Raw genomic sequence first — 57,671 nt, 5'->3', positions numbered from 1 at the left:
CGTCAACAGCGACTTGACCGGCCACTCCATCGTCTACGGCGCCACTGACGCCAGCGCTGCCAACACTTTGCGCCTCAGCTATCAGGCTGTGGAAGCCGGCCAGTGGTTCGAACAGGTCATCGCGTTCCTGAGCGACACCGAGCGGATGGCCTTGCTTGCAGCGCCCGGCGCGCAAACCCTGCCCGAACCCGTCATGGCGCTGCGTGAGCGCCTGGCCAATGAGTTGGTGCAGCAGAACACCAGCGTGTTCAACCACCTTTACAGCACCCGTGAAGCGCTCAATACCCCGCAGGGCCGACTGATTCAACAACAGTTTGCGCTATTGCCCAAAGACCTGGTGACCACGTTGCTGCTGCGCACCTCGCCACAAGAGTCGAGCGTGATGAGCCGTGAACGGCGCATCCCCTTGCGCCTGAAAAACCTGGCCCGGGAACTGGCCAATGAAGTCCGCGCCAGCCATGCCAGTGAAGGCCTCTACCACGACGCCTTGCTGACCCCGGACACCGAGCGCATGGCCCTCAATATCGTGCGCCTGCACACCGATGCTCTGGGCGACTTGAACATTGCCATTCACGATCAGACGCCCAACGGCAGCCTGCGTTGCCAGGTGGGGCCGGCCGACGCGGGCACGAAAAAAATACTCCTGTACAAGGGCCAGGGGCGTTACCAACTGCACGCTGCGTCGCCTTCCACTCCCCCGCCGCAGTACACCTTTTATGAAGCGTTGTTGCGCGTGGTCCCCACGGACACGCTTGACTACCGGCCAGGTCAAGGCGCGAACTTCAAGGAATGGCTCAAAGCGCAACTGGCGCCACCGGCCGAACGCCGCAGCGTGATAGCGGACAGCCCGCTATCCCCGGCTGAGCAGCGCACCACACAACACTTACTGCAAAAACCCATGTGGGGGGCTTTCCGCCGATGGGTCCTGAGGCAACCCCCACAGCCGCCGACCCCTCGGGAAACGCTGATGAAGCTGTGCCCGCGTTTGACTGAGGAACAGATCCAGAAAGTGCTGCCCCGCCTGAGCACTATGCAAGGCGAGCAACTGCTCGGCACACTTGAAGCTGACCATGCGACGCTGCGCGAAGACATGAACAGGTTCCGCAAAAAACCACTCGTAGATCCCATGGCAAGCACCGATCAAGCCCTGCTTGAAATACACACTCGAAACCAGGTCATCCATGGGTTGACTGCCTGCTGGGAAGACGGTGCCTACCTGCGCATGCAACCGATGGAAGCGAAAACCCGCGGTACCCTGCTGGACTTGAACGGGCTGGCCCTGGGTCTTCACCTGGAACGCCTGGGACCACTGCGAGCAGACTTCAGTCATGTCACCCGCTTGAAGCTCAGCGGCTCAGCGCTGGGCGATCGCGAATTACCCTTTCTCGATAATTTCCACAACCTGCGCAACCTGGACCTGTCGGCCAATCGTCTCGACAAGGTGCCGTCGCAAATATTGCCCATGAACGGCCTGACCGCCCTGAACCTGGGTGACAACCCTATTGCATGGTCGCCCTCCGACCACGCCACGCTTAAACAATGCCCACAGTTGCGCGCGTTGAATCTGGAAGGTAATACCCGCCTGGAAACCCCACCGGATGTCAGCCACATGCCGGAGCTGCGCCTGCTGGTACTCAATAGAACCGCTATCACTCAATGGCCGCAAGGGCTGGAAAGCCCGAGGCCCGCTCTGCTGGAACTGGACCTGAGAAACACGGCGATCAACACCGTCCCCGTGTTTGCGCCAGAAACTCCCGCCGCCGGGATTGTGGCCAACAGTTGGCTGGATATGACCAGGCTTGAATTCGAGGATGAACAACGCTTCGTCAGTTATCGCCGGGCCCAGGGGATCGACCCTTACCGCACCACGCCTCGTGGCGGTAAAACCGACAGCCAATTCTGGATGGTTGGCCTGACACCTGAACAGCGCAACACGGCACAGAAGGTGTGGGACGAGGTGGAAGCGGAACACGGCTCCCAGGGTTTGTTCGAGGTGTTCAGACTGTTGCAGCCGCCTGCAGGTTTTCAAACCGAAATCGATGCGCAGTTGTTTGAACAAGGTCGCGAGGACCTCTCCCAGCGAATCTGGCAGGTGGTGTTTCGTGCCTATGAGAACACCGGGTTTCGCGAGCGGATATTCAGTTTGGCCGGCGCACCGGCCCTGTGCGCAGATGCCGGGGCCCATACGTTCAACCGTATCGGCGTGGAAACCCTGCTGGAAATCATCCGCAATGACAACAGCCCTCACCTCGAACGTCACCTGGTGACACTGGCCAAACAGACCTGGCGCCTGGAGCAGATCAACCAAATCGCCCACAAGGAAATCCAGCATCGCATCGCGCCAGAAAGCGAGGGCGGATTGGGCCAGACGTTTGGCAGCGGTGAAAACCAGGTCGATGACGTGCAGGTGTACCTCGCCTACCAAACCGGGCTCAAACGCCGTCTCGACCTGCCGTGGCTGTCCGAACACATGGTCTACCGCAACACGGCCGGGGTGACTCAAGAACACCTGGATACTGCGGTGCGCCAGGCTATCGAGCTGTCCCAGGGCGACGGCCTGGTCAATGGCATTCTTGAGCAACCGTTCTGGGCCGACTACCTGCATGACGCCCATCTGGAAGCGTTCAAGGCTCAAGCCGAGAAACGCACACACGCCGGCAGCCAACTGGAGGATCTACGGGATGCCCACACGGAATGGATCGGCGCCGAGGTGACGCCTGAGCGCAAGGCACGTTTGCGCGAACAGATCATCACACTGGCCAATGAACTGACGATCCCCCATACCGTGGTGCTGGCCGAAGAATCCTTCTCCGATGCGACCGTGCGACGGCTTTACAGCGACATCCAGGATGACTACAACGAATTGGCGCGCCGTTTGACGCGACAGGCACTGCTGGACGCGTACGAATAACCGAACGCGTCACAAGCCACTGCCGGTCACTGTTTCACCCGCAGAGCATCACACCTCGGAATCCCAGATCACCGTGACCATGCCCGAATAGGTACTGCCCGGCTGCTTGAGCATGTCGGCCACGTCATCCCTGGTCACCTCAAAGTGCAGGGTGCCTGGCCGATCATTGACGTAATAGCGCGGATGGAACAGCTCGGTACCGATGCCGTCGAGGCGCAAGGGGCGACGGCTGACCGCCTGATCGTCCTGACCGGCCAAGCCATAGGGCAGGCTGACGGCAACCTGCACGGGTACCTCATCGCCATTGTTATTGCGCAAACCACAGGTATTGCCTGCAATAACGGAGCATTCAAGTTGCATCTTGAAACGCGAACTGGCGGCGATCACAAAGGTTTGATCGCGAAACAACCGCGACGGCGTACGTCCATGATTGAGCCAGTTTTGCCACCCCCCTGAGGGACCAACTCGATGCGGTTACCCCCCGCAGGGATATCGACCTTGAGGGCATGTACCACACTCAGGACAAAATTGAGCGTCACCGTGTCGATATTGGGGCTCAGTTCATCCCCCATATCAAAGTCCATGCCCCTGCCAATGGCGTAAGTCAACGCGCCACGGTACTCACCGGCCTGCATGGTCAACGGGTTGGGGGTACGCAGTTCATACGCATAGTCGAGCCCGCTCCAGCGGAAGTAAGGAATCGTCACCGACGGCGTCCTTGCACATGCCCCGGCGCCCTCGGGCGTCAGCCAGAAAAACTGGGCATAGGCGGCACCCGCCGCGAGAAAGTTGGTACTCGCGCAGGGAGCCGGGGCGGAATGCCACGCCGACTGCCAGGGCACCCCTGGGCGCGCCCAAGCACTCACCCCCGGCGGACGAGACATATTCCAGCTGCCACCGACACCGGCAATCCGCATCTGCACGATTTCTGTGTCGCCGGACCCGTGGACCACCTCCACATCCCGCCAACTGGAAGGCACTGTGAGCATGAAGCCTTGTCTCGGGTCTTCATGGTTCGCTTCAATCCCCCTTCCCGTAACGAACGCAAGCTGTGGAAGCCTGAGGCTGAAAATACCCAGTTGCTTGCAACGGGCGGCCATCCACAGAGCGCAGACGCCCGCCTGGGGCGTTTTATTCTCAAACTGGTTGACCATCGGGTTGGATGGATCGGGAACGAACGTCGCCCGGATCTCCTGATCCGCAGCCTGTGCAGGCCACGAAAATACGCTGGCTGCCAGCATCAGCGCGACGGATAGTTTTTTGCGTATGGGCATGACGTTACCTACTTTGTTATTCACCTGACCGAGGCCGACACGTACAGGTACTGGGCCGCGACGATTCAGCCCTTTACTTCCACAATCCTGTCAGTCCCGCCTTCCACCACATGAAAGCGATACACGCGCCCGGCCTGTTTCTCGAAACTGAACACCCGCCCCGGGAAGATGTGGTTTTTGGTAGTGGGTGCACAATCGGTTCGATTGCTGGCCGAACAGTCCTTGAACTCATCCACCACCACTACCGTGTTGCCGGCGTTGCGCAAGGTGTAGTTGCGGCCACCGTTTTCGATCCGAGTGTCATAACGGCTGTCCTTGGGCCGCACGAAAAATACCGTGCCGTAGCCGGCCATCACCCGCACGCCGCCCGCGATCTTGTCCTCATAAGCCTTGCGCTCCTCTTCCGTGGCCAGAAACTCGTCGTCTTTCTCCGGCGCTACGGGCAGGTAGCGCACCCGGAAGTAACGCTCGCGGTCACGTTTGCCCATAAACACAAAACGCGTGTTCTGCATGCCGGTGGCCGGCACGATCAGGCGCGCCGGGCTGGCGATCAGAGCGTCCGACTGGTTCTTGATCGGGACTTCGTCATACGTGCCGTCAGGCTTGTAGAGCATCTCGGTCACGCTGATCTTGACGAAGGCGGTACTGGTGCCGCCATTGAATATGCGCTTGAGGTAGTTGTTTTTATCGCCACTCAAGTAGTCGTAAAAATCCCCGACATGAATGGCCGGCCCGGCCTGGACATTGACGGACCACAGGCAGCACACCAATACAGCAGATAGATATTTCATAAGCACCTCGCCAAATCGCTCGACATCACGGCCTCACCGCATCAAACAGCAGATGTACGCTGCCAAAGTATTCACCCGGCGTATAACCGCCCTCAGGCTCTACCGCGGCAATCTCCAACAACACCCGTTTACCGGCACGGGCTTCGGCTTCCGGCACCACCAGGGTTTCGTCCAGGCTCAACACCTGCCCGTTGAAGGTGACGTTCAACGCAATCGAACGAGGACCGTTGGACAGGACGGGCGCCTGGTTCAGGCGCGCCGCAATGCCGCCGCCGCTGTTCTTCACATCGAAGTGTTCACGTAGCGGTTTAAGGGTGCCCGGCACCAGTTGCCAGGCCATTTCCTGCTCACGCTCCAGAAATCCAGGGTTGATCGGCAGTACATAAAAGTCGCGGGTGGGAATGGTCACCGACACGTCGAAGACCTGCACTTCGCGAATGGCCAAGGCCTGGGCACTGAGCACCACCCCGGTCACCAACAACAACATCCCCAGGACGACCTTGCGGAATTTGCCCCCATGGGCTCTCTCAATGACCATCAGCCTTTGACCTCATGTGTGTTTTTCTCGCCGCCCTCGATCAAGGTAAAGCGGTAGGTACGACCGGCCTGCTTGGTAAAGCTGAAATCGCGACCGGGCAGGATGTGGCTCTTGGTAGTGGGTTGGCAGTCCTGGGGTTCAGCGGTGGAGCAGTCCTTGAACTCATCGACCACCACCACGCTGTTGCCCGCGTTGCGCAACCCGTACTCGCCCTCACGCTCTTCGGTGCGCGTGTCAAACCGGGTGGTTTTGGGGCGCACGAAAAACACCGTGCCGAATCCCGCCAACACCGTGACGCCTGCCGACAGGCTGTTTTTGTAGGCCTCGCGATCGTCGCTGGAGACGCCAAACTCATCGTCTTTTTCGGGCATTACCGGCACGAAGCGCAGGCGAAAATAGCGTTCGCTTTCGCGCTCGCCCAGGTACAGCAAACGGGTGCTCTGCATGCCATTGGCCGGTACGATCATGCGCGCCGGGGTGGCCATCAGACCGTCGCGGGCGGTGTTGTCGGCGTTGCTCTTAAGCTCCACTTCCTCAGACGTACCGTCAGCGTTGTAGACAATTTCCATCACCGCGACCTTGATAAACGCCGTGCTGTCGCCGCCATTGAAGACACGCTTGAGGTAGGTGGATTTATCGCCGTCGAGGTAGTCGTAGAACACCCCGACATTGATATTCGGCGCGGCCTGTGACAGCGGCAGCCAGCAGAGCGCGCACAGCGCGAATAGATGTTTCATGGACATATACCTCAAAGCTCCGAATCCCAAACGACCGTCACCTGCCCCGAATAGGTGGTGCCTCCCCGCGCCACCATCGTGTCGGCATGTTCTTTCTTGACCTCGAAGTGCAGCGTTCCGGGTCGACGGTTGACGTAAAAGCCTGGCTGGAACAGCTCGGTGCCGGCACCGCTCAACAGCAACGGCTGGCGAATGACGCCGGCGCCATCGCCACGGCTCAGGCCGTGGGGCAGGCTCACGCTGATATCAACGGGCACCTCGTGGTCATCGCCATTTTTCAGCGCGCAGGTGTCGCCGATCACGCGTTCACAGGCCAGCTGCATCTTGAAACGCGAAGACGCGGAGATGTTGAAGGCCTGGTCGCGGAACAATCGTGAAGGTTTTCGGCCCTGGTTCAGCCAGGCTTGCCAGCCGCCTTGCGGGACCAGTTCGATGCGGTTGCCGCCTGGGGGTACTTCAACCTTAAGGTCGTGTTGCACATTCAGCGTGAAGTTGAAGGTGATGGTGTTATGGGAGGGGACCATTACGTCGCCAAAGTCGTAATCGCCACCAGGGCCCATGCTGTAGGTTATCCCCCCAATGTACTCACCGCTGGACATTCCCAATGGGTTGGGGGTTCTGATTTCGTATGCGTACTCCATCGTGGAGAAGCGCAGTGAGGGCAGGTCCACCGAGGGTTGGCGACTGCAGGTACCTGCACCTTCGGGGGTCAGCCAAAAATACGAAGCCGCGATAGTGCTTGCTACAAGATGTCCAGTGCGTCGGCAAGGGCTGGGGGCATTTATCCATTGGCTCTGCCAGCTGGCTCCCGGTTGCGCCCAGGCCGACACACCCGGCGGCCGAGGAACTACCCACGTCATCCCGATACCGGCGATACGGATCTGCACCGTCTCGGTTTCTCCGGTCGCGCCGTGCGTGACTGACAAGTCACGCCAATCGGACGGCACCTTGACCATAAACCCCTGCCGCTCATCGTCGTGATTGGCCACGATGGGGGCATTGGAGAACGCCGCAAAGGCTTGGGCCCTGAGACTGAAAATATTCAACTGCTTGCATTGGGCAGGAATGTGGGCTGCACAGATAGAACTTTGGGGCGTGGTGTTCTCGAACTTGTTGACCATCGGATTGCCAGGGTCCGGACGGAACACTGCCGTGATATTTTGAGTAATACCGAGCGCCGACGCACTGAATACACTGCTCCACAACCCTGCCAACAACACCCTCAATACATTTTTTTCAAGCAGACTTTTCAGACATACGGATTTCATTGGATAAACACCTCCTGGTTCCGGTAATGGCATATCTAGAGTTCTGAATCCCAAACGACCGTCACCTGCCCCGAATAGGTGGTGCCTCCCTGCGCCACCATCGTGTCGGCATGTTCTTTCTTGACCTCAAAATGCAGCGTTCCCGGGCGGTGATTGACGTAGAACCCTGGCTGGAACTCCTCGGTACCAGCACCGCTCAAGAGCAAAGGTTGACGATCAACGCCGGAGCCATCGGGACGAGTCAGGCCGTGGGGAAGGCTTACGCTGATATCCAGGGGGACCTCGTGGCCGTCACCGCTTTTCAAGGCGCAGGTGTCGCCGATTACACGCTCGCACTCCAACTGCATCTTGAAACGCGACGACACGTAGATGTTGAAAGTCTGATCGCGGAACAACCGCGCGGGTTTGCGGCCCTGGTTCAACCAGGCTTGCCAGCCGCCCTGAGGGACCAACTCAATACGATTACCGCCCGCAGGAAGTTCGACCTTAAGGGCGTGCTCCACGTCCAGAACGAAGTTGAGCGTTAACAGGTTGTCGTCGGGCAACATGACGTCACCCATGTCGAAGTCCTGGCCAGGGCCGATCAGAAAATTATGAGTCCCCTCATAAGTGCCCGATAACATACCCAGAGGGTTCGGTGTGACCAGTTCATAGGAAATACTCAAGTTCGAGTATTTGAAGTCAGGGAGGATGTGCGTAGGGCGCTTGAAGCAAACACCGGCGCCTGGAGGTACCCGCCAGAAAAACCCGTAATAGTAAGCGTTGCCATACCCTACGCCGCCATATTGACATGGGGATGGAGCATTGACCCAATTGCCCCCCTCCCATGTACCCTCATGCAGTGGCTGCGTCTGCTCATGGGCTCCGCCTATACCGCTGACCCGCAACAGAACCTGCTCTGTATGCCCCTTTTCCCGGTGTCGGACAGTCACTGCCGTTAACGAAGAAGGGACCTGGAACATCGGCCCGTTACGTATCTGGTCCAAAGGCTGAATCGGAACGACGGCGTTGAAGTTGATCGGAAAATTGATGCTGAACACCCCATTTTGACAATACGTCGGGTGATCACGGCAATACCCTCCAGGCGGCGTGGTGTTCTCAAACTGGTTCACCATCGGGTTGCCGGGATCCGGACGGAACACTGCCGTGATCTCTTCAGTAACGCCTGGCGCCGACGAGCTGAACAACAGGGCCGCTGCCACGGCCACAACCTGACTAAACAGTGCGCTCATGGTTTTCATGCTGAGGGATGGTCTCGTCATGACATTCAACCGGCGGTCTGAGCGTTAAGGGTGGAATCGGCCAAGGTGTCCGGCGTGCAGCGCAGATCACCAATCATCAGCACATTGTTTTCGCTGGGCGCTTTGGACGGATCAAGACGGAACTGGCACAGCAACTGATTGTTGTGGCGCACTTCCAGGGTCGGCGAGCTGGCGTTCATCTCCAGGGAGAAGAAACCATCCACTTCACTCACCCCACGGGTGGCGTGGTTGATGACGTGATGGCCCTTGAGCGGTTTACCCTGCGGGTCGACCAGGCGCCCGAGGACGGTCACGGTTTGCATCACGTTGACCTTGAGGTATTCCACCCCGCCCTTGTTCAGGTGGTAACTGACACGGTGCGGCTGGATCGAGGCCGAAGGCGCGTGGTTGCCCTCAAAGTCAAACGTCACCGCGCCACCCTTGTAGGCCGTGATCGGGATAAAATTGCGCCCAATCCGCAACGCGGTACTGCCGCCACTGAAGTCATCGGCGCGCAGGGCGATGTCGTCGATATCGGTCTCGACGTCGACAATCATTCCCGCGCCGGTACCGGAATACTGGCTGGTGAGGACCATCTTCTGGCGGCCGAGGGCGAGGGTGCTCTCCAGGTTCAAGCCACCGCTCAGCTCATTGCTGAACGACGATTGCTGCACAAACGCATCGCCCTGCAGGGCGTCGGTTTCAAAGCTGGCCATGCCCGACATGCCGATGCCGTAGGTGTCGGTAATTGCCGTGGCCGAGACGCTTTGCAGCAGGTGGTCTTGCAGGTCTTTGCGATAGGTCACAGAAGCGTTGTTATCACGCGAGCCGTCCCGGGCGGTGCGCGTCCCGAGGCTGGCGGACCACTGTTCACCCGGGCCGCCGAGCGCCAGGCTGACACTCAGATCGACGCCGCGATTACGCTTGTCGCCAGTGCTGGCACTGCCCGGCCGGTCATACAAGGACAAGCGCCAGTTGGCGTCGCTGCCAAACAGATGGGTGCGCTCGCTCCAGCCCAGGTCCAGGCCAACACCTTCTACGTTACCTTCGGTGTGGGACAGTCTGGCACTCACCGAACGCAAGTTACTGAGCCGGTGATTCAGGGAAATCGATGAGTTACTGGTCTGGCCGACAAACACATTCACCTGGCGAATGCGCGTGCCATCGGGCAGGTATTCGTAGGTGTTGCGGGTGTCCAGCCAACTGCGGGTATGGTTAAACACCACCGTACCGGCGCCATAGTTATAGAGCCCGTTGAGGTCGACACCGGTGCCGTAGTTGTCGGTCTGGTAGACGTTGGCGTACACGCTGGCGGAGCTGGCCAGCGTCCAGTCAATGGAGGTGCCGTATTGCATGCGGTCTTTAACCTGGCGCCCCGAAACGCCCAACACCACGCGCGGGTGGGCCAGGTAGTTGAGGGAGACGCCAGCGGTCGTGTCGCCACTGGACTGTTCATCCCAGTTGCTGAGCAACTTGCTTTCCTGGCCGGCAAATACGTTATAGCGCCAGCGGTCATCGTTGTTGCGCCAGTTGTTGGGCTTGTAGACCAATTCCTGGGTGGTGTTAGTGACCTGGCCGTCTTCTATCAGGCGCACTTCGACCTCATAGATCCCGCCGGGCAACGGACGTGTGTCCAGGTTCTGCAGGCCACTGGTGACGGGCTGGGTGTTGATCAACAGGCCATTGCGATAAATCTCCACCGAACCCTGGCGGTTGGCGGTAATGGCAATCGGATAGATGCTGGCCTTGGGGTTGTTGATCATCAAGGTGTCGGAGCTGCCGTACATCACGCCGATGGCGGTGTCGGGGCTGGCGCCGAAGGTGCGCAGTTGCCGGGTGAGACCTTCGGCATTGGGCGTGAAATAGCCCAGGCGCAGGAACTGGCCTTCCAGTTCGCGCTGGGTGTAGAGCGAGTACACCGCATGGTTGAGGGCGTCGTTATCGGGGCCGCCGAGGCGCGAAAACTGCGCGTTCAACACCTGGCTCCAATTGCCCAGGCTGCTGCTGGCGTCAATCCCAAAACGCCCGCCCGTGTCCTGGCCCTGGCCGCCGTTAAGGTTCAGTTGGTTACGCACAATCAGGCCTGCGCTGCCCTCGTGGGGAAGCTCGTGGTAACGCCGGCTTTCGGTGTCGCGCTCGGCGTTCTCGGTCAGCAGTGAGACCAGAGATTTTTCCAGGTTGTAGTGCACGGCCAGCAACTGGTCGGGGCAGTTACTCTCGCAGGCGCCCAGTGGCACTTGCTGCTTGAGGTATTCGGCCCAGCGCTCACGTTCATCGTCCTTGACCGGGCTTCCTTCATGGTCGTTAAACGAAAGCAGGGTCAGGGTGTCTTCACGAGACAAGACAATCATTGCCTCCCCTACGAACTCTTGGTCACGCTCAACTCGAACGGCCAGGGGCACATCGAAAAAGTGCTCTTCAAAGTCCGCCGGCAAACCCTTGGCCTGAGCCAGCAAACTGCGCGGTGTTGTGCCATCGGCCACTGGAGCAGCTAACGCACCCGCACAAAACAACAGGGCAAGCGCTGCCGCGATGGGAGTCATCGGGAACATGAACGGAATACTCTGAATACGGATTTTCAACACAATAAAGGCCGATCAACCGACAGGGACACTGCCTGTTGATCGGTAATCGCTACCCAATAAAACGACGCTTACGGGTCAACTTATTGCGCTCACAGGGTGACGCGAGGCTCGTGGTCGAAGACCACGGTGAAGTTGGTGGTGAACAGACCCGCATCCGTGTCGGCAGGTTTGGCTGGAACAATAACCAGGTCAGCCTGGGTACCTGGAGTGGAGCTGGCATCATCGACAACTTCCAGCGGCGAGCCGGTCAGGGTGACGCCGTTGAAGGAAGTGGCCAGGGCAATGGACGCAGTGCCGTTGCTCAGGGAAGCTGGACCGCCTTCGATGTAAGCCTTGATCGAACCGTCGGTATTTTTCACCGCGTAGGTTTCGCGCAGGCTGCTCAGGTTACCGGTCACGGTGTTGTAGGTCATGGTCTCATCGCGACCGAAGTCCGGGTTGAGCGGTTGTGCATGGAACTGTTTGGTAGGAATGGTTGCCTTGATGTTGATGACGCTGGTGGCTTCACCGGCGGCAAAGACGCTGGAAGAACCGAAGGCCAACATAACCAGTGGCAGTACGAAAGCAGTTTTCTTGAGCATTATTAGGTACCTGTATATCGCTTTAATTGAGTTGAAAGCCCGATCAGCTTGCAACTTTCTCACGCATTTAAAGAGCACAGCTTTGCAAGATCCGACTGTGTCTTAGGACGCAGGCATATCTTCCACCGAATTAAAAACAAAGTAAGCCAGAGCCTTCTCTATAGCATGTAGCCATAGGCCATATAACCAGTGAGACAAAAACAAAAAAGCTAAATAATGCCATCAGCACCTGTAATACATGTCCTACAAAGACACTATAAACTCATGATTTACGCGCGCTAAAAACCCGGACTGTCAGAAACGTATTACATGGCGATATAACGAGGCTTAATTAAACATCCAATTAGAGTATTAACTCAATCTTTTAATCCTGGCTTAGTTTTTTAATAACTCGGTATGTTCGTCATAACCCGTCCGCCATCGCCTTTGGCGGCCGCCGAACCGCTCATCGGAGAAGGCCTTTACGCAGGATAAGATATATCTTAAGTTGTATCTTGATTTTTCAGAGAGCACGACAAATGAAAGACCCTCATTCCCACCGCGCAACCGGTAGCGGCCGCGACATCTTTGACAAACGCTCCAGCCGCGAACGGGCCGAGCGTGGCCCGCGCGTCTTTGCGCCGGGTGATCTGAAATTGCTGCTACCGGCGCTGATCGCCGAAATGCCCTGCCACGGCTACGACCTGATCCGCCGGATCGAAACCCTGTTCGACGGCGCCTACAGCCCCAGCCCCGGAGTGATCTACCCCACGCTGACCTTTCTCGAAGAAAGCGAATTGATCACGGGCGACGCCGAGGGCGGAAAAAAACGCTACACAATCACCGATGCCGGCCGTCTCTTATTGAGCGAACAGGCGGTTGCCCTCGAAGGCATTCGCATGCGCATGGATGTAAGCAAACGCTCGCTGCGCGGCCACGACCGGCCACCGGAAATCCACGAGGCGGTGCACAACCTGCGCCATGCTTTGCATTCGCATCACGGGCGCTGGAGCCCGGAAGAAATCGCGCGGGTTGCGACGTTGCTCAACCGCACCGCACAAGCCATTGCCGACGGGAAAGACCAATGAACACACAAGCCATTCACCGCGTGACCCACGACGTCAAACGCCGCCGCCTGCAGGTGCTGCGGGTGGTGGACATCACCCCGCGCATGCGCCGCATTACCTTGGGCGGCCCGGAACTGGCGGGCTTTGTCAGCCTGGGCAGCGATGATCACATCAAGCTGCTGTTCCCACAGAACCCCGCCGAACAAGCGGCCCTGGAAAGCCCTACGTTCACCATCAAGGGCGACGGCCCGCAACCAGCGATGCGCGATTACACGCCACGGCGTTACGACCTGAGCATTGGCGAACTGGTTATCGACTTCGTGCTGCACGGCGATGGCCCTGCGTCTACCTGGGCCGAGCAGGCGCAAGTCGGCCAGCACCTGTATATCGGCGGGCCACGGAGTTCGATGATCGTGCCGGATATCTTCGACAGCTACCTGCTGATCGGCGATGAAACCGCCCTACCCGCCATCGGCCGGCGCCTGGAAGAATTGCCCGCCGGGCGCAAAGTGCTGGCGGTGATCGAAATCGCCGATGCCGCAGAGCAGCAAGTGCTGGAGAGCGCGGCGGATGTCGAGATTATCTGGGTGGTGCGCGGCGAGGCCGACCTGCTTGAGGTCGTGCGCAACCTCACGCTGCCCGGCGGAAAGTTGTACAGCTTTGTCGCGACCGAAACCAAGCTGTCACGCCAGGTGCGGCGGGTGTTGCTGGATATGCACAAGGTCAATGAGGAGTACCTCAAGGCTGCGGGTTACTGGCGGGCAGAAGGCAGTGAAGAAGATTAAACCTGAACTCGGTCAAAACTGTGGGAGGGGGCTTGCTCCCGATGGCGGTGGGTCAGTTAACACAACTCTATCTGACACACCGCCATCGGGAGCAAGCCCCCTCCCACATTGACTGTGCCCACTTTAAGTCGAGGGTGATTTGAGGCGGTTATCCAAGACCACCACTGCCAGCGCAATCAGCAAGAACCCCAGCAAAATCCCCCCAGCATTCACGAACACCTGCGGATAACCCAGGCTGTCCACATCCATGAACGGGTACTGATATTGCCCAAGCAAATGCCCGCGCAACAGCACATAAGCGAAGTACACCAGGGGGTAAACCACCCACCCGGCAATGTGCTTGAGCCGCAAGGTGCCCTTGGGCACGCACCGCCACCAATAGATCAGAAACAGCACCGGCATCACGTCGTGCAGCAATTCATCGGCAATGAATTGAAAGCCCTCGGGGCTCCATAAGTGCCGCAGCAACAGGTTGTAGGCCAGGCTTACCACGACAATGCTCGCGGCAATACCACTGCTGATACCCGGCGCGAGGAAAAACCGCTTGCCGGCTGATTCGCGCTTGACCAGCCAATAGCTCAGCACCACGACGACCAAGGTATTGGTCAGTACCGTGAAAAAACTGAAGAAACTGATCAATCCGCCCAGCAAGCTGGCGCCGCTGGACCAGCGCGAATACAGAATCAGGTATTGCTGAATCGCCAGCCCCACCCAACCGGCCAACGCGGCCGCCGTCACAAAACGCTTCACGGGCTCAGTCCAGCGGGCGTTTGGTGCGCATCAGCTTGACGTACAAGCCTTTGACTTTTTCCCGCGCCCATGGGGTTTTGCGCAGGAAGGTCAGGCTCGACTTGATGCTGGGATCGCTCTTGAAGCAGCGGATATCAATGCGTTCGGCCAGGCCTGCCCATTCGTAGTGTTCCACCAGGGTGGTGAGGACGTGTTGCAGGGTCACGCCGTGGAGTGGGTCGTTGCTTGTCGCGGTCATGCCGGGCCTTTTGCGAGAGAGGAAACACAGCCGCGCACCTTAGCGGACGGGGCGTACCGGTGGAAGCACTGCATTGAATATAGCCCGTTGGTAAAAGTTCCCCTTTTCAGCGAAAAAAGAGATGTTATATTGTAACGATACTTATCAAAGATCCTGCCAAGGAATGTCCGATGTCGCTCTCCTGTCTCTGGCGCCTGTCGCCCCTCGCCGCCGCGCTGCTGATCTGCTCCGAAGCCCACGCCCTGGAACTGCCATCGCAAATCATCACCGGCAATCCCCTGGGCAGCGCGCAACTCGCCTCGCCCACCACCCTGCTGGAGGGCGACGAGCTGACCCTGCAACAAAAAGGCAGCCTGGGCGAAACCCTGAACAAGCAGCCGGGCGTGTCGTCTTCGTACTTTGGCCCCGGTGCCAGCCGGCCGATCATTCGTGGCCAGGACGGTGACCGTATTCGCCTGCTGCGCAACGGCGTGGGCGCGCTGGATGCGTCGTCACTGTCCTATGACCACGCCGTGCCGCTGGACCCGATCAACGTCGAGCGCATCGAAATCGTGCGCGGCCCGGCAGCCCTGTTGTACGGCGGCAGCGCCATCGGCGGGGTGGTCAACACCTTCGACAACCGCATCCCCACCGCAGCCATCGAGGGCATCCACGGTGCCGGTGAACTGCGCTACGGCGGTGCCGACACCACGCGCAGCAGCGCGGGCAAGCTGGAGGCCGGCGACGGCAGCTTCGCCTTGCACCTGGATGCCAACGCGCGGGAATTCAACGACCTGCACATTCCGGGTGATGCGCGCAGCCGCCACGCGCCCGAAACCGACGCTGGCCCCGGCAAAAACGGTCGCCTGGGCAACAGCGACGGGCGCCAGGATGGCGGCGCGGTGGGCGGGTCCTACACCTGGGATGACGGCTACGCGGGCCTGTCCTACAGCAACTACGACAGCAACTACGGCTCGCCCGCCGAGCAGGACGTGCGCATCCGCATGCAACAGGAGCACTACGCGTTCGCCTCCGAAATCCGCAACCTGCAAGGCCCGTTTACCTCGGTGAAAATCGACGCAGGCTACACCGACTACCAGCACCGCGAGATCGAAGGGGGCGAGACCGGCACCACCTTCAAGAACAAAGGCTATGAAGCCCGCGTGGAAGCCCGCCACCAGCCCATCGGGCCATTCGACGGCGTGGTCGGCGCGCAAGTGACCCGCAACGAATTTTCGGCCCTGGGCGAAGAAGCCTTCGTGCCCCAGACCGATACCAACGCCGGCGCACTGTTCATTCTTGAGCAGATGCACGCCACCGAGCGCCTCACCCTCAGCCTCGGCGGGCGCCTGGAACATACCAGCGTCGACCCGGATGCCAAGGGCAACGCGCGCTTCGCCAATGCCGACAAGGCCAATGCCTTCACCGCAGGCAGCCTGTCGTCCGGCGCGGTCTACACCCTGACGCCGATCTGGTCGTTGGCCGCCACCCTGGGCTACACCGAGCGCGCCCCGACGTTCTACGAGCTGTACGCCAATGGTGCTCACGTCGCCACCGGCACTTATGAATTGGGCGACGCCAACCTGTCGAAGGAAAAAGCCGTGTCCAGCGACCTGGCCCTGCGCTTTGACAATGGCACCCACAAGGGCAGCTTTGGCGTGTTCTACAGCCGCTTCTCCAACTACATCGGCCTGCTCGGCACGGGGCGTACATTGAACGACGAAGGTGAAGAGGACGCAGGCGGTATTCCCGAGTACACCTACTCCGGCGTACGTGCACGTTTCGCCGGCTTCGAAGCCCAGGATCACTGGAAACTTGGCGAAAGCGCCTACGGCAAGTTCGCCCTGGAGCTGTCGGGCGACTACACGCGTGCAACCAACCTGGACACCGGCGAAGCCCTGCCGCGCATTGCGCCGCTGCGCTTGAACAGCGGTTTGCTGTGGGAGCTGGATCGCTGGCAGGCGCGTATCGACGTAGAACATGCCGCCGGCCAAGGGCGCGTGCCGAGTAACGAAAGCGGCACCGATGGCTATACCACCCTCGGCGCGAGCGCGGGTTATCACTTCAATGTCGGCAGCAGCCAGTGGCTGGCGTTCGTCAGTGGCGAAAACCTGACCAACCAGACCGTGCGCTACGCCAGCTCGATCCTGCGCGATATTGCGCCGGCGCCGGGGCGCAGCGTGCAAGTCGGCGTCCGCACCACTTTCTAACCCAACCGAACGATCGTTCCCACGCTCCGCGTGGGAACGCAGCCCGTGACGCTCTGCGTCACGTGTGCCCGGTGGTTGGCGCGACGCGGAGCGTCGCAGGAGGCACTCCCACGCAGAGCGTAGGAACGATCAGCCCCCTCCCACAGTTTTCTGCAGCGACTATCTGTCACTGTTACCAAATCTGAAATGATGCATCTTGCGATTCACCCTTTCTCTAAACGCCCCGCCGCATTATCCTTTGCAACAACCTGAAACGCTTCACCCCCCGGTCTGACCCCATTTGCCGAATCTTCCCTTCACGCAAAGACAGCGCTGTCTTAAATCGACCTGCGCCTGGGGGTTTATTGCCCGCCTGTGGATAACCGAGTTATCCACAGAAAAAACCCAAAATAACGCTGAACCAAGCCCGCGCCGAATCGTCATCTACAGTGAGTGAAGCACGGGCTTACATAATTCCAACGTAACGGAGAAACACACTATGAGCACTGATGGTGCCTCAAGCCCAAGCCGCCTGCTGCCCAGGTTGCTAGGCGTCTTGCTGCTGATCATGGGGCTGGCCTTGCTGGCCGGTGGGGTCAAGCTGAGCATGCTCGGCGGCTCGCTGTATTACCTGCTGGCCGGTATCGGCATCGCCTTGACCGGCGTTTTGCTGCTGGCCACCCGCCGCGCTGCGCTGGGCCTGTACGCATTGGTGGTGTTCGCCAGCACGGTGTGGGCGCTATGGGAAGTCGGCTTGGACTGGTGGCAGTTGGTGCCGCGCCTGGCCCTGCTGTTCGCCTTGGGCATCGTCATGTTGTTGCCATGGTTTCGCCGTCCGTTGCTGCGTGGTCAAGCCGCGCCGCTGGGCACCGGCGCGCTGAGCGTGGCCGTGGTGCTGGCGGGTGCTGCCGCCCTGGCCAGCCAATTCACCAACCCCGGTGAAATGGTCAAGACCGGCCAACTGGACCGCGATGCTGTGCCTGGCATGGCCAGCGCTGCGCCTGCCCAGGCCGATGGCGACTGGAACTCCTACGGCCGTTCGGCCTTCGGCGACCGTTACTCGCCGCTGGCCCAGATCACCCCGGAAAACGCACACAAGCTGGTGCCGGCGTGGACCTTCCGTACCGGTGATATTCCGGGCGCAGGCGATCCCGGTGAAACCACTGCGGAAAACACCCCGCTGAAAGTCAACGGCATGCTGTACGTGTGTACCCCGCACAGTCAGGTTATCGCCCTGGACCCGGACACCGGCAAGGAAATCTGGCGTTTCGACCCGAAGATCACCACCCAGGGTGCCGAGAACTTCAAGGGTTGGGCGCACATGACCTGCCGTGGCGTGTCGTATCACGATGACGCCGCCTACGCCTCCGAGCAGAGCCCGACTGGCAGCGCCAGCCCGGCCGCCGCGCCGACCGCCTGCCCGAAACGCATCTTCGTGCCGACTGCCGACACCCGTCTGATCGCCCTGAACGCCGACACCGGCAAGATGTGCGAAGACTTCGGTGACAAAGGCCAGGTCGACCTGCGTGCCAATATCGGCACCTTCGCCCCAGGCGGTTACTACTCCACCTCGCCACCGGCCGTGACCAAAAACCTGGTGGTGATCGGCGGTCACGTGACCGACAACGTCTCCACCGACGAGCCAAGCGGCGTGATCCGTGCGTTCGACGTGCACACCGGCAAGCTGGTGTGGAACTGGGACAGCGGCAACCCGGACGACACCACCCCGTTGGCCGAGGGCAAGACCTACACCCGCAACTCGCCGAACATGTGGTCCATGTTCGCCGTGGATGAAAAACTCGGCATGCTCTACCTGCCGATGGGCAACCAGATGCCCGACCAGTACGGCGGTGACCGTACCGATGACTCCGAAAAATACGCTGCCGGCCTGACCGCCCTGGACATCGACAGCGGCCACGTGAAGTGGACCTTCCAGTTCACCCACCACGACCTGTGGGACATGGACGTGGGCGGCCAGCCTTCGCTGATCGACATCAAGACCGCTGACGGCGTCAAGCAAGCGGTGATGGCATCGACCAAGCAAGGCAGCATCTACGTGCTGGACCGTGCCACCGGCCAACCGGTAGTGCCGATCAATGAAATCCCGGTACCACAGGGCGCCGTTGCCGGCGATCGCACCTCCCCTACCCAGCCCAAGTCCGACCTGAACTTCATGCCACCGCCGTTGAAAGAACGCGATATGTGGGGCGTGACACCGTTCGACCAGATGCTGTGCCGGATCGACTTCAAGTCGATGCGCTACGATGGCCCGTTCACGCCGCCGTCGCTGCAAGGCTCGATCGTCTACCCAGGTAACTTCGGCGTGTTCGACTGGGGCGGCATCTCGGTTGACCCGGTCCGCCAGATCGCTTTCGTGAACCCGAGCTACATGGCGTTCAAATCGAAGCTGATTCCGGCCGCCGACATCGCCAAGCAAGGCCCACGTGTCAGCGAAACCCAAGGCGTACAGCCGAACAAAGGCGCGCCGTACGGCGTGATCCTCGAAGCGCTGCTCTCGCCGCTGGGCCTGCCGTGCCAGGCGCCAGCCTGGGGTTACGTGGCGGCGGTCGACCTGACCACCCACCAAACCATCTGGATGCACAAGAACGGCACCGTGCGTGACAGCTCGCCGGTTCCGATCCCGCTGACCATGGGCGTGCCAAGCCTGGGCGGTACCTTCACCACTGCCGGTGGCGTAGCGTTCCTGAGCGGCACCCTCGACCAGTACCTGCGTGCCTACGACGTGAAAAACGGCAAGCAACTGTGGGAAGGCCGCCTGCCTGCAGGCGCGCAAACCACCCCGATGACCTACACCGGCAAGGACGGCAAGCAGTACGTGCTGGTCATGGCCGGCGGTCACGGCTCCCTGGGCACCAAGCAGGGTGACTATGTGCTGGCGTTCAAACTGCCGGATTAAGTAAACCCGGCGGTAAAACAAAGGCGGCTACCCGATGGGTAGCCGCCTTTTTTGTGCACGCCTGATAAGCCGTCGTGGGTTTTACACGCAACGCGCGCGCATGAAATCGCCCCAACGGCGCACCAGGTAGTTGTGCTCGTCCATCACCGAGTTCCACACCGCAATGTGCCCCATGCGCTGCTCATAGGAGCCGCCGTCGCGCACCTCGCCGATGTCGATCAATGGCAAGCCATCGCTGCCCGACAGCTCTTCACGCGCAGGCTTGCCGGCGTACCAGTAATCCCACTCGGCGCTGCTCAGATGGTCACGGGTACGCGCCGGGTTACCGATGTAGTAACCCTGGCGCGCCATCACCGCCCCCGGCCAGCCGGACAACCACCAATTCAAGTAGGCATAGGCCGCATCCAGCACCTTCCCCTGGGCATGGCGCGACAACGACAAGCCGCCGAACCAGGCGCGATAGCCTTCGCGCGGCACGGCGAGCCGGTATTTCACCCCGGCACGGTGCAGGCGCATCAAGGTCGGCGACCACAGGCTCTGGATGTCGATGCTCGGGCTGAGCATCAATTGCGCGGCTTCTTCGTCGTCCGACCAGAACGCCGCAAAGTGCCCCTCCTTCTGCTTGCGCACCAGGATCTCGGCCAGCACATCGATCTCCTCAATGCTCATGTTGCCGATGTCCCGGAACTGCGCCAGCCCCGCACCCTGTACGGCGAGCGCGGCATCCAGGGCACCGATGGCGGCGTCGCTTTGCAGGGCGGTGCGCGCGCGCCACGCCGGGTCGAGCAGCCAGCCCCAGCTTTCGTTGCCGTGGCAGAACCCTTCGGGCAAACGCTCGGGGCGATAGGCAAAACTGTCGGCGTTGTGGGTCAGCGGCAGCATGCTGATGCGCTCGGTTACGCTGCTGCCGAGGCTGCCGTCGTGCTGCACGAACAGCCGCTCACTCGGCACGCTGCCACTGCCCAGGCGGTCGTTGGGCGACAGTCGACCACGCTTGGGCAGGTCGTTGATCTCATGCCACAGCGCGATGCGCCGCGTGTCGATCGGCTGGATCGCCCGCGCCGGCCACACAAAGTCGACGTTGTGGAACCACTGGTCGTACAGGTCGTAGCTGTCCGGCTGCATCACCGCGATACGCTGGGCTTGTTCCACATCATGCACCTGGTACACCAGGCGAATGCCCAGCTCCTGCTCGGCCCGCACGCGCAGGCATTCGAGCAAGGTCACGGAGGTGCCGAGCACGCGCAGTGTGATCATGCCGCGAACCGCCGCGCGAACACGTCGAAGGAACGGCGCAACAGCGCGGGGTCGAGGCCGCGCAGGATGAACACCAGGCGCGACTGGCGCTCAGTGCCTGGCCAGGCAGGCAAATGCACCGGGGCATGCAGGCAGTGCTGCACACCATGGATGACGATGGGGGCCGAGCTTGCGTTCACGTTGAGCAGTCCTTTGACGCGAAGGATTCGTTCGCCGTGGCATCTTAGCAGCATCGACAACCACACCCCGAACCCGACCCAGTCCAGCGGTTGCTCGAAGCTCAGGCAGCACACCTGCGCCGCGCCATGATTAACCGTGGCGGGTTGATGCAGCTGCCAGCGACTGACCTCGACGGCAGGCTCGGCGCCGCGCACACCCTCGCCGAGCAGCAGTTGATCGCCGCTGTGAATCGCCTGGGTATCGAGGATCAACGTACCGCCGTTGAGCGCGTGCAGATGCTCGCGCAGCGCGGCGCAATCGTCGACCAGGTCGGTCTTGCTCAGCAACAGCCGGTCGGCCGCCGCCACCTGGGCCAGCCACTCCGGGTGCAGGCGTTCCTGCAAGGCGGCATGGCTGGCGTCGACCAGGGTGATCACCAGGCCGATATGAAAACGCCCGCGCAGTTGAACGTCGTTGTTCAGCGTGGCGAGGATCGGCGCGGGGTCGGCCAGGCCGGTGGTTTCCAGGATCACCCGTTTGAAGGCCGGGATTTCCCCGCGTTCACGGCGTTGCAATAGGCCGAGCAGTGCGTCTTTCAACTCGCCGCGAATCGAGCAGCACACACAGCCGCTGGGCAGCAGGACGGTGTCTGGCGCGACTTCCTCCACCAGCAGATGATCAATGCCGACATCGCCGAACTCATTGATCAGCAACGCGGTGTCGCCCAGGCTTTCGCCCTGCAACAGACGCTTGAGCAAGGTGGTTTTGCCGCTGCCGAGGAAACCGGTGATCACATTCAGAGCAATGCTCATATTTACCTCCGCCCCCTGTAGGAGCGAGCTTGCTCGCGAAAAACCCGAGAGCGCCAGGTACATCCAGATGACACGCGTTAGCGTTGACGTTTTTCGCGAGCAAGCTCGCTCCTACAGTGGGGTGTTTTCCAGGTGGTCAAGTAGACGCGGGTCAAGGGGATCCAGCGGGCGGCCGAGCATGGTTTCGGCCGCCTGCCAGAGTTGATCCAGGCCGCTGGCCAGGGCCTGTTTGCCGGTCGCGCCGAGCAACAGGTACGACGCGCCCTGGAAATCCTCGACCTTGAGCCGAAACACCGCCAGCACCTGGTTGATCGCCGCGATCCGGCGCAGGCGCTCGCGACGCCTGGGCAGTGCATCGCCCAAGGAGTCGCTCCAATGCAGGTCTTCGCCGAGCAAGCCACAGAGTCCGCACATGGCTAAGCCCCGCTCATGGCATGACATCGCCGGCGTTCGGGCCGAGGGTCTGGCCGACGAACAGGTTACCGCCCGGGGTACTGGCCAGCAGCACGGCGGTGGGCGCGACTTCGTCCGCCAGGCCGAACCGGCCCAGGGGCAGTTCGGCGGCCTTGGCGCGTTTCCAGCTGTCGCTGATGCCGCCCACCAGCGGGGTTTCGATCGGGCCTGGGGCGATAGCGTTGACCAGCACATTGTCCTTGGCCACTTCCAGGGCCAGGGACTTGGTGAAGCCGATCACGCCGGCCTTGGCCGCCGCATAGTGACTCAGCTCGGCACCGCCCTTGATGCCCAGTTGCGAGGCGACGTTGATGATCCGCCCCCAGCGCTGCGCGAGCATATGCGGCAAGGCGCGTTGGCTGGCGATGAACACGCTGGTGAGGTCGACCCGCAGCATGTCGTTCCACATCTCGAGGGAGAGATCGACGCAACGCGCCTGGGTCAGCATGCCGGCATTGTTGACCAGGATGTCGATCCCGCCGAAGTGCTCGACGCACCGGTCGACACTGGCCTGGGCGCCTTCGACGGTACCGACATCGGCCAGGCATTCGAACACCTCGGCACCCAGGTTGCGACAGGTGATCGCGACCTCGGCAAGGCTCGCGGCGTTGCGGTCGGCCAACACCAGGCGAGCGCCCTCGACCGCGTAAGCCTGGGCAATGGCGGCACCGATGCCGCTGCCGGCCCCGGTGATGACGGCGCGGCGGTTATTCAACAGGCTCATTTTTATTTCCTCATTGATCGTTCCCACGCTCTGCGTGGGAATGCCGCCTTGGACGCTCTGCGTCCGCTATTGTGACGCGAAGCGTCACGCTGATGCATTCCCACGCGGAGCGTGGGAACGAGCGCGGTCAATCAGGCCAGCGCACGGTCAGGCCGCCGTCGATGATGATGCTTTGCCCGGTCACGTAGCTCGCTGCATCACTGGTCAAGAACTGCACCAGCGACGCCACTTCATCCGCCCGCCCTACCCGGCCCAGCGGGATTGCCTTGGCAGCCTTGGCCAACCCTTCAGGCCCCAGCGAATTCTTCGCATCCAATGACTGCGGCGTCTCGATCAACCCCGGGATCACCGCATTGCACCGAATGCCCTTGGCCGCCAGTTCCACCGCCAGCGAACGACACAACCCCGGCACCCCGGCCTTGGCCGCCGCGTAATGGCTGTGCTCCTGCCAGCCATACACGCCGCCGGCAATCGAAGAAATCGCTACCAGCGCGCCGCCTTCGCGCATATGCCGGGTCGCCGCGCGGAAGGTGCGCATCACCCCCGTGAGGTCGATATTGAGCATCTCATCCCACAACGCATCGCTCATTTCCAGCAACGGCGCGCGACGCAACAAGCCGGCATTGGCCACCGCGTAATCGAGGCGCCCAAAATGCTGCACCGCTTGCTCGGCCATGGCATCCACCGAGGCGCTGTCGCCCACGTCCAGCGCCAGCATCAGGCATTCGCCGCCGGCTTCTTCCACCAGGGCAACCGTGCGTTGCGGGTCATGGGGATCGGCCGGGTAATACCCGCCCACCACCGCCACGCCGCTGCGCCCGTAGGCCACGGCAAGGGCTTGGCCGATGCCGCTGGCGGCACCGGTAATCAAGGCAACTTTACGGTTCATAAAGAACTCCTTACTGAACGGTTTCCGGACGCACATGGCGCGCGGCAAACATCAACGCGCCGGACAAGAAGCACGGCAGCGCGCCGAACCACAGCGCGGCGGTCTGCCAGTCGCTGCCGGCGGATAACACCTGGGTGGCGCCAAACCCGGCCAACACGGCGCCGATCGGGCCCATGGCATGAATGATCGCGCCACCGGTGGCGCGGATGCTGGTGGGGAAGCTTTCGCTGATGAAGAACAGCGCCGCCGAGTACGGCCCGATCAGGAAGAACAGGCCCAGGCTGTACAGCCCAACCACCATCGGCATGTTGCTCGGGCCGAACAGCATCCCGGCGAATGCCAGGCCGCCGAGCATCCAGCCCAGGCCGATCACGTTGCGCCGCCCGATCTTGTCGCCCATCCAACCATGGCTGAGGTACCCGCAATAACCCACCAGGTTCGACAGCACGAGGATGATCAGCGAGTTCTCGAACGAGATGTGGTGCACGCTGACGATCACCGAGGTGCCCAGCACGCTGAACACCTGGATCGCCGCCCAGTTGAGCAACAGCGCGGCGCCGATCACCAGGGTGGCGCGCCGCGCCGGGCCCCGGAATGCGGCCTTGAGGCCGGCCTTGCTGTGTTCGTCATAATCCACGCCGTAGGTCACGGCGACGTTCTGCGCCTCGCTCACCGCACCGCGTTTACGCAGTTGGCTGATGCGCTGGTGAATCTGGAACTGCGGGCTCTCCTTGAGCTTGCGCGCCATGATCGCGATCACAATGGCCGGGATCGCGGCGAAGACGAAACAGCCCTGCCAGCCGATGATCGGCAGCAGCAGCGCGGTCAACCCCGCGGCGATCAAGGCCCCGACCGGCCAGCCGCCTTGTACCAGGCTGTAGATGAAGCCGCGACGCTTGGTCAGTTTCGGGTCTTGCGAGGCGCCGTACAGCTCACTCAGATACGTCGCATTGACGGTTTCCTCGGCATACCCCAAGCCACCCAGCGAGCGAATCAGGATCAGCGGCGACTTGCCCCACGCCCCGCCGATCGCGGTGAGCGCCGAGCACAGCGCGGAGCCGGCCACGGTCAGAATAATCCCCTGGCGGCGCCCCAGTTTATCGACGACGGGACCGATGGCGAACGCGACCACCGCCGTGCCCACCGCCACCCAGGTCGCGATTTGCGCCTGCTCCACTTCACCCCAGCCAAAGTGCCGGCCGATCTCCGGCAGCAAAGTGCCGAACAGGATGAAGTCATACACCGCGAACACCCAGGCAAAGAACGCGATCCAGGTGGCGAAGCGCACTTCCTGGGACGTCAGTTGCCGGGGTTTCCAGCCGGTCAGGTCAAGCTTGTTGTAGATAGACATGCAGCGCGCCTCGGGAGGTGGAGTGGGCTTTCTGTAGGAGCGAGCTTGCTCGCGAAAATCGTCAACGATGACGCGGGCATCCTGAATGCACGCGGTGCTCTCAGGCGTTTCGCGAGCAAGCTCGCTCCTACAGGGTTCGGGTCAGGTGCGGGGTTGACGGCGGATAAAGTCGTCGGCGATTTCATCAAAGGTGACGAAGCGCACACCGGCATGGCTCTGGATGTGTTCGATCAGACGCTCAAGCATCAGCAGCACTTGCGGCCGGCCGGACACGTCGGGGTGGATGGTCATGGTGAACACCGCGTGTTCATGCTCGCGGTAGACCCAGTCGAACTGGTCGCGCCACATTTCTTCCAGGTGACGCGGGTTGACGAAGCCGTGGCTGTTGGGGGCTTTCTTGATGAACATCATTGGCGGCAGGTCGTCGAGGTACCAGTTGGCCGGGATTTCCACCAAGTCGGTTTCCTCGCCGCGCACCAGGGGTTTCATCCAGGTGTCGGGGTGCTGGCTGTAGTCGATCTTGGTCCAGCTGTCGCCCTTGCGCACGTAGTAGGGATGGAAGTCGTTGTGCATCAGGCTGTGGTCGTACTTGATGCCTTTCTTCAGCAGCAGCTCGTTGGTGACTTTACTGAATTCCCACCACGGCGCGACGTAGCCGGTGGGGCGCTTGCCGGTGACCTGGGTGATCAGTTCGATGGATTTATCGAGGACGATTTCTTCCTGCTCGGCGGTCATCGCGATGGGGTTTTCGTGGCTGTAGCCGTGCACGCCGATTTCGTGGCCGGCGTCGGCCACGGCCTTCATCTGTTCGGGGAAGGTTTCCATCGAGTGGCCGGGGATAAACCAGGTGGTGCGCAGGCCGTAGCGCTCGAACAATTTGAGCAGGCGCGGCGCGCCGATTTCACCGGCGAACAGGCCGCGGGAGATGTCGTCCGGCGAGTCTTCGCCGCCGTAGGAACCGAGCCAGCCGGCGACGGCGTCAACGTCGACGCCAAATGCACAGAGGATGTCTTTAGCCATGGTGTGTCTCCTTAGGGTTGAGGGCGGTTTCGACCGACAGCGCGGCCCTGAGCAGGCGCGCGTCTTCGCCACAAGGGGCGCTGAGCAGCAGCGCGGTGGGCAGGCCCAGGGCATCGCGGCCGCTGGGCAGGCTGACGCCCGGCATGTCGAGCAGGCTGCCGGGCATGGTCAGGCGCAGGGTCGCCAGGTTGGTGCTGACGAACAATTCGTCGTCGGCCTCCAGCGGTGCCAGCGCCGGGGCGACGTGGGCGACGGTCGGGGTGATCAGCAGAGCGCCGTCGAGGTCGTCGCTCAGTTGGTTCTGCAGACGTCTGCGGGCGTCGGTCAGGTGGATCAGTTGGCTGGCTGGCAAGCCGCGCGCGGCTTCGAGGCGGCGACGCACGCGGGGGTCGAGCTGCTCGGCGTCAGGGCTGTCGAGCAGGGCCTGGTGCAGGGCGAAGGCTTCGAAAGCGCCAAGCCAGCCGTGCTGCCGGATCAGGTCGAGGGCGGCCTGGAAGGCGGCGCAGGGGCGCAGGTCGATCAACGCGCCGGCAGCCTTGAGCTGGTCCACCGCGCGCAGCAGGTTATCGCGCACCGCCGGTTCAATGCCTTCCAGCGCGCCTTGCTCGAGCACGAAACGCTGGCCCTTCAGGCTGCGGGCAACGTGGGTTTGCGCACGGCCATGGAGCAGGTCGTCGATGACCAGGGCATCACGCACGCTGCGGGCCAGCGGGCCGAGGCTGTCGAGGCTGCGGGCCAGCGGGAACACGCCGTCGCGGCTGTAGCGGCGGCAGCTGCTGCGGTAGCCCACTACGCCATTCAGGGCGGCGGGAATGCGGATCGAGCCAGCGGTGTCGGTGCCCATGGCAATCGGCACGATCCCGGCTGCCACGGCCACGGCCGAACCCGATGAAGAACCGCCGGGAATCCGCGGCTGGTCGCTGCTGTTGGGGTTGTGGGGCGTGCCAAAATGCGGGTTCAGGCCCAGGCCCGAATACGCCAGCTCACTGAGGTTGGTCTTGCCCACGCTGACCATCCCGGCGCGGCACAACAGCCCCACGCTTGGCGCATCGAGCAAAGCGGCCGGCGCCTCGCGGCGATAAGCGGCGCCTGCGGTGGTGATGCTGCCGGCCACGTCAAACAAGTCCTTCCACGCCAGGGGCACGCCGTCGAACACACTCAGCGGCTGGCCGGCACGCCAGCGCGCAGCGGACGCTTGCGCCTCACGCAAGGCACGCTCGGTGCACAGCGAGATGAACACGCTGGGCGCCGTGCTCGCGCGGGCAAGCGCTTGTTCGAGCACTTGCACCGGGTCGCTGCGGCCGGTGGCGAACGCTTCGGCCATTGACGTGGCGTCTGACATGAAGATCACCTCATAAACGTATATATTTATAAAATGTACGTTTTGTAGAGGCAGCTTTCGTGCCAGTCTCTTTGTGTGTCCGCGCGTATTATTTCGGCTTTTCGCCAATATCCACGGGATAGAGGCTTTTGTAAGAAGCAAAATATTTGAAGGTCAGCGATGGGTGTGTCCTTAGATGAAATAACGTATCTTTTATTAATACATACATTTTGGTGCAAAAAAGTAACAACCCGGTGCCAAAGGCCCCAAAAAAGTGCCACCGACGTGGCGCGGAGTGACAGGCCCATCTATGAGAGAATCCCCGGCCATCGTCACGCCCTAGCATTCATGACTCAGAGAAGCAGATGAAACCAGTGTCCGCCCCGGCATCCCGTTACGCGATGATTCACAAGGTGATGCGTGACGCAATCGTCAACGGCACCGCGCTCCACGGGCTTGTGTTGCTGGAAGCGCCGCTGGCCGAGCTGTTCGGCACCAGCCGCGTGCCGGTGCGCAAGGCGCTGGACCTGCTGCACGATGAGGGCCTGATCTGCCGCTTCAACGGCCGTGGCTACCTGATCAATCCCGAAGGCCTGGCCGTGGAGCCGCTGCGCCTGCCCCTGAGCCACGCACACCTGGGCCTCAACGGCGACGACGAGCTGGTGGACACCCGGCCCCTGGGCGAGCGGATCGTCGAAGAAATCGGCGCGGCGCTGTCCACCTGCATCGCCTTTGGCCATTACCGCCTGGACGAACAAGCCGCCGCCGACCACTACGGTGTCAGCCGCGCCGTGGTCCGCGAAGCGCTGATGCGCCTGCGCGACCGTGGCTTGGTGGAGAAAGAGCCCTACTCCCAATGGTTGGCCGGGCCGTTGACCGCGCGGGAAGTCACCGAAGACTACGAACTGCGCGCCTGCCTCGAACCCGAGGCCTTGCGCCAGAGCGCGCCGGGCCTCGACCGGGAAGTCCTCGAAGCCATGTTGCAGCGGGTCACGGCGGCCCAGCAGAACCCGCAATGCAGCCTCGAAGCCATCGAGCAGATCGAGGAGGACTTGCACCAGCGCTGCCTGGCCGGCCTGCAGAACCGCAAGATCGCCGCGCTGATCCGCCAGGGCCAGAGCCCGATGATCATCAGCCGGATTTTCCATCGATTGCTGGGAATCGGCGCCGATCCGGCCATGCTCGCCGAACATCGCCTGATCCTGGAGCTTTTGCTCCATGGCGCTTTCGACGCGGCCGCGCTGAACCTGCGCGAGCACCTGCAGCGCGCGCGGCAGCGAATGTTGCAGCGCTTGAAGGTGCTCTCGGTACTGCCCGAGCAGCCACTGCCGGCCTACCTCCACAAAATCAGCTGACCGCGTCGCTGCAGTAACTTTATGTAATATGTTCCTATCTCACCCCTACCATTGAAACCACCGCTGCCCTGCCCCATCTAAGCTGCATACTTCCTTATGCAGGTGCCCCATGAGCGACCAGCAAGACGTCCCTGATTACGACCTGAACGACTACGCCGACCCCGAAAACGCTGAAACTTCGTCCAACACCGGCCTGGCCCTGCCTGGGCAAAACCTGCCGGACAAGGTCTACATCATCCCGATCCACAACCGGCCGTTTTTTCCGGCGCAGGTGTTGCCGGTCATCGTCAATGAAGAACCCTGGGCCGAAACCCTGGAACTGGTGAGCAAATCCGACCACCATTCCCTCGCCCTGTTTTTCATGGATACACCGCCCGAAGACCCGCGCCATTTCGACACCTCTGCCCTGCCGCTGTACGGCACCCTGGTCAAGGTGCACCACGCCAGCCGCGAAAACGGCAAGCTGCAATTCGTGGCCCAGGGCCTGACGCGCGTGCGCATCAAGACCTGGCTCAAGCACCACCGCCCACCGTACCTGGTGGAGGTCGAATACCCGCACCAGCCGAGCGAGCCGACCGACGAGGTCAAGGCCTACGGCATGGCGCTGATCAATGCGATCAAGGAACTGCTGCCGCTCAACCCGCTGTACAGCGAAGAGTTGAAGAACTACCTCAACCGCTTCAGCCCCAACGACCCGTCGCCGCTCACTGACTTCGCCGCTGCGCTGACCTCGGCCACCGGTAACGAGTTGCAGGAAGTGCTCGATTGCGTGCCCATGCTCAAACGCATGGAAAAAGTTTTGCCGATGCTGCGCAAAGAGGTCGAAGTCGCGCGCCTGCAAAAAGAACTCTCGGCCGAAGTGAACCGCAAGATCGGCGAGCATCAGCGCGAGTTCTTCCTCAAGGAACAGCTCAAGGTCATCCAGCAAGAGCTGGGCCTGACCAAGGACGACCGCAGCGCCGATGTCGAACAATTCGAGCAGCGACTGGTGGGCAAGACGCTGCCGGCCCAGGCGCAGAAACGTATCGATGAAGAACTCAACAAGCTGTCGATCCTCGAAACCGGCTCGCCGGAATACGCCGTCACCCGTAACTACCTGGACTGGGCCACTTCGGTACCGTGGGGCGTGTATGGCGAAGACAAACTCGACCTGAAACACGCGCGCAAGGTGTTGGATAAGCATCATGCGGGCCTGGATGACATCAAGAGCCGCATCCTCGAGTTCCTCGCGGTAGGTGCCTATAAAGGTGAGGTCGCCGGTTCCATCGTGCTGCTGGTGGGCCCGCCGGGCGTGGGCAAGACCAGCGTCGGTAAATCCATCGCCGAATCCCTGGGGCGGCCGTTCTACCGCTTCAGTGTCGGCGGCATGCGCGACGAGGCCGAGATCAAGGGCCACCGCCGCACCTACATCGGCGCGCTGCCGGGCAAGCTGGTGCAGGCGCTCAAGGATGTGGAAGTGATGAACCCGGTGATCATGCTCGACGAGATCGACAAGATGGGCCAGAGCTTCCAGGGCGACCCGGCCTCGGCGCTGCTTGAAACCCTCGATCCCGAGCAGAACGTCGAATTCCTCGACCACTACCTGGACCTGCGCCTGGACCTGTCCAAGGTGCTGTTCGTGTGCACCGCCAACACCCTGGACTCGATCCCCGGCCCGTTGCTCGACCGCATGGAAGTGATTCGCCTGTCGGGCTACATCACCGAAGAAAAAGTCGCCATCGCCAAGCGCCACCTGTGGCCCAAGCAGCTGGAAAAGGCCGGTGTGGCAAAAACCAGCCTGAGCATCAGCGATGGCGCCCTGCGCGCGTTGATTGATGGCTATGCGCGGGAAGCCGGTGTGCGTCAGCTGGAGAAACAACTAGGCAAACTGGTGCGCAAGGCGGTGGTCAAGCTGCTGGATGAGCCGAATTCGGTGATCAAGATCGGGAACAAGGACTTGGAAGCCTCCCTGGGCATGCCGGTGTTTCGCAATGAACAAGTGCTGTCGGGCACCGGTGTGATTACCGGCCTGGCCTGGACCAGCATGGGTGGCGCGACCTTGCCGATCGAAGCGACGCGCATCCACACGCTCAATCGCGGCTTCAAGCTCACCGGGCAACTGGGTGACGTGATGAAGGAATCTGCAGAAATCGCCTACAGCTTCATCAGCTCCAACCTGAAGTCGTTTGGCGGTGATCCGAAGTTCTTCGATGAAGCCTTCGTCCATTTGCACGTACCGGAAGGCGCCACGCCAAAAGACGGACCGAGTGCGGGCGTGACCATGGCCAGCGCGCTGCTGTCCCTGGCACGCAACCAGCCACCGAAAAAAGGCGTGGCGATGACCGGCGAACTGACGTTGACCGGGCATGTGCTGCCGATTGGCGGCGTGCGTGAAAAGGTGATTGCGGCGCGGCGCCAGAAGATTCACGAGTTGATCCTGCCGGAGCCCAACCGTGGCAGCTTTGAAGAGCTGCCGGAGTACCTGAAGGAAGGCATGACGGTGCACTTTGCCAAGCGCTTTGCGGATGTGGCCAAAGTGTTGTTCTGACAGTTATGTAGTGCCTGAGCTTGCGCTATCGGGGCAAGCCCCCCTCCCACACTTTGATTTGTGAATGCCTTCAAGTGTGGGAGGGGGCTTGCTCCCGATGAGGCCAGACCTGCCAACACAACCCCCTCCTGTCACACCTTGTCTCATCTTCGGTTATGCTCGCCCTTCGTCGTGTACAACCGGAGCCCCCATGACCGTTGCCCGCCTGTTTCTCCCCTTGAGCCTTGCCTTGTTGTCCGCGTGCGCCAGCGCGCCGAAGCAAAACATCAGCGTGGATGACCAGAGCGCCTGCCCGCTCCAGCTCACTTCCGGTCAGAACCTGATCCTCACCCTGCCCAGCAACCCCACCACCGGCTACCGCTGGGCCATCCAGGACTCCGCCGGCGGCGTGTTGCGGGCGCTGAGCCCGGAGGTGTACAGCAGCAGCGAATCCGGCGTGATCGGTGGCGGCGGCCAGTCCACCTGGCGCTTCCAGGCCTTTACCGCCGGGCAAGGCCGTTTGCGCCTGACCTCCCAGCAACCGTGGGAGCCGGAGGCCGAACCCGCCCAGACGTTCGACTGCGCCATTACGGTGAACTGACGGGCTGACCTTAGCCGCCGCCGGCACTCGGCTTTCCATCAGACAACCCGCGCATCCGCGGGCCAAGTTGGCTAAAATGCCGGCCTTTCCTTCCTCGTCGCCGGAACAACCGTGAGCAAAGAACCCGATCGCCTATTCGCCCAGCCCCTGCCCCAGGTGCCGGACTTCGCCTTTAACGAAGACGTGGTGCGGGTGTTCCCGGACATGATCAAGCGCTCGGTGCCCGGTTACCCGACCATCGTTGAAAACCTCGGCGTGCTCGCCGCCCAGTTCGCCCAGCCGGGCAGTGTGCTGTATGACCTGGGCTCGTCCCTGGGCGCCGTGACCCAGGCCCTGCGCCGCCATGTGCGTACCGACGGGTGCCGGGTGATCGCGGTGGATAACTCGACGGCGATGGTCGAACGCTGCCGCGAATACCTAAATGGCCAGGATTCGATGTTCCAGGAATTGCTGCCGGTGGAGGTGATCGAGGGCGATATCCTCGCCCTGCACTTCCAGCCGGCCTCGGTAGTCGCGCTGAACTTCACCCTGCAATTCATCGCCCCCGATGAACGCCTGGCGTTGCTCGGGCGCATCCGTCAGTCGCTGCTGCCGGGCGGTGCGCTGATCCTCTCGGAAAAACTGCGCTTCAACGATGCCCAGGAACAGGCGTTGCTCACCGACCTGCATATCGCGTTCAAACGCGCCAACGGCTACAGCGAGTTGGAAATCGCCCAGAAGCGCAGCGCCATCGAAAACGTCATGAAGCCCGACAGCCTCGAAGAACACCGCGAACGCCTGCTGGCGGCCGGGTTCTCGAAAGTCGTGCCGTGGTTCCAGTGTCTTAACTTTGCCTCGTTGATTGCCTTGCCATGATTGATTTGTCTCCCCTCGCCCGCCATCTGGTCGGCACTCCCTTGGCCGTGTGGGCCCAGGGCCTGCAAGCGCAGCTCGATAGCAAAATGGAAAAAGGCCATGGCGACCTGGAGCGCTGGCAAAGTGCATTGGACGCATTGCCGAAGATCCAGCCCAGCCACGTCGACCTGCTCACAGGCCTGGTGTTGGACACTGAATGCGATGACGCCACCCGTGCGCAAATGCACACCGCGCTGATGGGCCTGAGCCCGTGGCGCAAGGGGCCGTTCCACCTGTTCGGCGTGCATGTGGACACCGAATGGCGCTCGGACTGGAAGTGGTCGCGGGTGGCGCCGCACCTGGATTTGAACGGCAAGCGCATCCTCGATGTGGGCTGCGGCAACGGCTATTACATGTGGCGCATGCTCGGCGCCGGCGCCGACAGCGTGATTGGCGTCGACCCGAACTGGCTGTTTTTCTGCCAGTTCCAGGCGGTGCAGCGGTACCTGTCGGCACCCAGGGCCTGGCACCTGCCGTTCCCGTTCGAAGACTTGCCGGCGAACCTTGAAGGCTTCGACACGGTGTTTTCCATGGGCGTGTTCTATCACCGTCGTTCGCCGATCGAACATCTGCTGGCGCTGAAGGACACCCTGGTCAAGGGCGGCGAACTGGTGCTGGAAACCCTGGTGGTGGAAGGCGACCAGCAACAGGTGCTGGTACCGGAAGACCGCTACGCGCAGATGCGTAACGTATGGTTCCTGCCTTCGGTCCCGGCGTTGATGCTATGGCTGCGCCGTGCCGGTTTCAGCGACGTGCGCTGCGTGGATGTGAGCGTGACCACGGTGGAGGAACAGCGTGGGACCGAGTGGATGAAATACCAATCCCTCAGCGACTTCCTGGATCCGGAAGATCACAGCAAGACGATTGAAGGGCTGCCGGCACCGATGCGAGCGGTGATCATCGCCAAAAAGTAACCCCGCCCTTGCTGACTAAACAGAGGGCAAAATGTGGGAGGGGGCTTGCTCCCGATAGCAGTGTGTCAGTCAGCATGGTTGTAGCTGACCCACCGCCATCGGGAGCAAGCCCCCTCCCACATTTGCTTATCAGTGTTCTTTAGAGCGGTGGCTTGGCCCGGCGGGCCTTGAAGAACTCGCTCAATACCGTCCCACACTCTTCAGCCAGCACCCCCCCTCAAACAACACCCGATGATTCAAAAAGCCCTGGGTAAAAAACTGCCCCTGGCTCTGCACAATCCCGGCCTTGGGTTCCAGCGCGCCATACACCACCCGCGCCACCCGCGAATGCACGATCAGGCCGGCGCACATGCTGCACGGCTCCAACGTCACATACAGCGTGCTGCCCACCAGGCGATAGTTGCTGATCGCTTGCGCAGCGGCGCGGATTGCGACCATTTCGGCATGCGCGCTGGGGTCATTGCCGCTGATCGGGCAGTTGAAACCGCGGCCGATGATCTCACCGTTTTGCACCAGGACCGCGCCCACCGGCACTTCGCCCAGCGCCGCGCCCTGGGCGGCAAGTGCCAGGGCTTCGCGCATGAAGGTTTGGTCGCGGCTGCGGTCGATGATCGCCGGGCGAATCTGGCGCATCACGCCACCTCGATGGCGGCCATCAGGCCGGTTTCCATATGGTCGATCACATGGCAGTGGAACATCCACACGCCCGGGTTATCCGCCACCAACGCCACGCGGGCGCGTTCGTTCTTGCCCAGCAGATAGGTGTCGGTGAAATACGGGATGACCTTGTGGCGGTTCGAGGCAATCACCTTGAAACTCATGCCGTGCAGGTGGATCGGGTGCTGGTACTGGGTCATGTTCTTCAATTCGAAAATATAGCTTTTGCCCTTCTCCAACTTGGCGATCGGGCGGTCGGCGCAGGTTTTGTCGGTGATGTCCCAGGCCTGGCCGTTGATTTGCCACAAGCTCGGTGGCTTGCCGTTGTCGAGGTTGACCGACACCGAGCCGACCCACTCGAAATTGAAGTTGAGTTTTTCCGCATTGGCCAGGTCCGGTTCGGCAACCGGGTTGGGCGGCAATGCGGGTGGCCATTCGCTCGGCGCGTCGGTATTGGCCACCGAGCGGAACGTACCCAGACGCACCGGGCCATTGCGGATCGACAGCTCTTCGCCTGCCGGCGGCGCCTTGATGGCCAGGCAAATACGCATGCCAGGGCCCAGCCAGTATTCCTTGCCCAACGGGCGCGGCTCGATGGGGTTGCCGTCCAGCGCATAGATCTGCGCTTCGACATCCGGGATGTTGAGGCGATAAGTCAGGGTGTTGTCGAGGTTGAGCAGGCGCACGCGGGTGATCTGTCCGGCCGGCAGGTCGATCACCGCCTGGGCCACGCCGTTGATGGTGGACAAACGCCCTGCCGTACCGCCACGCGCCGCCTCGCGGGGAATACTGAACGCCACGAAGGCGCCCTCTTCGTCCACGTGCCAGCTTTTCAGGCTGAGGGTGCGCTCGTGCTTGAAACCGGTGGGCTCGCGTTCTTCGATGATCAACGGCCCGACCAGGCCTCGGCCGAGTTCTTCGCTGCTGTTCACATGGGGGTGGTACCAGTAGCTGCCGGCGTCGGGCACGCGGAACTTGTAATCGAAGTATTCCCCTGGCAATACCGGCAATTGCGAGACGTAGGGCACGCCGTCCATTTCCAGCGGCAGGCGGATGCCATGCCAGTGGATGGTGGTGGCGACCGGCAGATGGTTGATAAAGCGCACCCGCAGCCATTCGCCCTGGCGCACGCGCAGCTCGGTGCCCGGCGCAGAGGGGCCGAACGCCCAGGCTTGGGTGGTGTGGCCCGGCACCAGTTCCACATCGAGCGGCGCGGCGATCAGTTGGTAGTCGCTTCCTGCGTTGGCATCGGCAACCTTGCCCAGCCAGTAGCGATAGGCGCCACCGGCGCCCACACCTACGACGGCCAGGCCGGCAAGGCCACCGAGGATCTGTCGACGGGAAAACGATTGGGACACAACAACCTCACGTATCGGTCGCAGGCCAGGGCCCGCAAAGGGCAGATACGATACACCTGCGCGGGCTAAACAGTAAGGGTTCGCATTGCCGCATGGTGCAATTCTACAATTCACTGGGGTCCCAATGTGGGAGGGGGCTTGCTCCCGATAGCAGGGTGTCAGTCAGTACATATATTGACTGATCCACCGCTATCGGGAGCAAGCCCCCTCCCACATTGGATTTGCATTGTTCTTTAGTGCTTGGCAGCCGCCAGAATCAGGGCTTTCATCTCGGCCACGGCGCCTTTGAACCCGACGAACAGCGCATGAGCCACCAGCGCGTGCCCGATGTTCAGTTCGTTGATGCCCTTGATCGCGGCCACGGCTTCGACGTTGTGGTAGTGCAGGCCATGGCCGGCGTTGACGATCAGGCCTTCAGTGAGGCCGCAGTTCACACCGTCGATGATGCGTTGCAGCTCCTCGGCCACTTCGGTCGGCGTGGTGGCATCGGCGTAGCGGCCGGTGTGCAGTTCGATCGCCGGCGCGCCGACGCGGCGCGAGGCTTCGATCTGGCGCTCGTCGGCGTCGATGAACAACGACACTTCGCTGCCGATCTTCGACAGGCGCTCCACCGCCGCCTTGATCCGCGCTTCCTGGCCGGCCACGTCGAGGCCGCCTTCGGTGGTCAGTTCCTGGCGGGTTTCCGGCACCAGGCAAATGTGCGCCGGGCGGATGCGCTCGGCGAACGCCATCATTTCTTCGGTGACGCCCATTTCGAAGTTCATGCGGGTCTGCAGCACGTCCTTGAGCAGCAGCACATCGCGCTCCTGGATATGGCGGCGGTCTTCGCGCAGGTGCACGGTGATGCCGTCGGCACCCGCTTCTTCGGCGTCCAGCGCAGCCTTGACCGGGTCAGGGTAACGGGTGCCCCGGGCCTGGCGCAGGGTGGCAACGTGGTCGATGTTAACGCCAAGAAGAATGCGATTGCTGGTGCTCACGGAAGCGCTCCTGAAAAGGGAAAGAATCGGTGCACAGCATACACGGGGATGTCAGGGCTTTCGAAACAACTCGCGACTGACCAGCGGCCGTCCGCCCAGGTGCACGGCCAGGGCCTGGCGCATCAGGCGCTTGGCGGCGGACAAGGCGCCGGGGGCGGTCCAGTCCGCCTCGCTCATGGCCAGCAGTTCGGTGCCCTGGAACAGACCGGGTTGCAACAAGTACACACGCTCAAGGCCCGCGTCTACTTGCAGGCGGTACATGCCGTCAGCAGCGACGGGATCACCGTGCAGGTCGTTGTGCAGTTCAAAACCGTAGCCCAGGTCATCCAGCAGGCGCCATTCGAAGGCGCGCAGCAGCGGCTCCAGGGGACGGCCTTCAGCGAGGGCGAGCAAGGTGGCGGCGTAGTGATCGAAGACCGCCGGGTGCGGGTCTTCGGCGGGCAACAGGCGGATCAGCAGCTCATTGAGATAGAGCCCGCTGAACAGCGCATCACCATTGAGCCAGGCAGAGGTGCCAACGCTTTCCAGGCGGCCCACGTTCTTCAACTCGCCCTTGCCACGAAACTCCACGTCCAGCGCCACGAAGGGCCGCGCCAACGTACCGGCCTTGCCCCGCGCACTGCGCAAAACCGCGCGCAGACGACCTTGAGGCGTGAGGAAGTCCACCAGCGCGCTGGTCTCACGGTAGGCGCGGCTGTGCAGGACGTAGGCGAGCTGGCTGGGGGGTGGGGTTGGGGACATGGGTTCTCGATCTTGAAAACAACATAAACCTAATGTGGGAGGGGGCTTGCTCCCGATAGCGGTGGGTCAGTTAACACATAAGTGACTGACAGACTGCTATCGGGAGCAAGCCCCCTCCCACATTTTCAGCCCTGCGGTGTGCTTACAGGTCGCCGTAACCGAGGGAACGCAACGCACGCTCATCATCGGACCAGCCACCCTTAACCTTCACCCACAGGTTAAGCATGATTTTGGAATCGAACAGCAATTCCATGTCCTTGCGCGCCTCGGTGCCGATGCGCTTGATGCGCTCGCCCTTGTCGCCAATGATGATTTTCTTCTGGCCGTCACGCTCAACGAGGATCAAGGCATGAATGTGCAGGGTTTTGCCCTGCTGCTTGAACTCTTCGATTTCAACGGTGATCTGGTACGGCAGCTCGGCGCCCATCTGGCGCATGATTTTCTCGCGCACCAGTTCGGCGGCAAGGAAGCGGCTGCTGCGGTCGGTGATCTGATCTTCCGGGAAGAAATGCTCGTTCTCCGGCAGGTAGCCGGCGATCACGCGCTCCAGGGCTTCGAGGTTGTGGCCGTGCTGCGCCGAGATCGGCATGATCTGGGCGTTCGGCAGTTGTTCCTGCAGCCAGCTCAGGTGCGGCATCAGCTCGGCTTTGTCTTCGATGCGGTCGGTCTTGTTCAGCGCGACGATCAAGGGGCCGGTGACGTACTGCACACGCTCGAGGACCATCTGGTCTTCGTCGGTCCACTTGGTGCGGTCAACCACGAAGATCACCACGTCGACGTCTTTCAACGCCGCCGAAGCGGTCTTGTTCATGTAGCGGTTAAGCGCTTTTTCGCCGCCCTTGTGCATGCCAGGGGTATCCACATAGACCGCTTGCACGTTGCCTTCGGTCTTGATGCCCAGCATGTTGTGGCGGGTGGTCTGCGGCTTGCGCGAGGTGATCGCGAGCTTCTGGCCGAGGATGTGGTTCAGCAGCGTGGACTTGCCCACGTTCGGGCGGCCGACGATGGCAACATAGCCACAGCGTGTTGCGGTTGAATCAGTCATGGCCATTCTCCACGCCCAGGGCAATCAGTGCTGCAGCGGCCGCTACCTGTTCGGCAATACGACGGCTCACACCCTGACCTCGGCTTTTTTCGTTCAGTAAGGTGATTTCACATTCCACGAAGAACACGCGGCAATGCGGCTCACCCTGGATATCCACCACTTCGTAACGTGGCAGTTCGCAACCGCGCGATTGCAGGTATTCCTGCAGGCGCGTCTTGGGATCTTTGTTGGTGTCGACCAGCGTCAGGCTCTCGATTTCCGACGCCAGCCACGCGACTACGCGCTCCTTGGCCGTTTCCATCCCGGCATCGAGGTAGATCGCACCGATCAATGCTTCCAGGGCATCAGCCAGGATCGACTCGCGCCGGAAACCGCCGCTTTTCAATTCACCGGAGCCCAGCCGCAGGTACTCGCCCAGGCCGAACCCCCGGGCCAGCACGGCCAGGGTCTCGCCTTTCACAAGGCGTGCACGCAGGCGCGAAAGCTGGCCTTCACGGGCCTGGGGAAAACGCTCGAAGAGCGCCTCACCGGCGGCGAAGTTGAGGATGGCGTCACCGAGGAATTCCAGACGCTCGTTATTGCGCCCTGCAAAGCTGCGGTGTGTGAGGGCAAGGACCATCAATTCCTGGTCCTTGAAGGTGTAGCCGAGCTGACGCTCGAGACGACTGAGAGAAACGGTCACGGTTTATCCATATCTAGTTGGTGGCACCGGCGGCCATCGACGATTGACGCAGTGTTCAAATTCAAATCCTGATGGGTGCTGTGGGGCATCGGAAAATGTCCAAGCCCCAGAAAAGCATTCGGCGCTGTGTTCACAGCGCCGCTTGTATTACTTGATCAGCCCTACCCGCGAGAAGTTCGGCAGGTGGCTGAGCTTGGGTTCCGGCCAACTCATCCAGACCGCGAAGGCTTTGCCGACAATATTCTCGTCGGGCACCATGCCCAGCAGGTCCTTGGGAATAGTGGGGTCGTCCCAGTAGCGGCTGTCATTGGAGTTGTCGCGGTTGTCGCCCATCATGAAATAGTGCCCGGCAGGCACTTTCCACTGGCCATCGGGCATCGCGCGGTAGCGGCTCATTTCCTTGCGGATCTGGTGCTCTACCGTACCGAGTTTTTCCTGGTACAGCTCGGCGCTGCCCAAGGTATTCGGCTCGGCGCCCAGCAGTTTCTCGGCCACAGACTCACCGTTGATGAACAGGCGCTTGTCACTGGTGTAGCGGATCACGTCGCCCGGCAGGCCGACCACCCGCTTGATGTAGTTGACGTTCGGGTCGCTTGGGTAGCGGAACACCATCACATCGCCGCGCTGCGGGTCACCGACTTCGATGACCTTCCTGTCGATCACCGGCAAGCGGATCCCGTAGGAAAACTTGTTCACCAGGATGAAGTCGCCCACGTCCAGGGTAGGTTTCATCGACCCCGACGGGATCTGGAACGGCTCCACCAGGAACGAACGCAGCACCAGCACGATGAACAACACCGGGAAGAACGACTTGCCGTATTCAACCAGCAAGGGCTCCTTGTTCAGCTTCTCGACCACCACCGCATCAGGCTGGCTGACGCTGCCCTGATAGGAGGCGATAGCCGCCCGCCGACGCGGGGCGAAGAACACCAGATCGAGCAATGCCAGGAGGCCGCAAACGGCGACGGCGATGACCAGCAACAGCGGGAAATTTAGTGACATAGGACCTAACTATCCAACCTGAGCACCGCAAGGAAGGCTTCTTGTGGAATTTCCACGTTGCCCACTTGCTTCATGCGTTTTTTACCGGCCTTTTGCTTCTCAAGCAGCTTGCGCTTACGGCTTACGTCACCGCCGTAGCATTTGGCCAGTACGTTCTTTCTGAGTGCCTTGACGGAGGTCCGCGCAATGATCTGCCCGCCGATGGCGGCCTGGATCGCGACGTCGAACATCTGGCGCGGAATCAGTTCTTTCATCTTCTCGGTCAACTGGCGACCTTTGTAGTGCGCATTGTCCTTGTGCACGATCAGTGCCAGGGCATCGACCTTGTCGCCGTTGATCAGCACATCCAGTTTCACCAGATTAGCCGATTGGTAACGATCGAAATGGTAATCCAGCGAAGCATAGCCGCGGCTGGTGGACTTGAGACGGTCGAAGAAGTCCAGGACCACTTCGTTCATCGGCAAATCGTAGGTCACTTGCACCTGGGTACCGAGGAACAACATGTCGTGCTGCACGCCACGTTTTTCGATACACAGGGTAATGACGTTACCCAGGTGCTCCTGCGGAACCAGGATATTGGCCCGCACGATCGGCTCGCGCATGTCTTCGATGGACGACAGATCCGGAAGCTTGGACGGGTTGTCGACGTAAATCGTTTCACCGGTTTTCAGCGCCAGCTCAAAAATAACCGTTGGCGCGGTGGTGATCAGGTCCAGGTCGTACTCGCGCTCCAGGCGCTCCTGGATGATTTCCATGTGCAGCATGCCCAGGAACCCGCACCGGAAGCCGAAGCCCAGGGCGTCGGAGCTTTCCGGGGTGTACTGCAGGGACGAGTCGTTGAGGGTCAGCTTCTGCAGGGCTTCGCGGAAGTCCTCGAAGTCGTCGGAGCTGACCGGGAACAGGCCGGCGTAGACCTGCGGCTGGATGCGTTTGAAGCCCGGCAGCACGTCGACATCGGGGGTGGAACTCAAGGTCAGGGTGTCACCTACCGGCGCCCCGTGAATGTCCTTGATACCGGCGATGATGAAGCCCACTTCACCGGCTTTCAGGTCCGTGGTGGCGGTGTGCTTGGGGTTGAACACACCGACGCTGTCCACCAGGTGGATCTTGCCGGTGGATTTGACCAGGATCTTGTCGCCCTTCTTCACGCGGCCGTGGCGCACACGCACCAGGGACACGACGCCCAGGTAGTTGTCGAACCAGGAATCGATGATCAACGCCTGCAGCGGATCTTCGTAGTTACCGGTAGGGGCCGGGATGGTCTTGACCAGGCGCTCGAGCACTTCGTCGACGCCCTGGCCGGTCTTGGCGCTGCACTCGACGGCGTCGGTGGCGTCAATGCCGATGATTTTTTCGATTTCTTCTTTTACGCGGTCCGGATCGGCCTGGGGCAGGTCGATCTTGTTCAGCACCGGCATGACCTCCAGGCCCTGCTCGATGGCGGTATAGCAGTTGGCTACGGACTGAGCCTCGACGCCCTGGCCGGCGTCGACCACCAGCAAGGCACCTTCACAGGCCGCCAGCGAGCGGCTGACTTCGTAGGTGAAGTCAACGTGGCCGGGGGTGTCAATGAAGTTCAGCTGGTACTTGATTCCGTCTTTGGCGGTGTAGTACAGGGTGACGCTATGGGCCTTAATGGTGATCCCGCGTTCACGCTCGAGGTCCATGGAGTCCAGGACCTGGGCTTCCATTTCACGCTCGGCAAGGCCGCCGCACATCTGGATGAATCGATCGGCCAGCGTCGACTTGCCATGGTCAATGTGGGCGATGATGGAGAAATTGCGGATATGACTCAAATCACTCACGGATCAACACTCAAAAAGGCTGCAGGCAGATTGCCCGCTGAAAAATAGCCGGGAATTGTACCTGATGCTCAGGCCAGACGTCATCTTTGCTGACCAGAACAAAAATGCCCCGCTGGGATAAGCGGGGCATTTTTTATGCATAAGCGCGCAATCAACCGGCTCGGCGCAACAACCAGAACCCGGCCACGGCGCAGATAAACGTCGGCACCAGCACCGCAAACAGCGGCGAGAAGCCGAATACCAGGCTCGACGGCCCCAGCAGGTCCTGGGCGATGCGGAAGGTGAAGCCCACCAGCACGCCGGTGAATACCCGCTGGCCGAGGGTCACGGAACGCAACGGGCCGAAGATGAAGGAGATTGCCATCAACACCAGCGCGGCGGTGACCACCGGTTGCAACACCTTGACCCAGAACGCCAGCCAGTAGCGACCATTATTCAGACCCTGGTCCTTGAGGTAGTGGATGTAGCTCCACAGCCCCGAGATCGGCAGGGTTTCCGGGACCATGATCACGGTATTGAGCAGTTCCGGCTTGAGCGCGATGTCCCATGCCTGGGTGGGCTCATTGACCACTTCGGTACTGGACTTGATGCCCTGGCCCACGTTATGGAAGAGCGTGGTGGTGACGTCGCTCAGTTGCCATTTTTCACCGTCATACTGCGCGCGCTTGGCGAAACTGGAGCTCAGCATGTGCCGCTCCTTGTCGAACGTGTAGCGCGTCACCCCGACCAACAGCCCGCCTGGCTGCACGGCGTTGATGTGGATGAACTGGTCACCCTGGCGGTGCCACAGGCCGTGCTTGGAACTCTGCGCATCACCCGAACCCTGGGCCAGGGCGCGATTGGCCTGGGCGGTGGCTTCGGACGGTGGCGCGACGTATTCGCCGATCAGCACGCTGCACGCCATCAGCAGCAGCATTGGCTTCATCACCGCCCAGACGATACGCCCGATGGACACGCCCGCCGCGCGCATGATGGTCAATTCGCTGTTGCTGGCCAGGGTGCCCAGGCCGATCAGGCAGCCGATCAGGCCGGCCATCGGCATCATGTCGTAGAGCCGGCGCGGCGCGGTCAGCGCCACGAAGCTCAGCACGTCGGTGACCGTGTAGGTATCGGTGACGTTGCCCACTTCGTCGATGAACGCAAACAGCGAGGCCAGGCCCAGGATAATGCCCAATACCGCCAGGATGGCGATCAGTACGCTGCTACCAATGTAGCGATCGAGCTTAGCCACGAGCCAACTCCTTCAGGCCACGACGGCTCTTCATTTTCAAACGGATAGGCTCCCAGTAGAGAAGCCCCAGGCCGATCACCAGGAAAATCCCGTGTACCCACCACAGGCCCAGGGCGGGCGGAATCTTGCCCTTCTCCAGGGAGCCACGGGCGGAAATCAGGATGGTCAGGTACGCCATATACAGCAGGATTGCCGGCAGCAGCTTGAGGAATCGGCCCTGACGCGGGTTGACGCGCGACAGCGGCACGGCCATCAAGGTCACGATGAATACCAGCAGCGGCAGCGACAGGCGCCATTGCAGCTCGGCGATCGAGCGCAGCTCCTGGCTGCCGAACAGCGATGCGGTCGGGAGCGCATCGCGGTCGGTGACTTCGTCGCTGATATCGGGCTTGGGCAGCATCACGCCGTAGGTGTCGTACTTGATCACGCGGTAATCGGCCAACCCCGGGCTGCCATCGTAGCGATAGCCGTTGTCCAGGATCAGGTAGCGGCTGCCGTCGGGGCGCACTTCCTGGCGGCCGCCGTCGGCCACCAGGATCGAGATGCCACGGTCTTTCTGGTCCTTGCCGAGGTTTTTCTGGGAAATGAACACGCCGCTCAGGTTGGAACGGTCTTCGGTCATTTCTTCGGTATAGGTCACGCGCGTGCCGTCGTTGAGCGCCTGGAAACGCCCGGGTTCGAGGGTGTCGAACTCGGTCATCGCGTCCTGCTTGTTCAGCAACAGCTGGAACTGCATGGCCCCCTGAGGCGCCAGGCTCAGGCTCAACCAGGCCACCAACAGGGCAACGCCGGCGGCCGGCACCATGGTCATGGCCAGCAGGCGCTGCTGGCTCATGCCGGTGGCCGACAGCACGGTCATCTCGCTTTCGAGATAGAGCCGGCCATATGCCAGCAGGATGCCAAGGAACAGGCCGAGCGGCAGGATCAGTTGCAAGAAGCCCGGCAGGCGAAAGCCCATGATCAGGAACAAAGAGCCCGGATCCAGGGCGCCCGAGGCGGCCTGCGCAAGGAATTTGACGAAACGACCACTCATGATGATGACCAGCAATACCGCACTCACGGCACTCAGGGTCAACAGGACTTCGCGGGATAGATAACGGAAGACGATCAAACCAGACACTCCAGGGTTGTCAGGCTAAGGCGGCCAAACAAGCAAGCATACCGAGTCGACCCGTTTGCGCGGGCCGGCTAAAAAGATGGCGCATTATCCTGTGATTGACCGCGCCTGTCACTGCGCAACCTCATGCGCACGCACAAAGCGTGCTTCGAGGGTTGTCAGGCTCCGCCGGCGAGGTTCAAACTGCGGCCTTTGTCGCTGGCGGTTTACAAGGCTGCCACGCTTTAAAGCCTGGGTACACATGCCAGGCTCACCGACCGTATAAGGGACCCGAAAATGGAATTGGTTGTAAAAAGCGTTAGCCCCGAAACGTTGAAAACCGCCACCCTCGTGGTCGCTGTCGGCGAAGGCCGCAAACTCGGCGTTGCCGCCAAGCAACTCGATGAACTGAGCGGCGGCGCCATCAGCGCCGTGCTCAAGCGCGGCGACCTGGCCGGCAAAGTAGGCCAGAGCCTGCTGCTGCAGAGCCTGCCGAACCTCAAGGCTGAGCGCGTATTGCTGGTGGGCGTGGGCAAGGACGCCGAACTGGGCGACCGTCCGTTCCGCAAGATCATCAGCGCCGTCCTCACCACCCTTAAAGGCCTGGGCGGCAGCGATGCGGCACTGGCACTCGATGAAATCGTCGTAAAAGGCCGTGACAGCTACGGCAAGACCCGTCTGCTGGCCGAAAGCCTGGTGGACGGCGGCTACGTTTTCGACCAGTTCAAGAGCCAGAAAGCCGAACCGCGCGCGCTGAAAAAAATCACCCTGCTGACCATCAAGGCTGCCCAGGCTGAAGTCGAGCGCGCCGTCACTCATGCAACGGCTATCGCCAACGGCATGTCGTTCACCCGCGACCTGGGCAACCTGCCGCCGAACATCTGTCACCCGACTTACCTGGGCGAGCAAGCCAAGGCGTTGGGCAAAGAGTTCAAAGGCCTCAAGGTCGAAGTGCTGGACGAGAAAAAGATCAAGGACCTGGGCATGGGTTCGTTCTATGCCGTGGGCCAGGGCAGCGACCAGCCGCCACGCCTGATCGTGATGCAGTACAACGGCGGCAAGAAGTCCGAGAAACCGTACGCATTGGTCGGCAAGGGCATCACCTTCGACACCGGCGGTATCAGCCTCAAGCCGGGCGCCGGCATGGATGAGATGAAGTACGACATGGGCGGCGCCGCCAGCGTGTTCGGCACCCTGCGCGCCGTGCTGGAACTCAAGCTGCCGATCAACCTGGTGTGCATCCTGGCCTGCGCCGAGAACATGCCGAGCGGCGGTGCTGCCCGCCCAGGCGATATCGTCACGACCATGAGCGGCCAGACCGTGGAAATCCTCAACACCGACGCCGAAGGCCGCCTGGTGCTGTGCGACGCGCTGACCTACGCCGAACGCTTCAAGCCGCAAGCGGTGATCGACATCGCCACTTTGACCGGTGCCTGCGTGGTTGCCCTGGGCGCCCACACATCGGGCCTGCTGGGCAATAACGACGAGCTGATCGAGCAATTGCTCAGCGCCGGCAAGGCCGCCGACGACCGCGCCTGGCAACTGCCGCTGTTCGACGAGTACCAGGAGCAACTGGACAGCCCGTTCGCCGACATCGCCAACATTGGCGGGCCGAAAGCCGGCACCATCACCGCAGCGTGCTTCCTGTCGCGATTTGCCAAGAACTTCAACTGGGCGCACCTGGACATCGCCGGTACTGCATGGACCAGCGGCGGCAAGGACAAGGGCGCCACTGGCCGTCCGGTCCCCCTGCTGACCCAGTACCTGCTGGACCGCGCCAAGGCCTAAGCGCCCCCGGCCCTTCTGTAGGAGCGAGCTTGCTCGCGAAGATCGCCAACGATAACGCGTTCATCCTGGATGAACGCATTGTTCTCAGGTTCTTCGCGAGCAAGCTCGCTCCTACAGTTCACGGCGGCAGCCCAGGAACCGCAATGACCCAAGTCGATTTCTACATCCTGCCCAGCGCCGATCCTTCAGCGCGGCTGGACTTTGCCTGCAAGCTCACCGAAAAAGCCTGGCGCATGGGCCATCGCATCTACCTGCATTGCAGCGATGCAGCCCAACGCGAGGACCTCGATGCCCGCCTCTGGCGCTTCAAGGGCGAAAGCTTCGTGCCCCACGGCCCCGCCGAATCCGAACCCGACGGGTTGGTCGTGCTGGGTCTGGGCGACAGTTGCGGCGACCACCATGACCTGCTGGTCAACCTGGACCTGGAAGTGCCGGCCTTCGCCAAGGCATTCGCCCGTGTGGCGGAAGTGGTGGTAGAGGACCCGGCTATTCGTCAGGCCGCGCGGGAGAGTTTCCGTTTCTACCGCGAACAGGGCTATTCTCTGCAGGATCACCGGTTACAACGACTTTGAGTACATGATGGACACGCCCAACCCGATGAAAAAAGACGACCACTTGCTGGACGACCTCGAGTCGATCCGTCAGTTGCTCGGTGATGATGACCTGCAACCGCCGCTGTTGACCGAATCGGTCGAGGCCGGGGTACAGATTCCGTTGTTGTCCGACATGCTCGACAACCAGGCCGCTGCGCCCAAGCCCGTGGCCGTGCCGCCCGCTCCCGCCGCAGAAAAAGCGCCCGACGCATTGCTGCTGCACCTGGACAACGAACTGCGCGCCGCCGCGCAACTGATCATGCAAGACGTGATCGCCGATTTTGCCCCGCATATCGAAGCCGAGATCAAGCGGCGGATGGATGCGCGGATGGAGCGGTTGCTCAGCCAGTACCAGTCTTAAGCCACACAAAGATCCAATGTGGGAGGGGGCTTGCTCCCGATAGCGGTGGATCAGTCACAACATCACTGACTGACACTCAGCTATCGGGAGCAAGCCCCCTCCCACATTGGATCGCGTGCACCTCAAGCCTGTCTTCGCCTCGCCCTTCGCCCTATCCCCCGTTATACTTGCCGGCTTTCCTGAATAAATGCCAACTAGGGTCCCGCCGCGCATGGATAAGACCTATCAGCCCCACGCTATCGAAACTTCCTGGTACAACACCTGGGAGTCCGAGAACTATTTCGCCCCACAAGGTGCGGGCGACTCCTACACCATCATGATCCCACCGCCGAACGTCACTGGCAGCCTGCACATGGGCCATGGCTTCAACAATGCGATCATGGATGCGTTGATCCGTTTCCGCCGCATGCAAGGCCGTAACACGCTGTGGCAACCGGGCACCGACCACGCCGGTATCGCCACTCAGATGCTGGTGGAACGCCAACTGGAAGCCGCCGGCCAGAACCGTCACGACCTGGGTCGCGAGAAATTCCTGGAGAAAATCTGGGAATGGAAAGACCAGTCCGGCGGCAATATCAGCCGTCAGATCCGTCGCCTGGGTTCGTCCGTGGACTGGAGCCGCGAGCGTTTCACCATGGACGACGGCCTGTCGGAAGCGGTGAAGGAAGCCTTCGTGCGCTTGCATGAAGACGGCCTGATCTACCGCGGCAAGCGCCTGGTCAACTGGGACACCAAGTTGCACACAGCGATTTCCGACCTCGAAGTGGAAAACCACGATGAGAAAGGCTTCCTGTGGAACCTCAAGTATCCGCTGGCCGACGGCGCCAAGACCGCTGAAGGCAACGATTACCTGATCGTCGCCACCACCCGTCCGGAAACCATGCTCGGCGACGCCGCCGTCGCGGTTAACCCGAACGACGCGCGCTACCAGGCGCTGATCGGCAAGTTCGTCGAGCTGCCACTGGTTGGCCGCCGCATCCCGATCATCGCCGACGACTACTGCGACCCTGAATTCGGCACCGGCTGCGTGAAAATCACCCCGGCCCACGATTTCAACGACTACGAAGTCGGCAAGCGCCACAACCTGCCGTTGCTCAATATCTTCGACAAGAACGCCGCCGTACTGCCGGCCTGCCAGGTATTCAACCTGGACGGTACGCTGAACGAGAGCATCGACGGCAAGATTCCGGCCGAATACGCCGGCCTCGACCGTTTTGAAGCGCGCAAGCAGATCGTTGCCGCCTTCGACGCCGCCGGTTTGCTGGTGAGCGTGGACGACCACGGCCTGAAAGTGCCCAAGGGCGACCGTTCCGGCACCATCATCGAGCCGTGGTTGACCGACCAGTGGTACGTGTCGACCAAGCCGCTGGCCGAGCCTGCGATTGCCGCCGTTGAAGACGGTCGCATCCAGTTCGTGCCCAAACAGTACGAGAACATGTACTTCTCGTGGATGCGCGACATCCAGGATTGGTGCATCAGCCGCCAGTTGTGGTGGGGCCATCGCATTCCGGCCTGGTACGACGAGTCAGGCAAGGTCTACGTAGGCCGCGACGAAGCCGAAGTGCGTGCCAAGCACCACCTCGGCGCCGACATCGCGCTGCAACAGGACAACGATGTACTGGACACCTGGTTCAGCTCCGGCCTGTGGACCTTCTCCACCCTCGGCTGGCCGCAACAGACCGAATTCCTGAAGAAGTTCCACTCCACCGACGTGCTGGTCACTGGCTTCGACATCATTTTCTTCTGGGTTGCCCGGATGATCATGCTGACCATGCATTTGGTGAAGAACGAAGACGGCACCCCACAGGTACCGTTCAAGACCGTCTACGTGCACGGCCTGGTGCGCGATGGCCAGGGCCAGAAGATGTCCAAGTCCAAGGGCAACGTCCTGGACCCCTTGGACATCATCGACGGTATCGACCTGGAGACCCTGGTGCAGAAACGCACCTCAGGCCTGATGCAGCCGAAACTGGCGAAAAAGATCGAGAAGCAGACCCGCGACGAGTTCGCCGACGGCATCGCCAGCTACGGCACCGACGCCCTGCGTTTCACCTTCTGCTCGCTGGCCTCCACCGGCCGCGACATCAAGTTCGACATGGGCCGCGTCGAAGGCTATCGCAACTTCTGTAACAAGATCTGGAACGCAGCGCGTTACGTGCTGGATAAAGGCGAAGACTGCGGCCAGAACGGCGAAGCTTATGAGCTGAGCCTGGCTGACCGCTGGATCATTTCGCAGCTGCAGCGCACCGAAGCCGAAGTGACCCGCCAGCTCGACCAGTTCCGGTTCGACCTGGCCGCGCAGGCCCTGTACGAGTTCATCTGGAACCAGTATTGCGACTGGTACCTGGAACTATCCAAGCCAGTGCTGTGGGACGAAAACGCGCCGGTCGAGCGCCAGCGCGGCACCCGTCGCACCCTGGTGCGCGTGCTGGAAGTGGCATTGCGCCTGGCGCATCCGTTCATGCCGTTCATCACCGAAGAAATCTGGCAGCGCCTGGCGCCGCTGGCCGGTATCGAAGGCAAGACCATCATGCTGCAACCTTGGCCTGTGGCCAACGAAGCACGTATCGATGAGGCCGCCGAAAGCGATATCGAATGGCTCAAGACCTTGATGCTCGGCACGCGCAACATCCGCGCCGAGATGAATATCGGTCCGGGCAAGCCGCTGGCCGTGTTCGTCAAGAACGCCAGTGCCGAAGACCAGCGTCGCCTCAGCGAGAACGATGCGCTGCTCAAGAAGCTGGCGAAACTGGAGTCGATTACCGTATTGGCTGATGGCGCCGAAGCACCGCTGTCGGCGACCGCGCTGGTCGGCGACATGGAAGTACTGGTGCCGATGGCCGGCTTGATCGACAAGGGCGCGGAACTGGCCCGTCTCGACAAGGAAATCCTGCGTCTGCAAGGCGAAGTGCAACGAGTGGGCGGCAAGCTGTCCAACTCGGCGTTCGTCGACAAGGCACCGGCTGAAGTGATCGACAAAGAACGCGCCAAACTGGCCGAGGCTGAACAGGCCTTGGGCAAGCTGGCGGAGCAACATGCGCGGATTTCCAGCCTGTAAGGGCCAAACCGCGTGAAAAAAAGAGACCTTCGGGTCTCTTTTTTTGTGCATGCGGTCAATGTGGGAGGGGGCTTGCTCCCGATGGCGGTGGGTCAGCTGGCAGATAAGTGACTGACATACTGCCATCGGGAGCAAGCCCCCTCCCACATTTGACCGAGGGCACCTCAAGAATGTGTGACAATGCCCATCACTTTGAGCCAACACCAGAATCATCATGACCGCCCCCACTACGCCAAAACCTCCACGCAAGAAGCCTAAAACCGCAGCCACGGCCAAACCCGTTGCGCCGCGCAAAGAGGCTACCCTGCACCCGCGCAACCGCCACACCGGCCGTTACGACTTCCCGGCGCTGATCAAGACCACGCCGGAACTGGCGCAATTTGTGATCATCAACCCCTACGGCAAGGAAAGCATCGACTTCGCCAACCCGGACGCGGTGCGGGTGTTCAACCGGGCGCTGCTCAAGGCTTTCTATGGCATCCAGCACTGGGACATCCCGGCCGATTACCTGTGCCCGCCGGTGCCGGGGCGTGCCGACTACGTGCACTGCCTGGCCGACCTGCTGGCCAGCGTCAACGACGGCAAGATTCCGCGCGGCTCCATCGTCAAGGTGCTGGACATCGGCATGGGCGCCAATTGCGTCTACCCGCTGATTGGCTATATGGAGTACCGCTGGAACTTCCTGGGCTCGGAGGTCGATCCTATCGCCGTGGCCGCCGCCAAGGCTATCGTGCAGTCCAACGACCTGAGCAAAGTCATCCAGCTGCGCCTGCAACCCAATCCCAAGCATATTCTGCTGGGCCTGCTGGAGCCTGCCGAGCGCTTTGACCTGACCATGTGCAACCCGCCGTTCCATGCCTCGATGGATGAAGCGACCAAGGGCAGCGAGCGTAAATGGCGCGCCTTGGGCAAAGCCGATCCCAAGCGCAAGTTGCCGGTGTTGAACTTCGGCGGCCAATCGGCCGAGTTGTGGTGCGAGGGCGGTGAAGCGCGTTTTGTCACGCAGTTGATTGCTGAAAGTGCGCACTTTGCCCACAAGGTGTTGTGGTTCAGCACCCTGGTGTCAAAAGCGTCAAACCTGCCGGCGATCGAGACCGCGCTGAAAAAAGCCGGCGTGTTGGAAAGCCAGGTGGTGGAAATGTCCCAGGGGCAGAAGCAAAGCCGCTTTGTGGCCTGGACCTTCCAGACCAAGAACGAACAGCAGCTCTGGCGCCAGCGCTGGGTTCGATAGCGTCACCTGTAGGAGCGAGCTTGCTCGCGAAAAACGCCAAGACTTCACGTTCATCCAAGACGGGCGCGTCATCGTTAACGACCTTCGCGAGCAAGCTCGCTCCTACAAATCGCAGGCAACAAAAAACCGTGCCCGGATCGCTCCGGTGCACGGTTTTTTTACTGCGTCTTACTTGTTAACAGCGTCGGTCAGGCCTTTGGCCACAACCAGCTTGATAACTTTCTTGGCAGCGATTTCGATGGCAGCGCCAGTCGAAGGGTTACGGCCAGTACGGGCAGGACGCTCGGTCACTTTCAGTTTGCCAACGCCTGGCAGAGTGATTTCGCCGCCGTTTTCCAGCTGATCAGCAACAACCTGGCTCAGTTGGTCCAGCAGAGCGCGCACGGTAGTTTTCGGTGCGTCTACTGCTTCAGCCAGGTCGGCGATCAGTTGGTCTTTAGTAATAGCCATTGTGGTGTTCCTTCCCTATCAAATTCATATGGATTGCAGAGTGCAGTGTCAGCCGTCGAGCCCGACCTTCTTGGCCTGGCACCCCGGCTATAACCTCGGAGAACGGGGTTATAGATGCTTGAAACGGGGATTGGTTCGACCTGACAAATGCTGAATGCACGCTTAACGCCGAGACTTGGCGTAAGACCGGGCAAAACTAGCACAGAGACGGGGAAATATCCGCCTCAACATACCCATTTGGTCAGCTTTATCGCTCTAAACCGTGAAAAAAAGGCATATACCCGGTCGGACAACGTCCAAAACGCCCTTTCAGGCGCGTCTTGACCAATGGGTGCGGTACACTGGGCAACTTTTTGGGGAGGCTCACCGCTCCCCTTCAACCAGCCGAGAAGCCTATGCCGATCCGTCATTGCATCGTCCACCTGATCGACAAAAAACCCGACGGCACACCCGCAGTTCTGCATGCCCGTGACTCGGAGCTGTCCGAATCCGCCGCCATCGAGAACATGCTCGCCGACCTCAACGAGAGCTACAACGCCAAACAAGGCAAGGCCTGGGGTTTCTTCCATGCCGAGTCCGGCGCGCACCCGTTCAGCGGCTGGTTGAAGGACTACTTTGACGGTGGTCAGGATTTCACCGCGTTCAGCCGTACGGCGGTGGAGCATCTGCAGAAGCTGATGGAAGAGTCCAACCTGTCCACTGGCGGCCATGTGCTGTTTGCCCACTACCAGCAAGGCATGACCGACTACCTGGCTATCGCCCTGCTGCACCACAGCGAAGGTGTGGCGGTGACCGACGAGCTGGACGTGACCCCCTCGCGCCACCTGGACCTGGGCCAACTGCACCTGGCGGCGCGGATCAACGTCTCCGAATGGCAGAACAACAAACAGTCCAAGCAATACATCTCCTTTATCAAAGGCAAGAACGGCAAGAAGGTCTCGGAGTATTTCCGCGACTTTATCGGCTGCCAGGAAGGTGTCGACGGCCCGGGCGAAACCCGCACCCTGCTCAAGGCGTTCAGCGACTTCGTTGAAAGTGAAGACCTGCCGGACGAATCGGCCCGCGAGAAAACCAAGACCCTGGTGGACTACGCCAGCAGCCAGGCCAAGCTCGGCGAGCCCATGGGCCTGGAAGAACTGTCCGGTTTGATCGATGAAGATCGGCCCAAGGCGTTCTACGACCACATTCGCAACAAGGACTACGGCCTGTCGCCGGAAATCCCTGCCGACAAACGCACCCTCAACCAGTTCCGCCGCTTCACCGGCCGCGCCGAAGGCTTGTCCATCAGCTTTGAAGCGCACCTGCTGGGCGACAAGATCGAATACGACGAAGCCGCGGGCACCTTGATCATCAAAGGCCTGCCGACCCAACTGACCGATCAGCTCAAGCGCCGTAACTGATGCTTGGCGGCGTGCTCAAGAAAGTCCTGCTGGTGCTGCTGGTGGTCGTGGTGATTCAGAACTGGGGCAAGATCGAGCGGCTGTTCAACCCCTCGCAGGTGGTTTCGGAGCAGGTACGCGCCTCGGCGCGCGTGGTGCTCTACACCACCGAGTGGTGCGGCTACTGCAAGCAGACCCGGCGTTTCCTGGACCAGAAAGGCATTTCTTACCAGGCCTTCGATATCGAAAAGGACGCCCAGGCGCGCAAGGCGTATGAAGCATTGGGCGGGGGCGGGATTCCGTTTGTCGACGTCAATGGCACGTTGATCCGCGACTACAACCCGGATGCGATCATGGCCGCGTTGAAGTAACACCGCAGATCAAATGTGGGAGGGGGCTTGCCCCCGATAGCAGTCTGTCAGCCAGCCTATGGGTAGCTGACCCACCGCAATCGGGGGCAAGCTCCCTCCCACATTGGTTTTGTGGTGCGGGCTTAACGCAACACAATCATCCGGCCCAGCACTGTGCTCTGCTCAAAGCCCAGCACCGCTTGCAGGGCATTCAGCACCGCTGCCGGGTCCTTGCTTGGAAAGCTGCCGCTGACGCGTCTGGCGCCCATCTCGTCATTGAGCAACAGGATGCGGCCGGGATAATAGCGGGCCAAATCCTCGATCACCTCGGCCAGCGGCGCCTTGTAGTAATTAAGCCACCCATCGCGCCAGGCCAGGCGCGATTCGCTGTCGACCGCATGCAGCGGTTCGGCTACACCCCCGGCGTAGGCCACTTGCTGGCCTGCCGTCAGAATTTGCTGCGGCGCCTGTTTGGAGGGCGTCACTCCAACCCGGCCGGACAACACGGTCACCTGTGCCCCCGCCGGTTGCAGGCGCACTTCGAACTGCGTGCCCAGCACCCGCGTTTCTCCACTGCCCGCCTCGACCATAAACGGCTGGCCGGTGTGGACAACCTGGAAAAACCCGGCCCCTCGACGCAACTGGACATGCCGCTCGCCGTGGCTGAAATCCACGGCAATGGCGCTGTCGGCGTCGAGGGTAACGTGGGACTGATCGGCCAGGGTCACGGTCCGCACTTCCCCTGGCGCCGTCACGTAATCGGCGCCGAAGTCATCGACCCAGCGCGACGGTTGCCAACCTGCGCCCATTGCCACCATCAACAACACACAGGCGGCCATGGCCAAGGCGCCAGACCAACGCAACATGCGCGAGCGCGTGGAACGGTTCATCGCCTTGAGGTAACCCTGCAACGCCTGCGCGTCTTCGTCCGCCAAGGTGCGTGCCGGTACTTCGCTCAACTCCCACAGCACCTGGGCCTGGGAATAGGCTTGGACATGGGCGGGGTCGGCCCGCAGCCATTGGCTGAAGCTGGCTTGATCGCCACTGCTGGGCTGGTCGTGCAACAGGCTCAGCCAGGCAAGCGCGGCCTGTTCCTGGGCGGGCGTGGGCGTCACGTTCACGGTGCTTTCCCTGGCGTGCGTGGGGGCGGCGGTTCGCTCAGGCTCGCCTTGCAGGCTTGGAGGGCACGCATCATGTGTTTTTCCACGGCACTTTGAGACACGCCCATCGCCTTGGCGATTTGCGCGTATTTGCGGCCGTGGATGCGGTTGAGCAGGAAAATCTGGCGGGTGCGCTCGGGCAAACTGCGCAATGCGGCTTCGACATGCCGCAGGTCATTGCCCGCTTCGAGGGCCGCCTGGGGCTCGCAGCCCTGGTTGCCCTGCTGTTCCGGCAACCAGCCTTCATTGCTGCGCACGCGGGCGCCTTCGCTGCGCAAATGGTCGATGGCGATATTGCCGGCGCAGCGCAGCAGGTAGGTGCTGAGCTCTTCGACCTGCACCAGCGGGCGACGCCAGAAGCGCAGGAACAGGTCTTGCACCAGATCAGCCGCGGTGGCGCGGCAACCGACACGGCGGCTGACCAGCGCCTCCATCTGCGAACGCTGGGACAGGAACACCTGCAGGAAATGCGCCCGCCCACCGGCGGCGTCCGGGTGCGAACGGTCTTGAGGTTTCGGCGCAGGGCTGATCATCATGGGCAACTCAGAACAGGCCGAACGCCGCGACCGGGCTGGCCAGCAGGCCGACGCCCGCGAGGCTCAACGCCAGCCGTGGCCGATACGGCAACAGCAGCACCAGCAGCAAGGCGCTGAGCATCAACACCGCGCACCACTCCACCAAGCCCTGGCCCCAGCCCATGGCGCCCACCGCCGGCCAGGGCGACAGCGCCAGCAGCAACCAACCGGCCGCACGCAACCCCAGACGCCGTAAAGGCGAAGGTTTGCTGCGCAGCAACTCGCCGTGATGACGCTCGGTCGACAGGCACAGCGCGGTAAACCCGGCGTAGCACATGAGCAGCGCGAGCAGCATTCAGTTGGCCTCCTGTTTGAACGTCAATGCACCTGCGCGCGGCGCCTTGGGCTGCGTTGCCGTGCGGCGCTGCATCTTCCAGGCGGCCCAGCCCAGGAACAGGCCGCAGGCCAGGCACGTCAGGTCGAAGCCGGCCATGGCCCAGTCGCCACTCATCAGGGAAACGCCCAAAGGGTGGGAGGTGGTCAGTGCATTGACCAACGGGATGGCGATAAACAGCAGCGCCCCCACGCTCAATTGCTCGACCCACGCCGGGCGGCCGCGCCGCAGCAGCGCGTGCAACAGGCTCAGGGCCCAGGCGATAAAGAAGGCGCGCACTTCCCAGTCGGAACGCTCGGCGAAGCTCACCGGCAACAACCGGTTCGCCCAGAAGAACAGTGCAATGGCGATCACCAGGCCGGACATGCTGGCGACATTCAGCACTTCCACCAGGCGCAGCTCAAAAGGCATCACGCCGGTTTTGGCGTGTTTGAGCTGGCGCTTGCCCAGCCAGATCACCAGCCCGGTGCCGATCATCGCCGTGCCGGCCAGGCCGCAGATAAAGTACAGCCAGCGCAACACCGGGCCGGCGAAATGGCCCATGTGCAAACCGTAGAAACCGCCGCCGATGACCGCCGGCAACGAGGGCTCGCCACTGGCCCGCAACAGTTCGCCCGTGGTGCCGCTGAACGATAGGCTGCTGCCGAAATCCTGCACCACGCTGTCGGACCCGGCGCGGAACACATTCACCGAAGCGTTGACGTCGCTCGGATTATTCACCGCCAAGCGTCCGACATGCCCTCCCGCCCACTGTTGCTGCGCCTGCTGGTATATCGGCCACAATGCCAGCAAGGTGCCCGGCTGGCCGAGCGCCGGCGCGTTATCGGAACTGGGGAACACCTCATTGAAGAACGCACGGCTGTCGTTGCCATACGAGGCCATGATCGGCGCCGGCATCACCATGTTCATGAAAATCACCAGGCTGCTGTAGGTGATCATCAGGTGGAACGGCAACACCAGCACGCCCACCGCGTTGTGCCCGTCCAGCCAGGAACGCTGGCCTTTGCGCGGGCGGAAGGTGAAGAAGTCCTTGAAAATTTTCTTGTGGGTGATGATGCCGGTGATCAGCGCGACGAACATCACCATGGCGGCGATGGTCGACAACCAGCGGCCCCACGGGTAGGGCATTTGCAGCTGGAAGTGGAAACGGTAGAAGAATTCGCCGCCCATGCTTTCGCGGGCTTGCACCGCTTGGCCGCTGACCGGGTCGAGGATTTTCTGGGTGAAATTGCCGCGCTTGCCGGGCTCGACCTTGTCTTGCCACGTCACCGACAGGCCGGGGTCGCGGCGGGTGGGCAAGGTGATGAACCAGTGCGCGGCAGTGGGCGCCTGTTGCTGCAGATAGCGCTGCGCCACGGCGAGGCTGCGCGCGTCGTCCAACGGGTGGGCCTGCACTTCGGGCTGCATCCAGTGGGTTATTTCGTCCTTGAAATAAGCCAGGGTGCCCGTCAGGAAAATCGCGAACAGCAGCCAGCCGAAGATCAACCCCGCCCAGGTATGCAGCCAGGCCATGGCTTGGCGAAAGCCTTCCTTCATGTGCGCGCCACCCACAAACCGATGCCCGCCAGGGTGGCGAACAGCGCGCTCGGCAACATCACCCCCGCCCAGGCACGCCATGCCGTGCGGCAGGCAAAACACCAGAGCACCGCCAGCAGGTAGAACACGAACGAACTCATCATGCCGGTGATCACCGCATCGGCGCGGGACGTGGG

At 61.5% G+C, this 57,671-nt stretch carries 51 protein-coding genes and 1 pseudogene (2 of these 52 running past the window's edge); 17 read left to right on the top strand and 35 right to left on the bottom strand.

Features of this window, described 5'->3' with window-relative positions:
- Positions 1–2,911: the 3' portion of an NEL-type E3 ubiquitin ligase domain-containing protein gene (locus C4J87_RS05335; RefSeq protein ID WP_124365976.1), read on the top strand. It extends 2,183 nt beyond the left edge of the window; 2,911 of the gene's 5,094 nt are visible here — the last part of the coding sequence; its start codon lies off the left edge, out of view; its stop codon occupies positions 2,909–2,911.
- A 48-nt stretch (positions 2,912–2,959) separates the two neighbouring features.
- Here the strand turns inward: C4J87_RS05335 and C4J87_RS26305 are convergent, their stop codons facing one another.
- From C4J87_RS26305 to C4J87_RS05295, 9 genes are all read right to left on the bottom strand, one after another.
- On the bottom strand, positions 2,960–3,271 hold the full coding sequence (locus C4J87_RS26305; RefSeq protein ID WP_256660144.1) for a hypothetical protein: 312 nt from the start codon (positions 3,269–3,271) through the stop codon (positions 2,960–2,962).
- A gap of 23 nt (positions 3,272–3,294) precedes the next feature.
- Entirely contained in the window at positions 3,295–4,185 is an 891-nt protein-coding gene (locus C4J87_RS05330) for a hypothetical protein (protein WP_256679973.1), read from the bottom strand.
- A 65-nt stretch (positions 4,186–4,250) separates the two neighbouring features.
- On the bottom strand, positions 4,251–4,976 hold the full coding sequence (locus C4J87_RS05325) for a molecular chaperone (protein ID WP_124365975.1): 726 nt from the start codon (positions 4,974–4,976) through the stop codon (positions 4,251–4,253).
- A 25-nt stretch (positions 4,977–5,001) separates the two neighbouring features.
- A complete protein-coding gene (locus C4J87_RS05320) occupies positions 5,002–5,514 on the bottom strand; it encodes a CS1 type fimbrial major subunit (protein WP_124365974.1) in 513 nt (170 codons plus the stop codon).
- A complete protein-coding gene (locus C4J87_RS05315) occupies positions 5,514–6,251 on the bottom strand; it encodes a molecular chaperone (protein ID WP_124365973.1) in 738 nt (245 codons plus the stop codon). Before C4J87_RS05315 ends, C4J87_RS05320 begins: the two co-directional genes overlap by 1 nt.
- An 11-nt stretch (positions 6,252–6,262) precedes the next feature.
- Positions 6,263–7,552, bottom strand: a complete 1,290-nt coding sequence (locus C4J87_RS05310) for a hypothetical protein (protein ID WP_256679972.1) — start codon at positions 7,550–7,552, stop codon at positions 6,263–6,265.
- A 2-nt stretch (positions 7,553–7,554) separates the two neighbouring features.
- Entirely contained in the window at positions 7,555–8,751 is a 1,197-nt protein-coding gene (locus tag C4J87_RS05305; protein ID WP_124365972.1) for a hypothetical protein, read from the bottom strand.
- A 35-nt stretch (positions 8,752–8,786) separates the two neighbouring features.
- Positions 8,787–11,312 carry a CS1-pili formation C-terminal domain-containing protein gene (locus C4J87_RS05300; protein ID WP_124365971.1) on the bottom strand — a complete coding sequence of 842 codons (2,526 nt, stop codon included), beginning with the start codon at positions 11,310–11,312 and terminating at the stop codon, positions 8,787–8,789.
- Between the two features lie 122 nt (positions 11,313–11,434).
- The gene (locus C4J87_RS05295) at positions 11,435–11,926 is read right to left on the bottom strand and encodes a CS1 type fimbrial major subunit (protein WP_124365970.1); all 492 of its coding nucleotides are present in this window, start codon (positions 11,924–11,926) and stop codon (positions 11,435–11,437) included.
- Between the two features lie 518 nt (positions 11,927–12,444).
- On the opposite strand from C4J87_RS05295, the gene C4J87_RS05290 reads away from it, so the two are divergent.
- Both C4J87_RS05290 and C4J87_RS05285 read left to right on the top strand, forming a co-directional pair.
- A complete protein-coding gene (locus tag C4J87_RS05290) occupies positions 12,445–12,993 on the top strand; it encodes a PadR family transcriptional regulator (protein WP_124365969.1) in 549 nt (182 codons plus the stop codon).
- Complete coding sequence (locus C4J87_RS05285; protein ID WP_124365968.1) at positions 12,990–13,757, top strand: siderophore-interacting protein; 768 nt, start codon at positions 12,990–12,992, stop codon at positions 13,755–13,757. The genes C4J87_RS05290 and C4J87_RS05285 overlap by 4 nt, the downstream gene beginning before the upstream one ends.
- Positions 13,758–13,880: 123 nt before the next feature.
- On the opposite strand, the gene C4J87_RS05280 is transcribed toward C4J87_RS05285, so the two are convergent.
- Entirely contained in the window at positions 13,881–14,507 is a 627-nt protein-coding gene (locus tag C4J87_RS05280; RefSeq protein WP_124365967.1) for a Pr6Pr family membrane protein, read from the bottom strand.
- A 4-nt stretch (positions 14,508–14,511) separates the two neighbouring features.
- Positions 14,512–14,745: a VF530 family DNA-binding protein gene (locus C4J87_RS05275; RefSeq protein ID WP_124365966.1), complete on the bottom strand. Its 234-nt coding sequence runs from the start codon at positions 14,743–14,745 to the stop codon at positions 14,512–14,514.
- 170 nt (positions 14,746–14,915) lie between these two features.
- Between C4J87_RS05275 and C4J87_RS05270 the strand changes: the two genes are divergently transcribed.
- Together C4J87_RS05270 and C4J87_RS05265 are read left to right on the top strand one after the other, a co-directional pair.
- Positions 14,916–16,934, top strand: a complete 2,019-nt coding sequence (locus tag C4J87_RS05270) for a TonB-dependent receptor (protein WP_124365965.1) — start codon at positions 14,916–14,918, stop codon at positions 16,932–16,934.
- A 478-nt stretch (positions 16,935–17,412) separates the two neighbouring features.
- Positions 17,413–19,830, top strand: coding sequence for a glucose/quinate/shikimate family membrane-bound PQQ-dependent dehydrogenase (locus C4J87_RS05265; RefSeq protein ID WP_124365964.1), 2,418 nt, complete (start codon positions 17,413–17,415; stop codon positions 19,828–19,830).
- An 81-nt stretch (positions 19,831–19,911) separates the two neighbouring features.
- On the opposite strand, the gene C4J87_RS05260 is transcribed toward C4J87_RS05265, so the two are convergent.
- The 8 genes from C4J87_RS05260 to C4J87_RS05225 all read right to left on the bottom strand — a co-directional run bounded on the left by C4J87_RS05260 (position 19,912) and on the right by C4J87_RS05225 (position 27,837).
- A complete protein-coding gene (locus tag C4J87_RS05260; RefSeq protein WP_124365963.1) occupies positions 19,912–21,087 on the bottom strand; it encodes a PotD/PotF family extracellular solute-binding protein in 1,176 nt (391 codons plus the stop codon).
- Entirely contained in the window at positions 21,084–22,058 is a 975-nt protein-coding gene (locus tag C4J87_RS05255) for a GTP-binding protein (protein ID WP_124365962.1), read from the bottom strand. Before C4J87_RS05255 ends, C4J87_RS05260 begins: the two co-directional genes overlap by 4 nt.
- Before the next feature lie 111 nt (positions 22,059–22,169).
- Positions 22,170–22,472: a hypothetical protein gene (locus C4J87_RS05250; protein ID WP_124365961.1), complete on the bottom strand. Its 303-nt coding sequence runs from the start codon at positions 22,470–22,472 to the stop codon at positions 22,170–22,172.
- A gap of 13 nt (positions 22,473–22,485) precedes the next feature.
- Complete coding sequence (locus C4J87_RS05245; RefSeq protein ID WP_124361459.1) at positions 22,486–23,235, bottom strand: SDR family NAD(P)-dependent oxidoreductase; 750 nt, start codon at positions 23,233–23,235, stop codon at positions 22,486–22,488.
- Between the two features lie 127 nt (positions 23,236–23,362).
- Positions 23,363–24,124 (bottom strand): SDR family NAD(P)-dependent oxidoreductase, encoded by a 762-nt coding sequence (locus C4J87_RS05240; protein WP_124365960.1) that lies wholly within the window; start codon positions 24,122–24,124, stop codon positions 23,363–23,365.
- Between the two features lie 10 nt (positions 24,125–24,134).
- Positions 24,135–25,475 carry an MFS transporter gene (locus C4J87_RS05235; protein ID WP_124361457.1) on the bottom strand — a complete coding sequence of 447 codons (1,341 nt, stop codon included), beginning with the start codon at positions 25,473–25,475 and terminating at the stop codon, positions 24,135–24,137.
- Between the two features lie 141 nt (positions 25,476–25,616).
- A complete protein-coding gene (locus C4J87_RS05230; protein ID WP_003234086.1) occupies positions 25,617–26,495 on the bottom strand; it encodes a polysaccharide deacetylase in 879 nt (292 codons plus the stop codon).
- Positions 26,488–27,837, bottom strand: a complete 1,350-nt coding sequence (locus tag C4J87_RS05225) for an amidase (protein WP_124365959.1) — start codon at positions 27,835–27,837, stop codon at positions 26,488–26,490. The genes C4J87_RS05230 and C4J87_RS05225 overlap by 8 nt, the downstream gene beginning before the upstream one ends.
- A 344-nt stretch (positions 27,838–28,181) precedes the next feature.
- Here C4J87_RS05225 and C4J87_RS05220 point away from each other — a divergent pair, with 344 nt between their 5' ends.
- The 5 genes from C4J87_RS05220 (at position 28,182) to cmoB (ending at position 34,086) form a co-directional block, all read left to right on the top strand.
- Complete coding sequence (locus C4J87_RS05220; protein WP_124365958.1) at positions 28,182–29,171, top strand: GntR family transcriptional regulator; 990 nt, start codon at positions 28,182–28,184, stop codon at positions 29,169–29,171.
- A 109-nt stretch (positions 29,172–29,280) separates the two neighbouring features.
- On the top strand, positions 29,281–31,698 hold the full coding sequence (lon, locus tag C4J87_RS05215) for an endopeptidase La (RefSeq protein ID WP_124365957.1): 2,418 nt from the start codon (positions 29,281–29,283) through the stop codon (positions 31,696–31,698).
- A gap of 190 nt (positions 31,699–31,888) precedes the next feature.
- Entirely contained in the window at positions 31,889–32,278 is a 390-nt protein-coding gene (locus tag C4J87_RS05210; RefSeq protein WP_124365956.1) for a protease inhibitor I42 family protein, read from the top strand.
- A gap of 111 nt (positions 32,279–32,389) precedes the next feature.
- Positions 32,390–33,133: a carboxy-S-adenosyl-L-methionine synthase CmoA gene (gene cmoA, locus C4J87_RS05205; protein WP_124365955.1), complete on the top strand. Its 744-nt coding sequence runs from the start codon at positions 32,390–32,392 to the stop codon at positions 33,131–33,133.
- A complete protein-coding gene (gene cmoB, locus C4J87_RS05200; RefSeq protein ID WP_124365954.1) occupies positions 33,130–34,086 on the top strand; it encodes a tRNA 5-methoxyuridine(34)/uridine 5-oxyacetic acid(34) synthase CmoB in 957 nt (318 codons plus the stop codon). The genes cmoA and cmoB overlap by 4 nt, the downstream gene beginning before the upstream one ends.
- Before the next feature lie 139 nt (positions 34,087–34,225).
- Here cmoB and tadA read toward each other — a convergent pair.
- From tadA to lptF, 10 genes and pseudogenes are all read right to left on the bottom strand, one after another.
- Positions 34,226–34,719 (bottom strand): annotated as a pseudogene (gene tadA / locus C4J87_RS05195) (tRNA adenosine(34) deaminase TadA).
- On the bottom strand, positions 34,719–36,101 hold the full coding sequence (locus tag C4J87_RS05190) for a multicopper oxidase family protein (protein ID WP_124365953.1): 1,383 nt from the start codon (positions 36,099–36,101) through the stop codon (positions 34,719–34,721). Before C4J87_RS05190 ends, tadA begins: the two are co-directional and overlap by 1 nt.
- Positions 36,102–36,334: 233 nt before the next feature.
- Entirely contained in the window at positions 36,335–37,078 is a 744-nt protein-coding gene (gene pdxJ, locus C4J87_RS05185; protein WP_124365952.1) for a pyridoxine 5'-phosphate synthase, read from the bottom strand.
- A 51-nt stretch (positions 37,079–37,129) separates the two neighbouring features.
- A complete protein-coding gene (gene recO / locus C4J87_RS05180; RefSeq protein ID WP_124361446.1) occupies positions 37,130–37,819 on the bottom strand; it encodes a DNA repair protein RecO in 690 nt (229 codons plus the stop codon).
- Between the two features lie 142 nt (positions 37,820–37,961).
- The gene (gene era, locus C4J87_RS05175; protein WP_029297473.1) at positions 37,962–38,864 is read right to left on the bottom strand and encodes a GTPase Era; all 903 of its coding nucleotides are present in this window, start codon (positions 38,862–38,864) and stop codon (positions 37,962–37,964) included.
- Positions 38,857–39,546 carry a ribonuclease III gene (gene rnc / locus C4J87_RS05170; RefSeq protein WP_003188856.1) on the bottom strand — a complete coding sequence of 230 codons (690 nt, stop codon included), beginning with the start codon at positions 39,544–39,546 and terminating at the stop codon, positions 38,857–38,859. Before rnc ends, era begins: the two co-directional genes overlap by 8 nt.
- 147 nt (positions 39,547–39,693) lie before the next feature.
- A complete protein-coding gene (gene lepB / locus C4J87_RS05165; protein ID WP_124365951.1) occupies positions 39,694–40,548 on the bottom strand; it encodes a signal peptidase I in 855 nt (284 codons plus the stop codon).
- 5 nt (positions 40,549–40,553) lie between these two features.
- On the bottom strand, positions 40,554–42,353 hold the full coding sequence (gene lepA, locus C4J87_RS05160; protein WP_124365950.1) for a translation elongation factor 4: 1,800 nt from the start codon (positions 42,351–42,353) through the stop codon (positions 40,554–40,556).
- A 151-nt stretch (positions 42,354–42,504) separates the two neighbouring features.
- A complete protein-coding gene (lptG, locus tag C4J87_RS05155) occupies positions 42,505–43,584 on the bottom strand; it encodes an LPS export ABC transporter permease LptG (protein ID WP_124365949.1) in 1,080 nt (359 codons plus the stop codon).
- The gene (lptF, locus tag C4J87_RS05150; RefSeq protein WP_124365948.1) at positions 43,577–44,695 is read right to left on the bottom strand and encodes an LPS export ABC transporter permease LptF; all 1,119 of its coding nucleotides are present in this window, start codon (positions 44,693–44,695) and stop codon (positions 43,577–43,579) included. The genes lptG and lptF overlap by 8 nt, the downstream gene beginning before the upstream one ends.
- Before the next feature lie 282 nt (positions 44,696–44,977).
- On the opposite strand from lptF, the gene C4J87_RS05145 reads away from it, so the two are divergent.
- The 5 genes from C4J87_RS05145 to rlmF all read left to right on the top strand — a co-directional run bounded on the left by C4J87_RS05145 (position 44,978) and on the right by rlmF (position 51,711).
- Entirely contained in the window at positions 44,978–46,468 is a 1,491-nt protein-coding gene (locus tag C4J87_RS05145; protein WP_124365947.1) for a leucyl aminopeptidase, read from the top strand.
- Between the two features lie 143 nt (positions 46,469–46,611).
- Positions 46,612–47,040: a DNA polymerase III subunit chi gene (locus C4J87_RS05140; protein ID WP_124368936.1), complete on the top strand. Its 429-nt coding sequence runs from the start codon at positions 46,612–46,614 to the stop codon at positions 47,038–47,040.
- Positions 47,041–47,047: 7 nt separating this feature from the next.
- Entirely contained in the window at positions 47,048–47,422 is a 375-nt protein-coding gene (locus tag C4J87_RS05135) for a DNA polymerase III subunit chi (protein ID WP_124365946.1), read from the top strand.
- A gap of 211 nt (positions 47,423–47,633) precedes the next feature.
- Positions 47,634–50,480: a valine--tRNA ligase gene (locus C4J87_RS05130; RefSeq protein WP_124365945.1), complete on the top strand. Its 2,847-nt coding sequence runs from the start codon at positions 47,634–47,636 to the stop codon at positions 50,478–50,480.
- Between the two features lie 214 nt (positions 50,481–50,694).
- A complete protein-coding gene (gene rlmF / locus C4J87_RS05125) occupies positions 50,695–51,711 on the top strand; it encodes a 23S rRNA (adenine(1618)-N(6))-methyltransferase RlmF (RefSeq protein WP_124361439.1) in 1,017 nt (338 codons plus the stop codon).
- 168 nt (positions 51,712–51,879) lie between these two features.
- Here rlmF and C4J87_RS05120 read toward each other — a convergent pair whose 3' ends face one another.
- Positions 51,880–52,161: an HU family DNA-binding protein gene (locus C4J87_RS05120; protein WP_003188840.1), complete on the bottom strand. Its 282-nt coding sequence runs from the start codon at positions 52,159–52,161 to the stop codon at positions 51,880–51,882.
- Between the two features lie 395 nt (positions 52,162–52,556).
- On the opposite strand from C4J87_RS05120, the gene yejK reads away from it, so the two are divergent.
- Both yejK and C4J87_RS05110 read left to right on the top strand, forming a co-directional pair.
- A complete protein-coding gene (gene yejK, locus C4J87_RS05115) occupies positions 52,557–53,561 on the top strand; it encodes a nucleoid-associated protein YejK (RefSeq protein ID WP_124361438.1) in 1,005 nt (334 codons plus the stop codon).
- Positions 53,561–53,911: a glutaredoxin family protein gene (locus C4J87_RS05110; protein ID WP_124365944.1), complete on the top strand. Its 351-nt coding sequence runs from the start codon at positions 53,561–53,563 to the stop codon at positions 53,909–53,911. The genes yejK and C4J87_RS05110 overlap by 1 nt, the downstream gene beginning before the upstream one ends.
- Positions 53,912–54,033: 122 nt before the next feature.
- Here C4J87_RS05110 and C4J87_RS05105 read toward each other — a convergent pair whose 3' ends face one another.
- The 5 genes in view from C4J87_RS05105 to C4J87_RS05085 are tightly spaced (at most 7 nt apart) and all read right to left on the bottom strand, a layout consistent with a single transcriptional unit that may run on beyond the window.
- Complete coding sequence (locus C4J87_RS05105) at positions 54,034–55,011, bottom strand: FecR family protein (protein ID WP_124365943.1); 978 nt, start codon at positions 55,009–55,011, stop codon at positions 54,034–54,036.
- Positions 55,008–55,586: an RNA polymerase sigma factor gene (locus tag C4J87_RS05100; protein WP_124365942.1), complete on the bottom strand. Its 579-nt coding sequence runs from the start codon at positions 55,584–55,586 to the stop codon at positions 55,008–55,010. The genes C4J87_RS05105 and C4J87_RS05100 overlap by 4 nt, the downstream gene beginning before the upstream one ends.
- 7 nt (positions 55,587–55,593) lie before the next feature.
- Positions 55,594–55,920 carry a DUF3325 domain-containing protein gene (locus C4J87_RS05095; protein WP_124365941.1) on the bottom strand — a complete coding sequence of 109 codons (327 nt, stop codon included), beginning with the start codon at positions 55,918–55,920 and terminating at the stop codon, positions 55,594–55,596.
- Complete coding sequence (locus C4J87_RS05090; protein ID WP_124365940.1) at positions 55,921–57,495, bottom strand: PepSY domain-containing protein; 1,575 nt, start codon at positions 57,493–57,495, stop codon at positions 55,921–55,923. It lies immediately after the preceding gene.
- Positions 57,492–57,671, bottom strand: partial view of a DUF3649 domain-containing protein gene (locus C4J87_RS05085; RefSeq protein WP_124365939.1) — the 3' portion only. The gene runs 123 nt beyond the window's last position; the window shows 180 of its 303 coding nt (coding positions 124–303); its start codon lies beyond the right edge, outside the window; the stop codon is at positions 57,492–57,494. Before C4J87_RS05085 ends, C4J87_RS05090 begins: the two co-directional genes overlap by 4 nt.

This window comes from Pseudomonas sp. R1-43-08 (assembly GCF_003852255.1).
In the GTDB taxonomy this organism is placed as follows: Bacteria; Pseudomonadota; Gammaproteobacteria; order Pseudomonadales; family Pseudomonadaceae; genus Aquipseudomonas.
The sequence above is the reverse complement of the archived record's forward strand: the minus strand, read 5'-3'. Positions and strand labels throughout refer to the sequence as shown.

Excerpts from the sequence above, each read along its gene's own strand:
- C4J87_RS26305 (WP_256660144.1), bottom strand. The coding sequence starts at position 3,271 with ATGCAACTTGAATGCTCCGTTATTGCAGGCAATACCTGTGGTTTGCGC.
- C4J87_RS05330 (WP_256679973.1), bottom strand. The coding sequence starts at position 4,185 with ATGCCCATACGCAAAAAACTATCCGTCGCGCTGATGCTGGCAGCCAGC.
- C4J87_RS05325 (WP_124365975.1), bottom strand. The coding sequence starts at position 4,976 with ATGAAATATCTATCTGCTGTATTGGTGTGCTGCCTGTGGTCCGTCAAT.
- C4J87_RS05320 (WP_124365974.1), bottom strand. The coding sequence starts at position 5,514 with ATGGTCATTGAGAGAGCCCATGGGGGCAAATTCCGCAAGGTCGTCCTG.
- C4J87_RS05315 (WP_124365973.1), bottom strand. The coding sequence starts at position 6,251 with ATGAAACATCTATTCGCGCTGTGCGCGCTCTGCTGGCTGCCGCTGTCA.
- C4J87_RS05310 (WP_256679972.1), bottom strand. The coding sequence starts at position 7,552 with ATGCCATTACCGGAACCAGGAGGTGTTTATCCAATGAAATCCGTATGT.
- C4J87_RS05305 (WP_124365972.1), bottom strand. The coding sequence starts at position 8,751 with ATGAGCGCACTGTTTAGTCAGGTTGTGGCCGTGGCAGCGGCCCTGTTG.
- C4J87_RS05300 (WP_124365971.1), bottom strand. The coding sequence starts at position 11,312 with ATGTTCCCGATGACTCCCATCGCGGCAGCGCTTGCCCTGTTGTTTTGT.
- C4J87_RS05295 (WP_124365970.1), bottom strand. The coding sequence starts at position 11,926 with ATGCTCAAGAAAACTGCTTTCGTACTGCCACTGGTTATGTTGGCCTTC.
- C4J87_RS05290 (WP_124365969.1), top strand. The coding sequence starts at position 12,445 with ATGAAAGACCCTCATTCCCACCGCGCAACCGGTAGCGGCCGCGACATC.
- C4J87_RS05285 (WP_124365968.1), top strand. The coding sequence starts at position 12,990 with ATGAACACACAAGCCATTCACCGCGTGACCCACGACGTCAAACGCCGC.
- C4J87_RS05275 (WP_124365966.1), bottom strand. The coding sequence starts at position 14,745 with ATGACCGCGACAAGCAACGACCCACTCCACGGCGTGACCCTGCAACAC.
- C4J87_RS05270 (WP_124365965.1), top strand. The coding sequence starts at position 14,916 with ATGTCGCTCTCCTGTCTCTGGCGCCTGTCGCCCCTCGCCGCCGCGCTG.
- C4J87_RS05265 (WP_124365964.1), top strand. The coding sequence starts at position 17,413 with ATGAGCACTGATGGTGCCTCAAGCCCAAGCCGCCTGCTGCCCAGGTTG.
- C4J87_RS05260 (WP_124365963.1), bottom strand. The coding sequence starts at position 21,087 with ATGATCACACTGCGCGTGCTCGGCACCTCCGTGACCTTGCTCGAATGC.
- C4J87_RS05255 (WP_124365962.1), bottom strand. The coding sequence starts at position 22,058 with ATGAGCATTGCTCTGAATGTGATCACCGGTTTCCTCGGCAGCGGCAAA.
- C4J87_RS05250 (WP_124365961.1), bottom strand. The coding sequence starts at position 22,472 with ATGTGCGGACTCTGTGGCTTGCTCGGCGAAGACCTGCATTGGAGCGAC.
- C4J87_RS05245 (WP_124361459.1), bottom strand. The coding sequence starts at position 23,235 with ATGAGCCTGTTGAATAACCGCCGCGCCGTCATCACCGGGGCCGGCAGC.
- C4J87_RS05240 (WP_124365960.1), bottom strand. The coding sequence starts at position 24,124 with ATGAACCGTAAAGTTGCCTTGATTACCGGTGCCGCCAGCGGCATCGGC.
- C4J87_RS05235 (WP_124361457.1), bottom strand. The coding sequence starts at position 25,475 with ATGTCTATCTACAACAAGCTTGACCTGACCGGCTGGAAACCCCGGCAA.
- C4J87_RS05230 (WP_003234086.1), bottom strand. The coding sequence starts at position 26,495 with ATGGCTAAAGACATCCTCTGTGCATTTGGCGTCGACGTTGACGCCGTC.
- C4J87_RS05225 (WP_124365959.1), bottom strand. The coding sequence starts at position 27,837 with ATGTCAGACGCCACGTCAATGGCCGAAGCGTTCGCCACCGGCCGCAGC.
- C4J87_RS05220 (WP_124365958.1), top strand. The coding sequence starts at position 28,182 with ATGAAACCAGTGTCCGCCCCGGCATCCCGTTACGCGATGATTCACAAG.
- lon (WP_124365957.1), top strand. The coding sequence starts at position 29,281 with ATGAGCGACCAGCAAGACGTCCCTGATTACGACCTGAACGACTACGCC.
- C4J87_RS05210 (WP_124365956.1), top strand. The coding sequence starts at position 31,889 with ATGACCGTTGCCCGCCTGTTTCTCCCCTTGAGCCTTGCCTTGTTGTCC.
- cmoB (WP_124365954.1), top strand. The coding sequence starts at position 33,130 with ATGATTGATTTGTCTCCCCTCGCCCGCCATCTGGTCGGCACTCCCTTG.
- recO (WP_124361446.1), bottom strand. The coding sequence starts at position 37,819 with ATGTCCCCAACCCCACCCCCCAGCCAGCTCGCCTACGTCCTGCACAGC.
- era (WP_029297473.1), bottom strand. The coding sequence starts at position 38,864 with ATGACTGATTCAACCGCAACACGCTGTGGCTATGTTGCCATCGTCGGC.
- lepB (WP_124365951.1), bottom strand. The coding sequence starts at position 40,548 with ATGTCACTAAATTTCCCGCTGTTGCTGGTCATCGCCGTCGCCGTTTGC.
- C4J87_RS05145 (WP_124365947.1), top strand. The coding sequence starts at position 44,978 with ATGGAATTGGTTGTAAAAAGCGTTAGCCCCGAAACGTTGAAAACCGCC.
- C4J87_RS05140 (WP_124368936.1), top strand. The coding sequence starts at position 46,612 with ATGACCCAAGTCGATTTCTACATCCTGCCCAGCGCCGATCCTTCAGCG.
- C4J87_RS05135 (WP_124365946.1), top strand. The coding sequence starts at position 47,048 with ATGGACACGCCCAACCCGATGAAAAAAGACGACCACTTGCTGGACGAC.
- C4J87_RS05130 (WP_124365945.1), top strand. The coding sequence starts at position 47,634 with ATGGATAAGACCTATCAGCCCCACGCTATCGAAACTTCCTGGTACAAC.
- rlmF (WP_124361439.1), top strand. The coding sequence starts at position 50,695 with ATGACCGCCCCCACTACGCCAAAACCTCCACGCAAGAAGCCTAAAACC.
- C4J87_RS05120 (WP_003188840.1), bottom strand. The coding sequence starts at position 52,161 with ATGGCTATTACTAAAGACCAACTGATCGCCGACCTGGCTGAAGCAGTA.
- yejK (WP_124361438.1), top strand. The coding sequence starts at position 52,557 with ATGCCGATCCGTCATTGCATCGTCCACCTGATCGACAAAAAACCCGAC.
- C4J87_RS05110 (WP_124365944.1), top strand. The coding sequence starts at position 53,561 with ATGCTTGGCGGCGTGCTCAAGAAAGTCCTGCTGGTGCTGCTGGTGGTC.
- C4J87_RS05100 (WP_124365942.1), bottom strand. The coding sequence starts at position 55,586 with ATGATGATCAGCCCTGCGCCGAAACCTCAAGACCGTTCGCACCCGGAC.
- C4J87_RS05095 (WP_124365941.1), bottom strand. The coding sequence starts at position 55,920 with ATGCTGCTCGCGCTGCTCATGTGCTACGCCGGGTTTACCGCGCTGTGC.
- C4J87_RS05090 (WP_124365940.1), bottom strand. The coding sequence starts at position 57,495 with ATGAAGGAAGGCTTTCGCCAAGCCATGGCCTGGCTGCATACCTGGGCG.